Annotated in this window: 51 protein-coding genes and 5 pseudogenes (1 of these 56 cut by a window edge); 32 read left to right on the top strand and 24 right to left on the bottom strand. The window is 61.4% G+C overall.

The features are described from left to right. The 3 genes in view from HQ843_RS27705 to HQ843_RS27695 are tightly spaced (at most 11 nt apart) and all read left to right on the top strand, a layout consistent with a single transcriptional unit that may run on beyond the window. Positions 1–236: the final stretch of a transketolase gene (locus tag HQ843_RS27705; protein WP_371822232.1), read on the top strand. The gene continues 580 nt to the left of window position 1, outside the view; 236 of the gene's 816 nt are visible here — the last part of the coding sequence; its start codon lies off the left edge, out of view; the stop codon is at positions 234–236. 1 nt (position 237) lies between these two features. After that, positions 238–1218, top strand: coding sequence for a transketolase family protein (locus HQ843_RS27700; RefSeq protein ID WP_180902762.1), 981 nt, complete (start codon positions 238–240; stop codon positions 1216–1218). An 11-nt stretch (positions 1219–1229) separates the two neighbouring features. Further along, entirely contained in the window at positions 1230–1919 is a 690-nt protein-coding gene (locus HQ843_RS27695; RefSeq protein ID WP_180902763.1) for an SDR family NAD(P)-dependent oxidoreductase, read from the top strand. 136 nt (positions 1920–2055) lie between these two features. Here the strand turns inward: HQ843_RS27695 and HQ843_RS27690 are convergent. The 6 genes and pseudogenes from HQ843_RS27690 to HQ843_RS27665 form a co-directional block, all read right to left on the bottom strand. Next, positions 2056–2343: pseudogene (locus HQ843_RS27690) on the bottom strand (sugar phosphate isomerase/epimerase family protein); the annotation flags it as partial. Positions 2344–2370: 27 nt separating this feature from the next. Continuing rightward, the gene (locus HQ843_RS27685) at positions 2371–3753 is read right to left on the bottom strand and encodes an FAD-dependent oxidoreductase (RefSeq protein ID WP_305799383.1); all 1383 of its coding nucleotides are present in this window, start codon (positions 3751–3753) and stop codon (positions 2371–2373) included. 30 nt (positions 3754–3783) lie between these two features. After that, the gene (locus tag HQ843_RS27680; RefSeq protein WP_180902765.1) at positions 3784–5037 is read right to left on the bottom strand and encodes an LVIVD repeat-containing protein; all 1254 of its coding nucleotides are present in this window, start codon (positions 5035–5037) and stop codon (positions 3784–3786) included. 77 nt (positions 5038–5114) lie between these two features. Beyond that, positions 5115–6128, bottom strand: coding sequence for a sugar ABC transporter substrate-binding protein (locus tag HQ843_RS27675; protein ID WP_180903548.1), 1014 nt, complete (start codon positions 6126–6128; stop codon positions 5115–5117). A 177-nt stretch (positions 6129–6305) separates the two neighbouring features. Continuing rightward, on the bottom strand, positions 6306–7358 hold the full coding sequence (locus HQ843_RS27670) for an ABC transporter permease (protein ID WP_246710474.1): 1053 nt from the start codon (positions 7356–7358) through the stop codon (positions 6306–6308). A gap of 18 nt (positions 7359–7376) precedes the next feature. After that, positions 7377–8945: a sugar ABC transporter ATP-binding protein gene (locus HQ843_RS27665; protein WP_180902559.1), complete on the bottom strand. Its 1569-nt coding sequence runs from the start codon at positions 8943–8945 to the stop codon at positions 7377–7379. 424 nt (positions 8946–9369) lie between these two features. Here HQ843_RS27665 and HQ843_RS27660 point away from each other — a divergent pair, with 424 nt between their 5' ends. The 9 genes and pseudogenes from HQ843_RS27660 to HQ843_RS27620 all read left to right on the top strand — a co-directional run bounded on the left by HQ843_RS27660 (position 9370) and on the right by HQ843_RS27620 (position 15739). Beyond that, on the top strand, positions 9370–10158 hold the full coding sequence (locus HQ843_RS27660; RefSeq protein ID WP_180902560.1) for a FadR/GntR family transcriptional regulator: 789 nt from the start codon (positions 9370–9372) through the stop codon (positions 10156–10158). Positions 10159–10170: 12 nt separating this feature from the next. Continuing rightward, entirely contained in the window at positions 10171–11163 is a 993-nt protein-coding gene (denD, locus tag HQ843_RS27655) for a D-erythronate dehydrogenase (protein ID WP_180902561.1), read from the top strand. Position 11164: 1 nt separating this feature from the next. After that, positions 11165–12427, top strand: a complete 1263-nt coding sequence (gene otnK / locus HQ843_RS27650) for a 3-oxo-tetronate kinase (protein ID WP_180902562.1) — start codon at positions 11165–11167, stop codon at positions 12425–12427. After that, positions 12424–13056 (top strand): 3-oxo-tetronate 4-phosphate decarboxylase, encoded by a 633-nt coding sequence (otnC, locus tag HQ843_RS27645; protein WP_180902563.1) that lies wholly within the window; start codon positions 12424–12426, stop codon positions 13054–13056. The genes otnK and otnC overlap by 4 nt, the downstream gene beginning before the upstream one ends. Before the next feature lie 3 nt (positions 13057–13059). Then, complete coding sequence (locus tag HQ843_RS27640) at positions 13060–13839, top strand: hydroxypyruvate isomerase family protein (RefSeq protein WP_180902564.1); 780 nt, start codon at positions 13060–13062, stop codon at positions 13837–13839. A gap of 14 nt (positions 13840–13853) precedes the next feature. Further along, entirely contained in the window at positions 13854–14279 is a 426-nt protein-coding gene (locus tag HQ843_RS27635) for a GlcG/HbpS family heme-binding protein (protein ID WP_180902565.1), read from the top strand. Positions 14280–14629: 350 nt separating this feature from the next. Next, a pseudogene (locus HQ843_RS27630) lies at positions 14630–14914 on the top strand (sulfatase-like hydrolase/transferase); the annotation flags it as partial. A gap of 15 nt (positions 14915–14929) precedes the next feature. Continuing rightward, positions 14930–15079 (top strand): annotated as a pseudogene (locus HQ843_RS27625) (group II intron reverse transcriptase/maturase); the annotation flags it as partial. Between the two features lie 180 nt (positions 15080–15259). Then, entirely contained in the window at positions 15260–15739 is a 480-nt protein-coding gene (locus HQ843_RS27620; RefSeq protein WP_371822233.1) for a reverse transcriptase domain-containing protein, read from the top strand. A 124-nt stretch (positions 15740–15863) separates the two neighbouring features. Here HQ843_RS27620 and HQ843_RS27615 read toward each other — a convergent pair whose 3' ends face one another. Both HQ843_RS27615 and HQ843_RS27610 read right to left on the bottom strand, forming a co-directional pair. Beyond that, positions 15864–16658, bottom strand: coding sequence for an alpha/beta hydrolase (locus HQ843_RS27615; RefSeq protein WP_180902566.1), 795 nt, complete (start codon positions 16656–16658; stop codon positions 15864–15866). Between the two features lie 66 nt (positions 16659–16724). Further along, entirely contained in the window at positions 16725–17810 is a 1086-nt protein-coding gene (locus tag HQ843_RS27610; RefSeq protein WP_180902567.1) for an ABC transporter substrate-binding protein, read from the bottom strand. Between the two features lie 309 nt (positions 17811–18119). Here HQ843_RS27610 and HQ843_RS27605 point away from each other — a divergent pair, with 309 nt between their 5' ends. The 5 genes from HQ843_RS27605 to HQ843_RS27585 are packed head-to-tail and all read left to right on the top strand — an operon-like array spanning position 18120 to position 23389. Next, positions 18120–18779, top strand: a complete 660-nt coding sequence (locus HQ843_RS27605) for a GntR family transcriptional regulator (RefSeq protein ID WP_180902568.1) — start codon at positions 18120–18122, stop codon at positions 18777–18779. Between the two features lie 57 nt (positions 18780–18836). Continuing rightward, positions 18837–20570 (top strand): ABC transporter permease, encoded by a 1734-nt coding sequence (locus tag HQ843_RS27600; RefSeq protein WP_180902569.1) that lies wholly within the window; start codon positions 18837–18839, stop codon positions 20568–20570. Next, positions 20563–21702: an ABC transporter ATP-binding protein gene (locus tag HQ843_RS27595; RefSeq protein ID WP_180902570.1), complete on the top strand. Its 1140-nt coding sequence runs from the start codon at positions 20563–20565 to the stop codon at positions 21700–21702. The genes HQ843_RS27600 and HQ843_RS27595 overlap by 8 nt, the downstream gene beginning before the upstream one ends. After that, positions 21699–23081 carry an acyclic terpene utilization AtuA family protein gene (locus HQ843_RS27590; RefSeq protein ID WP_180902571.1) on the top strand — a complete coding sequence of 461 codons (1383 nt, stop codon included), beginning with the start codon at positions 21699–21701 and terminating at the stop codon, positions 23079–23081. The genes HQ843_RS27595 and HQ843_RS27590 overlap by 4 nt, the downstream gene beginning before the upstream one ends. Then, a complete protein-coding gene (locus HQ843_RS27585) occupies positions 23078–23389 on the top strand; it encodes a DUF4387 domain-containing protein (protein WP_180902572.1) in 312 nt (103 codons plus the stop codon). The genes HQ843_RS27590 and HQ843_RS27585 overlap by 4 nt, the downstream gene beginning before the upstream one ends. Positions 23390–23583: 194 nt before the next feature. Here HQ843_RS27585 and HQ843_RS27580 read toward each other — a convergent pair. Then, a pseudogene (locus HQ843_RS27580) lies at positions 23584–24078 on the bottom strand (ISAs1 family transposase); the annotation flags it as partial. A 67-nt stretch (positions 24079–24145) separates the two neighbouring features. Here HQ843_RS27580 and HQ843_RS29685 point away from each other — a divergent pair. From HQ843_RS29685 to HQ843_RS27570, 3 genes are read left to right on the top strand one after another with little or no spacing between them, the layout of a single operon-like run. Next, the gene (locus HQ843_RS29685; protein ID WP_246710473.1) at positions 24146–24568 is read left to right on the top strand and encodes an ATP-binding cassette domain-containing protein; all 423 of its coding nucleotides are present in this window, start codon (positions 24146–24148) and stop codon (positions 24566–24568) included. An 8-nt stretch (positions 24569–24576) separates the two neighbouring features. Beyond that, the gene (locus HQ843_RS29680; RefSeq protein WP_246710472.1) at positions 24577–24879 is read left to right on the top strand and encodes a hypothetical protein; all 303 of its coding nucleotides are present in this window, start codon (positions 24577–24579) and stop codon (positions 24877–24879) included. Beyond that, on the top strand, positions 24822–25280 hold the full coding sequence (locus HQ843_RS27570) for an ABC transporter permease (protein ID WP_180902574.1): 459 nt from the start codon (positions 24822–24824) through the stop codon (positions 25278–25280). Before HQ843_RS29680 ends, HQ843_RS27570 begins: the two co-directional genes overlap by 58 nt. Here the strand turns inward: HQ843_RS27570 and HQ843_RS27565 are convergent. Next, positions 25228–25413: a hypothetical protein gene (locus tag HQ843_RS27565; RefSeq protein WP_246710488.1), complete on the bottom strand. Its 186-nt coding sequence runs from the start codon at positions 25411–25413 to the stop codon at positions 25228–25230. The two genes, HQ843_RS27570 and HQ843_RS27565, sit on opposite strands and share 53 nt — an antisense overlap. A 250-nt stretch (positions 25414–25663) precedes the next feature. Here HQ843_RS27565 and HQ843_RS27560 point away from each other — a divergent pair, with 250 nt between their 5' ends. Then, positions 25664–26704: a LacI family DNA-binding transcriptional regulator gene (locus HQ843_RS27560; protein ID WP_180902576.1), complete on the top strand. Its 1041-nt coding sequence runs from the start codon at positions 25664–25666 to the stop codon at positions 26702–26704. A 48-nt stretch (positions 26705–26752) separates the two neighbouring features. Here HQ843_RS27560 and HQ843_RS29675 read toward each other — a convergent pair. Beyond that, a pseudogene (locus HQ843_RS29675) lies at positions 26753–26881 on the bottom strand (NAD(P)-binding domain-containing protein); the annotation flags it as partial. 238 nt (positions 26882–27119) lie between these two features. After that, positions 27120–28154, bottom strand: coding sequence for a LacI family DNA-binding transcriptional regulator (locus HQ843_RS27550; protein WP_371822234.1), 1035 nt, complete (start codon positions 28152–28154; stop codon positions 27120–27122). Between the two features lie 265 nt (positions 28155–28419). Here HQ843_RS27550 and HQ843_RS27545 point away from each other — a divergent pair, with 265 nt between their 5' ends. The 7 genes from HQ843_RS27545 to HQ843_RS27515 all read left to right on the top strand — a co-directional run bounded on the left by HQ843_RS27545 (position 28420) and on the right by HQ843_RS27515 (position 37356). After that, the gene (locus HQ843_RS27545; RefSeq protein ID WP_180902578.1) at positions 28420–29373 is read left to right on the top strand and encodes a sugar phosphate isomerase/epimerase family protein; all 954 of its coding nucleotides are present in this window, start codon (positions 28420–28422) and stop codon (positions 29371–29373) included. A 63-nt stretch (positions 29374–29436) separates the two neighbouring features. Beyond that, a complete protein-coding gene (locus HQ843_RS27540) occupies positions 29437–30669 on the top strand; it encodes an ABC transporter substrate-binding protein (RefSeq protein WP_180902579.1) in 1233 nt (410 codons plus the stop codon). 144 nt (positions 30670–30813) lie between these two features. Continuing rightward, positions 30814–31698: a carbohydrate ABC transporter permease gene (locus HQ843_RS27535; RefSeq protein WP_180902580.1), complete on the top strand. Its 885-nt coding sequence runs from the start codon at positions 30814–30816 to the stop codon at positions 31696–31698. Next, positions 31695–32573 (top strand): carbohydrate ABC transporter permease, encoded by an 879-nt coding sequence (locus HQ843_RS27530; protein ID WP_180902581.1) that lies wholly within the window; start codon positions 31695–31697, stop codon positions 32571–32573. Before HQ843_RS27535 ends, HQ843_RS27530 begins: the two co-directional genes overlap by 4 nt. Positions 32574–32582: 9 nt before the next feature. Then, positions 32583–33665 (top strand): ABC transporter ATP-binding protein, encoded by a 1083-nt coding sequence (locus HQ843_RS27525; protein ID WP_180902582.1) that lies wholly within the window; start codon positions 32583–32585, stop codon positions 33663–33665. A 23-nt stretch (positions 33666–33688) separates the two neighbouring features. Continuing rightward, entirely contained in the window at positions 33689–35356 is a 1668-nt protein-coding gene (locus HQ843_RS27520) for a GMC oxidoreductase (protein WP_180902583.1), read from the top strand. 299 nt (positions 35357–35655) lie between these two features. Continuing rightward, entirely contained in the window at positions 35656–37356 is a 1701-nt protein-coding gene (locus tag HQ843_RS27515) for a putative bifunctional diguanylate cyclase/phosphodiesterase (protein ID WP_180902584.1), read from the top strand. A 99-nt stretch (positions 37357–37455) separates the two neighbouring features. On the opposite strand, the gene HQ843_RS27510 is transcribed toward HQ843_RS27515, so the two are convergent. From HQ843_RS27510 to HQ843_RS27470, 9 genes are all read right to left on the bottom strand, one after another. Continuing rightward, positions 37456–40119 carry a DNA translocase FtsK gene (locus HQ843_RS27510; protein WP_180902585.1) on the bottom strand — a complete coding sequence of 888 codons (2664 nt, stop codon included), beginning with the start codon at positions 40117–40119 and terminating at the stop codon, positions 37456–37458. 410 nt (positions 40120–40529) lie between these two features. Then, positions 40530–41969 (bottom strand): carboxylesterase family protein, encoded by a 1440-nt coding sequence (locus HQ843_RS27505; RefSeq protein ID WP_180902586.1) that lies wholly within the window; start codon positions 41967–41969, stop codon positions 40530–40532. Then, entirely contained in the window at positions 41966–42904 is a 939-nt protein-coding gene (locus HQ843_RS27500; protein WP_180902587.1) for an ABC transporter ATP-binding protein, read from the bottom strand. The genes HQ843_RS27505 and HQ843_RS27500 overlap by 4 nt, the downstream gene beginning before the upstream one ends. Next, positions 42901–43881, bottom strand: a complete 981-nt coding sequence (locus HQ843_RS27495) for an ABC transporter ATP-binding protein (protein ID WP_180902588.1) — start codon at positions 43879–43881, stop codon at positions 42901–42903. The genes HQ843_RS27500 and HQ843_RS27495 overlap by 4 nt, the downstream gene beginning before the upstream one ends. Beyond that, entirely contained in the window at positions 43878–44822 is a 945-nt protein-coding gene (locus HQ843_RS27490) for an ABC transporter permease (RefSeq protein ID WP_180902589.1), read from the bottom strand. The genes HQ843_RS27495 and HQ843_RS27490 overlap by 4 nt, the downstream gene beginning before the upstream one ends. A 1-nt stretch (position 44823) precedes the next feature. Next, complete coding sequence (locus HQ843_RS27485; protein ID WP_246710471.1) at positions 44824–45717, bottom strand: ABC transporter permease; 894 nt, start codon at positions 45715–45717, stop codon at positions 44824–44826. Between the two features lies 1 nt (position 45718). Next, a complete protein-coding gene (locus HQ843_RS27480; RefSeq protein WP_180902591.1) occupies positions 45719–47287 on the bottom strand; it encodes an ABC transporter substrate-binding protein in 1569 nt (522 codons plus the stop codon). Positions 47288–47311: 24 nt separating this feature from the next. Continuing rightward, positions 47312–47674: an AtuA-related protein gene (locus tag HQ843_RS27475; protein WP_180902592.1), complete on the bottom strand. Its 363-nt coding sequence runs from the start codon at positions 47672–47674 to the stop codon at positions 47312–47314. After that, positions 47671–49038 carry an acyclic terpene utilization AtuA family protein gene (locus HQ843_RS27470; RefSeq protein WP_180902593.1) on the bottom strand — a complete coding sequence of 456 codons (1368 nt, stop codon included), beginning with the start codon at positions 49036–49038 and terminating at the stop codon, positions 47671–47673. Before HQ843_RS27470 ends, HQ843_RS27475 begins: the two co-directional genes overlap by 4 nt. 123 nt (positions 49039–49161) lie before the next feature. Between HQ843_RS27470 and HQ843_RS27465 the strand changes: the two genes are divergently transcribed. The 4 genes from HQ843_RS27465 (at position 49162) to repC (ending at position 54332) form a co-directional block, all read left to right on the top strand. Beyond that, positions 49162–49827, top strand: coding sequence for a GntR family transcriptional regulator (locus tag HQ843_RS27465; protein WP_180902594.1), 666 nt, complete (start codon positions 49162–49164; stop codon positions 49825–49827). Between the two features lie 764 nt (positions 49828–50591). Next, a complete protein-coding gene (repA, locus tag HQ843_RS27460; RefSeq protein ID WP_180902595.1) occupies positions 50592–51809 on the top strand; it encodes a plasmid partitioning protein RepA in 1218 nt (405 codons plus the stop codon). Beyond that, entirely contained in the window at positions 51806–52810 is a 1005-nt protein-coding gene (repB, locus tag HQ843_RS27455) for a plasmid partitioning protein RepB (RefSeq protein WP_180902596.1), read from the top strand. Before repA ends, repB begins: the two co-directional genes overlap by 4 nt. A 205-nt stretch (positions 52811–53015) precedes the next feature. Then, the gene (gene repC / locus HQ843_RS27450; protein WP_180902597.1) at positions 53016–54332 is read left to right on the top strand and encodes a plasmid replication protein RepC; all 1317 of its coding nucleotides are present in this window, start codon (positions 53016–53018) and stop codon (positions 54330–54332) included. Positions 54333–54532: 200 nt separating this feature from the next. Here repC and fic read toward each other — a convergent pair whose 3' ends face one another. The 3 genes from fic to HQ843_RS27435 form a co-directional block, all read right to left on the bottom strand. Continuing rightward, on the bottom strand, positions 54533–55627 hold the full coding sequence (gene fic / locus HQ843_RS27445) for a protein adenylyltransferase Fic (RefSeq protein ID WP_180902598.1): 1095 nt from the start codon (positions 55625–55627) through the stop codon (positions 54533–54535). A 333-nt stretch (positions 55628–55960) separates the two neighbouring features. After that, positions 55961–56383, bottom strand: coding sequence for a type II toxin-antitoxin system VapC family toxin (locus HQ843_RS27440; RefSeq protein ID WP_180902599.1), 423 nt, complete (start codon positions 56381–56383; stop codon positions 55961–55963). Then, positions 56380–56646 (bottom strand): type II toxin-antitoxin system Phd/YefM family antitoxin, encoded by a 267-nt coding sequence (locus HQ843_RS27435; protein ID WP_180902600.1) that lies wholly within the window; start codon positions 56644–56646, stop codon positions 56380–56382. The genes HQ843_RS27440 and HQ843_RS27435 overlap by 4 nt, the downstream gene beginning before the upstream one ends. Positions 56647–56660 lie beyond the last annotated feature (14 nt).

The following is a 56660-nucleotide window of genomic DNA, read 5'->3' as shown; positions in this document are numbered from 1 at the left end:
GCTCCTTCGGCTGGGAAGTCCACACCGTGGATGGCCATGACATTTCCGCCCTGACCGAGCTTCTGCGCCGGCTCCGCGCCGATGAAACGCGCGAAGGGCCGGTATGCATCATCTCCCGCACGATCAAGGGAAAGGGCATCTCCTACATGGAGACGGAACCGGGCTGGCATCTGGGCTGGCTCGATACGCCGGACGCCGAAGCTGCGATAGAAGAAATCAATTCGAAGGTGATCTGAGATGAGTGCGCTGAAGTCTTCCGAATCCTGGCATTACCGTGCCTTGAACATCAAAAACCCAGGCCTCGATCACCTGTCTAACGGGCTGATCGATCTAGTCGAGGCCGGCCACAATGTCGTCGCCGGCTCCGCAGATCTCCAGTATTCCAACGGGCTCAACCGGTTCGCGGAGAAGTATCCGGACCGCTATCTGTCCTTCGGCATTTCCGAGCAGAACATGGTGAGCGTCGCTGCCGGCATCGCAACCACCGGGGTCACGCCTTTCGTTGCCACCTTTGCATCCTTCGTCGGACTGCTAGCCTGCGAGCAGATCCGCATGGACATCGCCTACAGCGCCCAGCCGGTGCGCCTGATCGGTCATCACACCGGCATATCGATGGGCTTTTACGGCACCTCGCATCATGCGACGGAAGATATCGGGACGATGCGCTCGATTGCCGATCTGACCATTGTCTCGCCCTCCGACGGCGCACAGCTTGAAGCTGCTATCCGCGCTTCGGCGGAGTGGGACCAGCCGATCTATTTCCGCATCGGCCGTGGTCGCGACCCTGTCATCTACGAAGGAGGAACCACCTTCCGCTTCGGCAAGGCGCAGGAGCATGGCCGCGGTGAGGAGCTTACGATCATCGCCTGCGGGATCACCGTCCATGCCGCGATCGAGGCGGCGAATGCGATGAATGCCGCGGGCCGTTCCGTGGGCGTCATAGACATGGCTTCGATCAAGCCGCTGGATCGCGACGCCGTCCTCGAGGCGGCTGAACGGTCGTCGCGGCTGATGACGGTCGAGGAGCACAATGTGCTGGGTGGTCTTGGCGCAGCCGTTGCCGAGGTTCTCGCCGACGAGGGCGTTGGCAAGAAGCTGAAGCGTCATGGCATCTATGACGAGTATTCGCTGATCGCCCCGCCAACGCATCTGCTTGCTCATTACAAGCTCGATAGCGCCGGTATCAAGGACGTTGCCGAAGCGTTTCTGGCAAGCTGAAGGAGCGGACGATGAAAACAGCAATTATCACGGGAGGCGGGACTGGCATCGGTCTCGCAACGGGTACGCGCCTTTTGGCGGAGGGCTACCGGGTCATCGCCGGAGGATTGGATGCTGACGACGACATGACCGAAGGGATCGAGTTCATCCGCACGGACGTGACCTCACAAGCAGATCTTGCGGCATTGATGGACCGGACCGACCGGATCGACGCGCTTGTCAATTGCGCCGGCATCATCCGCCAGTCCGCCGAATGGGAGCCGGAGGTATTCCGCCAGGTGATGGAAATCAACGTGACGGCAAGCCTTGCTGCCGCGAACCTTGCGAAGAGCCGGCTCGAGGCTACAGGCGGATCGGTGGTCAACATCGCGTCGATGTGGAGCTTCTTCGGGTCAGCAGGTTCGCCTGCCTATGCCTCCTCCAAGGGCGCGATTGTTTCCCTCACCCGGTCTCTGGCCGTCGCCTGGGGCAAGAACGGCGTGCGCGTCAACGCCGTGGCACCGGGCTGGGTTGATACCCGCATGGGCGCCGGAGCGAAGAACGATCCGGAACGCGGCCCGAAGATCACGGCACGGATCCCGCTCGGTCGCTGGGCCGAACCGATGGAGATCGCGAATGTGATCCATTTCCTGGTGTCCGACGAAGCGTCCTATGTCCACGGCGCGGTCCTGCCGATCGACGGCGGCTATTCGATCGCCTGATATAACGCTCGCTCGGGATGCCGGCCCTGTTGGCATTCCGAGCTTCGCGGTCAGGCGGCTCCCACGGCTTCTCGATGCGGGTGGCTTTGGCCAGTGAAGCTTCTGCGGCTGTTCTTTCCGCAGAGCAACCTGCCTGCTACGGCCGTCCGATTAGCGGCTTGATATAGTCAAACGCCTCGCGCGCAAAGCGGTCCGGGTCCGACGAGCGGTGGTCGAAACCGATCTCCATGGTGAGATAACCCTTGAAGTCGAGCGCTTTCAGATCGGAAATGATCGCGCGGTAGTCCGCTCTGCCCCCGTTGGAAGGAGCCGCGCGGTTTTCGTCGGCGAGGTGGATATGGTGGAGGTCCGCCCCCATGCGCCGGACATAGTCGCTGGACACTTCGTTGCAATAGATGACGTGATAGGTGTCGAACATCAGCTTGACATTCGAGCGCCCTTAGCCATCGCCTCAACCAGCCTGCCGGAGGACATCGGGCACCGGCTCGTCCGGCGTGCCCAGCCAGACCCCGAGATCGCGCAATCGCGCCTGCACCTCGGCGACAGCTATTTGCGAGGTCGGTACGCGCCGGCCAGCCGCAAGAGCGGCCGCGATCGCCGCCGCCTCGCCCGTCATGGTGCAGGCCGGCACGTTCCGCGTCGAGCCGAAGGCGTTTTCATCGACGGAAATGCAGCGTCCGGCGAGAAGCAGGTTGTCGATCTTCAGCGGCACGAGGCAGCGGAAGGGAATGCCGTAACCAATGCCCACATGATCCATGATCGCGCGACTGCCGCCGGGCTCGTGCACGTCGACGGGCGAATTGCAAAGGCCGATCGCGTCTTCGAAGCGATGATTGCCGCGAACCTCGGCTTCGGTCAGGACATACTCGCCTCTCACGCGGCGGGTCTCCCTGATGCCGAGCTTCGGCGCGACCTCGAGGAAGATCGCGTTTTCAAAACCCCTGACGTAGCGTTGCAGAAAATCGAACGCGCAATAAGCCTGTTTGCGGATCTCGATCTCCGCGCGGCTGAGATCCCGGTCATCAAGGCCATTGCCCTGGAACCGGGTGACGTTCACGCTGATCTCGCCCGGGATCAGGCCGGTTTTCATGGTGATATGGTCCTTGGGGATGATCCAGTCGAAGCCTTCCGCGACCTTGTCCTTGATGCGCTGCTGGAAGCCGGTCAGGAGCACAGCCATCGCATAATCCTCGTTGCGATCCCCGGCCTCCTTCGGATAGACGACCTCCCACATATCGGCGCGGTTTTCCTCGCAATCGGCAATCAGCGCCGGCACGTTCACGTTCAGCACGCGGAAATAGGACGTGATCGGCTGCGTCAGGCCGTCGCTTTGCCGGCCGAGCATGAAATCGGCGCCGGCAAGGGCCGCGACATCCCCATCGCCCGATGCATCGATGAAGGCATGGGCGATGACGAGGCTTTCGCCGGATTTGGCGCGGATCAAAAGCCCGTGCATCGCACCGTCCTTCATCACCGTCTGGACGACATTGGCGCGCAGAAGCACTTCAACACCGGACTCCTCTACCATTTCGATGATGACGCGCTGCATCACCTCGGCATCGAACGTGCCCGTATACTTGCCCCAGTAGGATTCCCGGATGCGACCGTCCGCCCCGCGATAGCCAACGCAACGCTCCAGCATTTCCTCGAATATCTTCGAGTTGATGAGCCCCGTGGGCTTGGTCAGCCGGCCGCCCGTGATCAGGCCGCCGAGAAAGCCGGTGCCTTCAAGCAGAAGCACTCTGGCGCCTTCCCTTGCCGCGCGGATTGCCGCGACGATACCGGAGGAGCCGGCGCCGGTCACCACCACGTCATAAGAGCCAAACAGGTTCATGGTCATTCCTTTCAAGCAAGCGGCGCGGGATCAGCCGGTATATTCCATGATGTAGAGACCGGCATTGTAGTCGGTCACATAGACCAGGCCCGCCGTGTCGACGAAAATGTCGCAGGACTGGATGATCGGCTTCTTGCCCGGCCTTTTGTCCATAAGGCCTTCGGGCGCCGGCGGCACCAGCGCGCCAACTTCCTTCGGCTGGTAGGCGTTCGAAATGTCGTAGACGCGCACGCCGGCATTCTGCCAGGTCGAGAAGATCAGCGATGAACTCTGGAAGCTTCCCGGCCTGTTCTCGTGGACGTTGTGCGGGCCGTAATGGGCGCCTTTGTGGGTATAATCCTGGTCCGAGGGCGGCGGCATGGTCGCGATCGGAACCGGATTTTCCGGGTTCGCGACATCGAAGATCCAGATATTCTTCAGCCCGTCCTCGAAATCGTCGAGCACTGCCTCGTCGACGACCACCAGCAGATCCCGCCCGCTGATCGGCAGGCAGTTATGCGTTCCGCCCTGAAAAGGCGGCGACCAGTTGGTGTGGCGGATGAGCCTGGGCTGCGTACGGTCGGCGACATCCATCACCACGAGGCCGGCATCGCGCCATGCGCCCCAGGCGATATCGCCATCGACAATCGCATGGTGAAGCCCGAATTTCGCGTTCGGGGACCAGGCCGGCGTCTCGCCTCCCGCCTTGTGCATGCCCGGCAGCGCGTAGCGGCCCGCTTCCCTCGGATTTTCCGGATCCGACATGTCGACCGTCATGAAAATGAAATCGGTATAGCCATCCAGGAGCGCGGAGACATAGGCCCACTTGCCACCGACCCACCAGATGCGGTGAATGCCGCCCGACACGGGCATGAAGCCGATACGCCGGGGACGGCCGGGCTCGGTGGCGATATCGTAGACCGCGAGCCCCGCATCCCAGTCCCGCCCCTTCTTCGGCTCGGCCGTTCCGAGCGCGGTGCCCGCAGCGGCCTTGTAGTAGGACGCTTCGTCGGCGAAAGCGGCGTCGGCAAAAACGTCCTTGCCGTGAATGACGAGCAACAGGCCGTCAGCCGCCTGAAGATGCACGTTCCAGGTGTTTTCCGGCGCCTGAACATAACCCGCCGGCTTCGGATTGGCGGGATCGCGCACGTCGACCACCGAAAATCCCCGGCTGAACAGATGGCCGATATAGGCGAATCCATCCTCGACCATCACCTGGATGCCGTCCCTGCGGCCGCCCTGGTCCGAATGGCCCACGAGGCGCATATTGCGGGCGTGGTCGGGTTTCATGATGTCTCTCGTCATGCGTCATTCCGTCGGTTGGCGTGATATTATGCGGGGCGCGCACGCAGCACGGCGCGCCCCGCTTCGGCATCAAGGGGTCAGCCCTTGACCATGTTGCCCCAGTTTTCGGGACTGTCGACATTGTCCTTCCAGATCATCACCGGCTGGATCAGCGTGGTCTCCTGCACCGGCTTGCCGCTGAAATGATTCTCCATCTGCTCGACGATGGATGAGCCCATGGAGAACGGATTCTGTCCGACATCGGCGGTCTGCGTTCCCTCGCGGATGCGCTCGAGGCCAAGCGGGGTGCCGTCGAATCCGATTACCGGAATGGCGCCTTCCTCGCCTTGCGGCTTCAGCCGGTCGATCTGACGCAGCGCCGAAACCACGCCGCGGATCATTTCGTCGTTATGCGCCCAGATGGCGGCGACGTTCGGATCGCGGGTAAAGGCATCGACCGTCAGCGTATGGGCATTGTCCGCCGTCCATTCCGCCTTCAGCGTTTCGATCGTGATGTCCGGATATTTCTCCGCCATCTGCTCATGAAAACCCTGGTAACGCTTCTCGGATTGCCCGGAGCCGATCGCGCCGCGGACCTCGAGGACACGCCCCTTTCCGCCCGTCAGCTCTGCAACGGCATCGGCCGCAGCCCGGCCGCCGGCGACGTCGTCAAAGGTATTGTAGGCAACCCATTCGCCTTCGGGCGGCAGGTTTTCGAGCATGAACAGCGGAATGTCGGCCTGATTGGCCTTGCGCACGCCGCCCTGCAGCAGTTTCGCGTCAACCGGATTGAGCAGGATGATGTCCGGCTGCTTGGAGAGTACGTCCAGCAACTGTGTGGTCTGGGCGGACGGGTCGCCCTTGCCGTCATAGACGGAAATTTTCATTCCCTTTTCGGCGGCGAGCTTCTTGATGTGATCGACCAGCGTCACCTGGTACTCGTATTGCAGGCCGAACGCGATATAGGCGAGGTTCTTGCCCTTGAGCGCGCTATCCTCGGCCTGCGCATGCCCTGGCAGGGCAATAGCGCTTGTCAGCAGCATGGCCGCGCCCGCAGCGAACTGCAAAACCGTGCGGCGTTTCGTTGGCATTCCGGTCTTCTTGTCCATCATGTTTCCTCCCAGTTGGACCTTCGAGACACCCTTTTCGGGGTGGTATTGCCATTCCCGTTTGCCGATCCATCGGGCAAGCGGATCCCCTTCGCCCCGGAGGGCGCTAATTTTTTCGACCGATAGGTTTGCATTTCCCTTCGCCGCAAATCGCACCGCGAACGCGAGGCCTGTCTGTCTCTAGGACGACTTGCTTGCGATGATTTTCCTGCGCATGCCCGCCTCCAGATAGTTTCGGCGATAGACATCGAGCGCGGCGGCGGCGGCGATCACCAGCCCCGAGACGACCGAATCCCAGTTCGGCGGAACGTTGAGCAGGTTGACCGCGTTCTGGACCAGCCCGAGCAGCAGCACGCCGAGCAGCATGCTTCCCATATTCCCCTCGCCGCCGAACAGGCTGACCCCGCCGATCACCACCGCCGCGATGACGGCAAGCTCCAGCCCCTGGGCCGCCGTGGCGGCCCCCGCCTCGAACCGGGCCGTAATGAGCAGCCCCGCAATCGCCGACATCAGGCCCGAAATCATGAAGGCGATGACGATGACGCGCTCGGTGTTGATACCGGCCAGCCGCGCGGCAAGCGGATTTCCACCGGTCGCATAGACCGAGCGACCGAAGGCCGTTCGCGAAAGCACGATCTGGGCGATGAGCGCCAGCGCCAGCGTCAGGACGATGACCGCCGGTATGCCGAAGATGCGCGCGGCCTGGAGTTCGACGAAGAAGGACGGAACGGGGGCGATATTCGTGCCTCCGGAATAGATATAGGCAAGGCCGCGACCGATGGTCATGGTTGCAAGCGTCGCGATCAACGCCGGGATGCGCAGCTTGGTTACGGCAAGGCCGTTCAAAAGCCCGAGACCGAGACCCGCCCCGAGCGCCACAACGACGCCGACCACCGGCGAGAAGCCCTGGAATTCAACCAGCCCCACCGACAGCACCGATGACAGCACCAGTACGGAGGCGACCGAGAGGTCGATACCGGCCACCAGGATAACGAAGGTCTGGCCGATCGCGACGACGGCGATGATCGTTGCCGCCTGCAACACGTTCTCGATATTGCGTACGGTGGCGAAGACCGGGCTCAGAACGCTCATGATGGCGCTGCCGAGCAGGATCACGGCAAGCAGTCCCACACTCTGCATCATATCGATGAAGGATATGCGTCCGCGCCAGGTGGAAATCCTGCCCTCGCCGTTCGGGGCAATATCGCTCATCGGTGTGTTCTCCAGTGCCATTCAAGTTTCTCCCCGACGTCAACCCGTCGTCGCATAGCTCATGATGGTTTCGCTGGTGATTTCCGCCCTGGTGAGCGAGGCGGAGATCCGCCCCGAACGCATCACCAGCACACGGTCCGACAGCGACAGGATTTCCGGCAATTCCGAACTGATCAGCAGGATGGCCATTCCGCTTTCGGCCAGACGGAGGATCAGTTCGCTGATTTCCGATTTGGCGCCGACATCGATACCCTTGGTCGGCTCATCGAGGATCAGAAGCTTCGGTTTGTGCGCCAGCCATCGGCCGAGCACGACCTTCTGCTGGTTGCCGCCCGACAGTGTCGAGACGCGCACCTTGGAGGATGGCGCCTTCACTGCAAGGCCGCGCATCTCACGTCCGACGATTTCATCCTCAAGGGCATTCGACAGGAAACCGTGGCGGGAAATCTTGTCGAACATGCCGAGCGTCATGTTGTTGCGCACGCTCATCAGCCCCACAAGGGCCTGGCGTCGCCGATCCTCGGGCACGAGGCCGATGCCGGCATCGATCGCCGCCTTGGGTTTGTTCGGGCGCACCCGGCGGCCGGAGACCTCGACGCTGCCCTCGTCATAGGGATCGATACCGAAGATGCAGGCCGCAAGCTCGCTTCGCCCGGCGCCAACGAGTCCCGACATGCCGACGATCTCGCCGGCCCTGACCTCGAATGAAATATCGTCCAGAACGCCTTCGCGCTTGAGATTGCTGACCTTGAGGACGACGTCGCCGATCGGGCGGGACTTGTGTTCGGTCTGGCGGACCTCCCGGCCGACCATCATGTGGATGACCTTTTGATGATCCAGTTCGTCTATCGGCCTGGTCGCCACCAGCCGGCCGTCGCGAAGCACCGTGACCCTGTCGGCGATGGCGAACACTTCTTCGAGCCAGTGCGACACGAACACGATGCCGAGGCCGTGCGCCCTGAGATCGTCGACCACGCGGAACAGGCGCTCGATCTCAGGCGGGGAAAGAGAGGTGGTGGGCTCGTCCATGACCAGAACCTTGGAATCCTCGGAAATGGCGCGGGCAATTTCCACCAGTTGCTGGTCCGCAGGCGACAGCCGGCCGGCCGGGGTGGTGATATTGAGATGCGGCGCGACGCGGGCTACCGCGGCGCGCGCCTTCTCCTTCTGCTTCTGCCTGGAGAGCCAGCCATAACGGCCGGGCCAGCGGCCGAGCATGATGTTTTCCGCGACCGATACCGCGGGAACCAGATGGGCATCCTGATGGATCGTGGCGACGCCGATGCGGTGCGCGGCGGCCGGATCGGCCTGCAGAGCGACGCCGTCTACCGTGATCTCGCCGCGATCTGGCGTATAGAAGCCGGCCATGAGCTTGATGAGCGTCGATTTGCCCGCTCCGTTTTCGCCCAGAAGCGCGGTCACTTCGCCGGCACGCACATCGAAATCGACATTGTCGAGCGCAAGCACGCCGGGAAACGATTTGGTCACGCCCCGGGCCACCAGGACGCTACGCCGTTCGCCAGCTCCGCGGCCCACCGCGGCGCCCGACTCGGCAATATTCATCGCACCGGCCCCGTCATGCCGGGCCGGCTCCAGACCAATAACCATTTTCGATTCCTCCCCGCCGCTCCCCGGCGTGCCGGCCCGAAACCGCAGCTTCATGTCCGACGATCTGCACGCTAGTAGGGACCGGTCCACTTGTCAACTGGCCGTAACACCGTGCCAGTTGAAATTTCCTTCACAGAAGTCAAACCCGAGACCACGGGTCTTTCAGACCCGATATCTCGTCCGATTCTGGAGAAAATTTTCACACGGGAAATCCATGAAGCCGCTACAGGGAATGAAAAGCCTCTTTAATATATTGTTTTAATGCTATTTTTTTAACTCGATTAACAGGGTACGCCTATTCTGGCAGTGACACACTCGTCACATCCTCGCCTCCCGCCATTTCGCTTTTTTTGCTGAAAGGGAGGTGACAGCTACCTCCGAATGGTTTAACTGGTCTATTAACTAGTCCATTCTAGGGGTATCAATGACCAACCTTCCGCTATCGCCTCTCCATGAGGTGATCCACAAGCAGACCGCCAAGGAAATGATCCGGGATAAGATCGTCTCGATGATCGCCTCCGGCATATTGCAGCGCGGCGATGAGTTGCCGAGCGAGCGGGAACTTTCCACGATGCTGGCGGTCAGCCGGGAAACGGTGCGCGGCGCGATACAGTTGCTCGCCGGCCAGGGCGTGGTTCAGGTCTCGCAGGGCGCGCGCACACGGGTCGCGCGCGTGGACGTCAAGGTCAGCACACAACGTATCGGCGTTACCGACCCCTCCTCGATCAACGGCTACAGCCTGGAAGCGGTGCACGCCGCGCGGCTATTGGTCGAAACGGCCGTGGCCGCGGACGCCGCGCGCCACCTGGGGCCGGAGGATATCCAGCGCCTCGAGTCCTCGATCGCAGCGCAGGAGCAGGCCATCAACGATCCGGTCCGCTTTCTGATCTGCGACAGGGAATTCCACCTGACGATCTACTACGCGTCAACGAACCGGCTGCTCGCCGACTTTGTGGTCGACCTCTACACCTATATGCTTGATCACCGCCGTATCGCCATGGGCCAGCCGGGCGCGATCGAGAAAAGCCTCGAAGATCACCGTTTCATCGTGCGGGCGCTGAAGATGCACAATCCCGAAGCGGTGGCGGCGGCGTTTTCCGAGCACATACTTCGCATTCACGACACATCGCGTGCCGTCGACGAAAGCGGCATCGCGCGGGCGGGCAGCCCCGCCAATGGCGCGGCGGTTTCGCACGCCAACGACGGAAAATAGGGAGCGGGCAGCATGAAAATCCTCATTACCGGCGCGGCCGGAATGATCGGCCGCAAGCTGGTACACGCTCTGATGCGCTCCGGGAAAGTGCGCGGCCAGCCGATACGCCACCTGATCCTCGCCGATATCATTGCGCCGGAAGCGCCCGATCTCGACGTGGAGATCGAGACCCTGGCGACGGACCTTTCGCAGCCCGGCGCCGCTGAGAGCCTCATCGCTGAACGGCCTGATCTCATCTTTCACCTGGCAGCCATCGTGTCAGGCGAAGCGGAAGCCGACTTCGAGAAAGGCTATCGCGTCAATCTCGACGGAACGCGCGCCCTGTTCGAGGCCATTCGGCTTGTCGGCCGGGAACGGCCCTACATGCCGCGCGTCGTCTTCACCTCTTCGATCGTCGTCTTCGGCAATCCGCTGCCCCCTGTCATCGGCGACAGCCATTGCCTGACCCCGCTGACAAGCTACGGCACGCAGAAGGCCATCTGCGAACTGCTGCTCGCCGACTATTCGCGCAACGGCTTTTTCGACGGCATCGGAATCCGGTTGCCGACCATTTCGATCCGGCCCGGCAAGCCCAACAAGGCCGCCTCGGGGTTCTTTTCCTCGATCCTGCGGGAGCCGCTGATCGGAGAGGAAGCGGTCCTTCCCGTGAGCGAGACCGTTCGTCACTGGTTTGCAAGTCCGCGCGCGGCGATCGGGTTCCTGCTTCATGCGGCCGAAATCGATACCCGCCCGCTCGGCCAGCTGCGCACGCTGACCATGCCGGGCCTTTCGGCAACGGTCGGCGATCAGATCGAGGCGTTGCGCCGCGTCGCCGGTGAACAGGCGGTCCGGCTGATCCGCCGCGAGCCCGACAGGGACATCGCGGCCATCATCTCCGGCTGGCCGCAGGGCTTCGACGCCCGCCGCGCCGAGGCGCTCGGCTTCCGCGGCGAGGCATCGTTCGAGGAAATCATTCGGGTCCATCTCGAGGATGAACTCGAAAGCCGGATAGCGGAGCACCATTGATATGCTGCTCGGCGCCATCGCGGATGATTTTACCGGTGCGAGCGATCTCGCCAACACGCTTGCCAAGGGCGGCATGGCGACCTTGCAATTTTCCGGGCAGTTTTCCGGCATCGCCTCCAACGCGCCCGCCTGCGAGGCCGGCGTCGTCGCGCTGAAGACCCGATCCGCGCCGGTTTCAGAGGCGGTATCGCAGTCTCTCGCGACCGTGCGCTGGCTGCTCGACCAGGGCTGCGAACAGATCATCTTCAAATATTGCTCGACCTTCGATTCCACGCAGGACGGCAATATCGGGCCGGTGGCGGAAGCTCTGCTCGACCTGCTGCAGACCGACGTCGCCGTCGTCTGCCCGGCGTTTCCGGCGACCGGCCGGCGGGTTTTCATGGGACATCTTTTTGTCGGAGACCGCCTGCTTTGCGAAAGCGGCATGCAGCATCACCCGCTGACGCCGATGACCGATCCCGATATCCGTCGCTGGCTCGGATACCAGACCAGGGGCGCCGTTGGCGGCATTGCCCTCGATACGGTGCGCGCCGGAAGCGCTTCGCTGGCTGCGGCATTCGCCGCCGAGAGACAGGCGGGCCGGCGCCTTGTCGTCACCGACGCCATCAGCGACGACGACCTCGTCACGATCGGTCTTGCCGTTGCCGGCCACAGGCTTGTCACCGGCGCGTCCGGCATTGCCCAGGGCCTTCCGCAAAACTTCAGGGCCAGGGGAAAGCTCGCCGACGCGGCGGAGACTTTGCCCCCGGTGACCGGTCCGGGCGTCGTGTTGTGCGGTTCCTGCTCAACCAATTCGCAGCAACAGGTCGCCCGCTATGCAACTGCCAATCCTTCCCTGGCCGTCGATCCCCGCGCGCTAGCAGGCGGCGAGATCTCGCCGGAGGGCGTTTCCGCATGGGTTGCCGAGCAGGGCGATAACACGCCGATCGTGTTCTCGACCGCCGCGCCGGACGCGGTTGCCGAAGCGCAACGGCGGTTCGGACGGGAGGCTATAGCGGGACACATCGAAAGCTTCTTCGCCGCACTCGCCCGAAGCCTTGCTGACGCCGGCATCCGCCGCATCGTCGTCGGCGGCGGAGAGACATCGGGGGCGGTGGTGGAAGCTCTGGGCCTTGCCAGCATGCGTGTCGGCCGCGAAATCGATCCCGGCGTGCCCATGCTCGTTGGCGAGAGAAACGGCCCGCTCGGCCTGGCGCTGAAGAGCGGCAATTTCGGCGGTCCCGACTTTTTCACGAAAGCCCTGCAGGAGCTTGAACGACCATGACCGAAGAAGACGTTCGCGCGGACATCGTGAAATGGGGCCGCTCGCTTTTCGAGCGAGGCTTGACGGCCGGTTCATCCGGCAATATTTCCGCGCGCATCGACGGCGGCTACATCGCCACGCCGACGAATTCGTGCCTCGGCTTTCTTCAGGCCGATCGCCTTTCAAAGCTTGATATCGACGGGAACCATATTTCCGGCGAAAAGCCGACGAAGGAACTGCCGCTGCATTTCGCCTTCTACCAGGGGCGTTCATGCGCCGCCGTCGTCCATCTGCACTCCTCCTACGCGACCGCGCTTGCCTGTCTTTCGGATACGGATCCGGCCGACGCCATCCCACCGATCACGCCTTACGTGGTGATGCGCGTGGGCACCGTGCCCGTCGTGCCCTACACGCGGCCGGGTTCTGCGGAGGTAAAGGCGCGGATTGCCGAAATCGTCGCCGACCACAGCGCCGCACTTCTCGAGAACCACGGGCCGATCGTCTGCGGAGCGAGCCTCGACGCAGCGGTTTTCGCCATCGAGGAGTTGGAAGAGGCGGCAAAGCTTGCGATCATCACCCGTGGAATGCCGGTCAGGCATCTTGCGCCTTCGGCGATCGCCGATCTCAACGCGACATTCAGGCTGCGGTGACCCATGCCCCGATTTTCCGCCAATCTCGGCTTTCTCTGGCCCGACCGTCCGCTGCTGGAACGCATCGATGCCGCCGCCGCTGCGGGTTTTCGCGCCGTCGAACTGCACTGGCCCTATGATATCCCGCCGCAGGACGTGCGCGACCGCTGCCAGGCCCTCGGTCTCACGCTGCTTGGCATCAACACGCCGCCCGGCGACGCCGGGAAGGGCGAGTTCGGGCGGGCAGCGCTCGCCGATTGCCGGCAGGCGTTCGAAGCCGATTTCGAACAGGCGCTCGACTGGGCAAGACTTTCCGGGGCATCCGCGATCCATGTCATGGCCGGCGTGGTCGAGCCGGCACAGAAGGATAAGGCGCGGACGGTATTGGTCGAGAACGTCAAGAAGGCCGCCGCCCGCGCACCGGACATGATGCTGCTTCTGGAGGGCATCAACCAGAGAGACAAGCCGGGCTATTTCTACTCCACAATCGAGGAAAAGGCGGACATCATCCGGCAAATCGGCGCCCCGAACGTGAAGATCATGTTCGATGCCTATCATGTCGGCGTCGCGCAGGGCGACATCTTCACGCGGCTGAAAACCCATCTGCCGCTCATCGCACATGTTCAGATCGCGGCCGTCCCGAGCCGCGCCGAACCCGATGAGGGCGAGGTCCACTATGGCAATCTCATCAGCGAACTCGATCGCCTTGGCTACCGCGGCTGGATCGGTTGCGAATACAAACCCCGCGCCGGAACGGACGAGGGCCTGCACTGGATGCAAGACCTGGGAGCCCGGCTTTATTGACTGGAGGAAAAGAAATGCTCGCCACGAAAACCGCACTCACGCTTGAAGCCGCCAGAACCATAGCCGCCGCCTGCGACACGGAGGCCCGGAGCCGAGGCCTCAGGCTGGTGATCGCGATCGTCGATGATGGCGGCCATCTCGTGCTGCTGCATCGCGAGGACAATGCCCAGGTCGGCAGCGTCGAGATTGCAACCCTGAAGGCGCGCACTGCCGTACTCTTCAGGCGCGACACCCTCGATTTCCAGAAAGTCGTCGAGGGTGAAGGTCGCTATGCCTTGCTCTGCATACCCAACGGCGTTCCGCTTGACGGCGGCGTGCTGCTTCGCTCCGGTTCCGAGATCATCGGCGCCATCGGCGTTTCGGGGGCAAGCGACGAGGAGGACGGCGACATCGGCCGCATCGGCGCAGCCGCCCTGGCAACGGCATCCGCCATCGATTGATCTTCGAAACCGGAACACGCACATCGCGTATTTTTTGCGCGAGACTGACATGTAAGGATCTGCACTTCAGATCAGACCACGACGGATATTTGATGCACGCCAAGTGTTAACGCACGACCGGTGAGCGACCGCCATGCCGTGGCCGTTGCTCGAGCCGAGCACCGGCCGACCAACGCCGCACTATCGAGCGGCTCTATCCAATTGGCGCGACGCATTTCCGCAAACGTCAGCTGTTTCCGGGACCTGGCGACGGCGACCCTGCGAACGCTTCTCCCAAAATTTTCCGAGTCCCAGCGAAGCGTCAGCCGATGTCTTCGCCGAACACCGTTTCGAATAATTTCCGAACGCGCGATCATGCCCCTGATATGGGCATGATCGCGCGTCTTGACGAAGCCTTTGGCAGGATTATCGACGCGCTGATTTCGCGCGGCGAACTCGACAACACGATCGTCCTGTTCACATCCGACCACGGCTGTCACTTCAAGACCCGCAACGCGGAATACAAGCGATCCTGTCACGAGGCCTCGATCAGGGTGCCGCCGCTGCTTGCGGGACCGGGTCTGAATGGCAGAGGCGAAATCACCCGCGCCGCCGCGCTGATCGACCTGCCGCCGACATTGTTGAACGCCGCCGGCACTCGACGTGCCGGCGTGGCACGGCAGCGATGCTGGCGTTACGATTGGGTTCTTGATCTCGATATCAAGGCTTTCTTCGATAGCATCGAACCGGACCTGCTGATGCGGGCTGTGCGCAAGCACACCGATTGCGCGTGGGTGCTTTTATACATCGAACGATGGCTAGTGGAGTGAATTTGACATTTGAGTCCCGTTTCAGCGACCTCGTACATCAAATGTCAAATTCTAAAATTCCACTAGAAAATATATATTTGCTAGTGGTTCCCATGATTCCAACATTTGCTGATGAGGTCGCAGCGAGGGGAACCAAATGTTGGAATCGAACCACTAGAGGCGCCAGTGCAGATGCCGGACGGAAGTCTCGTCGCCAGAGAACGAGGAACGCCACAAGGCGGGGTGATCAGCCCCCTCTTGGCAAACCTCTTTCTTCACTATGCGTTTGACATGTGGATGTGTCGGAATTTCCCGGACATTCCGTTTGAGCGCTATGCTGATGACGCGATCTGTCACTGTAGAAGTGAGAGGCAAGCGATGGCGCTTCAGGAAGCTTTGGAGGCTCGTTGTACTGACTGTGGGCTGACGCTTCATCCTGAGAAGACCAAAATCGTCTACTGCAAGGATGAAAGTCGACGAGGTCCTCACCCGCTCTACAAGTTCGACTTTCTCGGCAACACTTTCCGGCCGGGTCTGGTGAGCAAGAGGGCCGGGGGCATGGGTGTTGCATTCAGTCCTGCGGCCAGTTCGACGGCGCTCAAGGCAATACGGGGCACCATCCTCCGTAGATGGTCCTTGCACCTTCGCAGTGACAAGGCTCTCGATGATTGAAGTGGCTCGGGAAAACTGCACAGCCTTGATAAGTGGAATTTCTGCTTGACTTTGGCTTAGAGCGTTTTCCGACCCTTCCGGGTCAGATCGTGCGGATATGACCCGGAAGGCTCGGGAAAACGCTCTATTTTACGAAATGGCCATTCATAAATCCAACAACTGTCGGGATGATTTTCATTGCTTCATGGCCGCAGTCGGGAACAATATCCAGCCGGACGGACAGTCCGGCCTTAAGATAGTTATCGTGAAGTTCGCCAATGCGTTCGATCCGGTTGCGCCCCTTGATAAGTGACAGGCTGGCGGTTGTTGAGGATGCGAACCGTACGGAATCGTTGCTGCCAACCACCAGTTGAATGGGGATGGACTTGAGCGCTTCTTCGTCAAATGGTTTGCCGAATATCTCGGGAAGATCGGCGGTGCCGGTCCAGCAGAGTTGTGACGGATCGAGCGGGGTGATGCCGCCCGGCGCGCCAATGCTGACAGCGCTCAGGCTCTCGGGGTGTACATAAAGAAAGCGATGGGCGAAATGCCCGCCGCCCGAGAAGCCGAAAAGCCCAAATTTATCAAAGCACAGTCCGGTTGCGGTTTCCAATTCTGCGACCATCGCCAGTAAAATCAGATCGTAGCGGATGTCCTGTTCAACCAGATATTTGTAACCATCAGCATTGCCGTCACCATAGGGGGATGTAGGGAATAGCGGTGCCAGAATAACGCAACCGGTGGCTTCTGAGAAATCGATCAAAGCATTCCGATAAGCCATGGCATCGCGTCCCGATCCGTGTATAGCGACTAGAAGTTTGCCGCCATCGGGCCCGGATTGAGGATTTTGCGGGATGTGGGAACAATAAGCGAAGCGTGGAAACGCTGTGCTGAAATGGAAGGCTTCAGGCCATTGCCGGCCGGGCAGGTGATATGGCATTGAACTGGCCCCGTAAAACGAATGTTTAATGGACCGGGGACGGCCCCGATCCATCAGGCTTTAAGGTTAGCGTCCCAGAGCTTCGTTCCAGAAAGTCAAGAACTCTTCGGAACCATCTTCCAGATCAGCCTTTGGGGTGATGAACACGATATTGTCTTCACCGATTTCCTGGATGATGCGGCTGAGGCTGGCATAGGGCACGTCATCTGGCTCGATGTCGGCGCGATATGGCGTTTGACCACCATTCGCGAAGGCAATCTGTCCTTCACGCGACAAAAGCAAATCAAGGAAAAGCTTGGCGGAATTGACGCTGGAGGCTGCCGAGGTGATGGCAACACTGCGTTGTAACACTGGCGTGCCATCGGCCGCAAATACCCAACCCGCAACAGCTTTAACGGCTGGTTGCTCATATTGCCGGATGCCGGCGCCGGAGGTGAAGATGGCGGCGGAGTATTCTCCGGTCATCACTTTTTCACGCATTGTACCCGCGCTGGTGTCAGGGGTCATATAGGGCCCCAGCTGCTCAATGAGCTGTTTAGAACCATCCTGGCTCTCACTCCAGCTTTTCCACAGTGACATGCCGATGGAACGCTCCGGAGTGTATGTGCTGACCTTGCCTTGCATGCTGGGATTATCCTTATAAACGGCGATAACATCAGCAATCGACTTTGGCGGCTCGGCAAAGGCACGCTTGTTGTAGGCTAGAATGAACGGATCTGCCGACGCCGCGTAGACGCCGGGCCCGGTTGTGATGCTCCATTCAGGCAGATTGGGAATTTCAGGTGACTTATAGTCAAGGAACGCACTGCGCTCGACCCCATCGACCCAGCGTTCAGGTGAAGTGTTGACGATGAGATCGGCGGTGCGCACATTGGAACCGCTCTCCGCGAAATACTTTTCCCACAGCGAGTTGTCGTCGGTTGTCTCAATGGTCATCCAGGGAAACTTCTGTTTGGCCAGATCGATAAAGGGTTGCCAGTTGCCAGCGGAGACGTTGGAATAAACCAGCAATCGGTCCTCCGATTTGGCCCCTTCTAGAACCTGGGCGTAATCAGATGGATAGGAATCCGGGATCTGAAATTCCTGTGCCTGCACGGATGTTGCCGCTGCGGCGACCATAATGCCCGCGGTCAGTAGCTTAGTGATAAACATGTACGTTCTCCTCCATTATTGACCCCGATAAATCCTATTCACCGGGCGATAGCGCACGCGACCGTTTGCGGTTTTTAGAATGCAGCGTTTGCTCCATTGGGCCCGTTGTAGGGGCGCAAAATTGCCCTAAGCCAAGGTTGCTTTCACTTGGTGAGGGTAATGTCCACTTTCGGACATTCGGCAGATATTGTCGACAAAATAGACCGCTGTCAATGCAATGGACACTTCAGAGCCCAAATTGTCGCGGAGTATTGACGAGTACTCAGGAAGCGTATAGGAAATTGTCGACAAAAATGAGAAAGAGTCGACATGCACCAGAGTGCCAGTTCCCAAAAGCTTTTCGAGCAAATCGGTCTTTCCATCTTGAGCGGTGAGCTGGAGCCGGGCGCGAAGCTAACCGAAGCAGCGATGGCAAGAGACCTCGGAGTGAACCGGGCGCCTCTCCGGGAGGCACTGTTGCGTCTTGAGGAGCGTGATCTGATCGAGCGGGTGCCTTATTCGGGTATGCGCGTTGCTGTACTGGGCGTTCCCGAGTTGGTGGAGCTTTATGAGATTCGTGGTGTGCTTGAGGGGTTGGCGGCCAGGCGTGCGGCGGAGCGGATCACAGATGAGGAGATTGCGGTTCTGCGCAGCTATGTAGACGAGGGTGAAATTCGCGTGCGGGAATTCGGGTCGAATGACGCCCGCCTGTTGCCAGCTATTCGCGATATTCACACAGAAATTGCTCGAATTTCAAACAACGCGGGATTGCAGAAGCTTCTCGGCCGAGAGATTTGGCAGTTCCTGCGGGTGGCGCATACTCGATTTGGTCGGTCGCCTGAGCGTCTGGCGGTCGCCTCGAAAGAACATGCGGGTGTGGTGGAGGCTCTAGCACAGCGGGACGGCGAGCTCGCCGAGCTGCTGATGCTGCGCCATATCGGCAATGCTTGCAAAGAGCTGCTGCAGGAAACCAGCGGCAACAAGGGATAACCAGGAACCGCAGCCTCGGGGGCTTGCAAGAATTCCGCGCAGGCGGTGGGAGGGAATGTGTCAAATTCAACCGAAGACATGATGTCTGCTGTGCCGAGCGGCGGCATTCTCAATGGGACAGGCGCATGGCTTCAAGCAACGATTGCCGTGCTGGCATTTGTTCTTATTGGGGTCGCAATGGCACCTGCATTTGTTCAGCTTTTTCTGGATAAGCCGCTTTATTATCCTGATGCCGTCTTCACACTCACCAATCTGTCGAGAATTTTCACTGACCCCGAGGTTGTCAGAACCTATGGGACGACCCTTGTTTTCACCGTGATTGTCGTCGTGTTGTCCATGCTTTTGGGCACGTGCTTTGCTATTTTGCTGGGGCGCACGGATTTGCCAGGCAAAGCACCGCTTACGGCGATCTTGCTTTGGCCGCTGTTTTTGTCGCCGCAGGTTATCGGGTTTGGCGCGATCCTTTCGTATGGTCCCTCGGGAATTGTGACGATCTTCGTCCGCGACTTCCTTGGGCTTCCGGTGTGGGATTTATATACGGTTGTCGGCATGGCGGTGATCACAGCTATAGCCAGTGCACCGGTTACGACTCTGTACTGCATTGTGGCGGCGCGCCAGCAGGATCCAAATCATGATGCCGCCGCGCGTATGGCTGGTGCCAAGCCTTGGCGTATTTTGACCAAGGTGACGTTGCCCCTGATGCGCCCCGCACTGGTCTTTGCGCTGATCATGAATGTGGTGCATGCGCTTGAAACGCTTTCGATACCGCTGATCATTGGCGGGCCTGCGAACATTAAGCTGATGACCACGCTGATTTATGAAAAGGCGTTTGAAACCTCTGGCATTCCCGAATACGGGCTGGTGTCCGCCCTTGCTGTGTCGATGATCGGTCTGGTGGCGATCCTGTTCGGTCTGCAGCGGCTCGTTTTACAGCGGGAATACCGGTTCGTCAGCATAGGATCGCGCGTTGGCGGTGCCAAGCCCTTGGAGCTAGGTGTGTGGAAATGGCCTGCATTTGGGCTGGTGTGGACCTACGTTATTTTTGCCATCCTGTTTTTGCTCGGCGCTGTATTTTTGCGGTCGTTCGCCTTCTTGCTTTCGCCTTATGTGCCGTTCTTCGACGTGGTCACATTGCAGAACTACGCTGATATTCTCACTGTCGAGGTTTACAAAAGATCGATCATCAACACGATTATTCTGGCCTTGGTCGGCGCCGGATTAGGCACGGCTCTGATCGCGGCTGTGGCGCTGGTGGCGCAGCGATCAAACTTCCCGCTGCGGCGGTTCGTCGACGGATTGGCCCAGATGCCCAGAGTCCTGCCCGGTTTGATTGTGGGACTCGGGGTGTTTTATGCATCGGTTTATGTGCCGATGCTGAGCTGGATGCGCAATACTATCTGGTTATTGCTGCTCGCCTATCTGATCCGGTTCATGAGTGCGGGTTATGGCATTGTGCTGCCAGCCCTGTTTCAGATCACCACGGATTTCGACCGGGCGGCAAAGGCTGCAGGCGCGGGGTGGACACGAACGATGGCGCGCATTGTTCTGCCTCTGCAAAAGCAGGCGCTTTTGTCGTGTTTCGTTTTGTTGATGATCCTGATTGTCAAGGAATATTCGGCGGCTGTGTTCCTCATGTCGCCTGGCAGCGAAGTTATCGGCACCACAATGCTCAGCTTGTGGATTCAGGGGCAGACCGGCCCCGTTGCGGCGCTGGCAGTGCTTCAAATTCTTCTCACCGGAGCGTTGATCACGGTCGCTTCACGCTTGTTCGGAGTAAAGCTTCATGACTGATGTAAAAGTTCGTAATTTGTGCCGCAGATATGGGGCGTTCGTCGCGCTCGACGATGTTTCCTTTGATGTTCAAAGTGGTGAGTTTCTCACCCTTTTGGGGCCGTCCGGTTGCGGAAAATCGACGACGCTGAGCGCCTTGGCGGGCCTTGACCGGCCAACGCTTGGTACAATCACCATTGGCGAGCGGGAAGTGTTCAATTCCGACAAGAACCTGTTTATCGATGCCCAGTTCCGTAATCTGGGTCTGATGTTTCAGTCATATGCTCTGTGGCCTCATATGAATGTATTTGAAAACCTGGACTTCGCGTTGGAGGTGCGCAAGGTGCGCGGGGCGACCGCGCGCGAGCGGATTCACGAGGCGCTGACCATGGTGGATATGGATGCTTATGCCGAGCGGTACCCGGCTGAATTGTCAGGCGGGCAGCAACAGCGCGTCGCGCTTGCGCGAACGCTGGTTTATCGGCCCGATGTGTTGCTACTCGACGAGCCCTTGTCCAATCTCGACGCCAAGCTGCGCGAAAAGGCGCGGCTGTGGCTGGGCGATTTGCAGCGCAGAACCGGCGTGACAATGGTGTTTGTGACCCATGATCAGGCCGAAGCGCTTTCATTGAGCGACCGTATTATTGTGATGAACAGGGGTAAGATTGCCCAGATCGGCACCCCGAATGAGGTTTATAAATCACCGGCAGACCCGTTCGTTGCCGATTTCGTCGGGGCGAGCAATCTGTTGCGCGGCAGGCTGCGAAAAAAGGGCGCGGGCCGTGTGGTTCAGTTCGGCGAAACATCGGAAATTCGGGTCGATGCCGAAGCGGCGGGCAATTTGCCCGAAGGCGACGTTGTTGTGAGCATACGTCCGGAAGTAGTGGCCATGCAGAAAGATGCTACCGGTGAAAACGTGCTCCCGTGCAAGGTGTTGAGCGCCAGCTATCTGGGTTCGCACTCGCTGGTGGTTGCGGAAATGGATGGCGCGAAGTTGCGGGTGGAGACCACCGGCAGTGTAAAAGAACTTTCTTCGGGATTTTTGAAAATGCCCAGGGAGGCGGTGCGATTGTTTCCCGTCGATGACTGGTTCGATGGGCTTGAAAATGTGGAAGCCGATCTGATGGGTGGACAGGGAGTAGCTGCGCAATGAGCGATGATTTCAAACCGGTTGGCGTGGTTGTTCCCGCTGGGGTCTTGGGCGGAGGTATTTCCTTGGCGCAGGTGCAATGGGGCCTCGATCAAGGTGCCGAGGCGATTGCCGTGGATGCCGGCTCCACCGATAGCGGACCGTCATGTCTTGCGACCGGCATTTCCAAAATGAGCCGCGATGCGATCAAGCGCGATCTGGCGGCAATGATACGGGTTGCCTTGCCGGCAGGCAAACCGATATTGGTGGGTACCTGCGGCACGGCGGGCACTGATGCCGGCGTTGACTGGACCCATGCGATCGTCATGGAGATCGCGGCTGAACTGAAAGTTTCGCCGAAGGTGGCGCTTATCTATAGCGAACAGAGCAAAAAGACGGTTTTGCAAAAGCTATCGGATGGGAAAATTTCGGCGCTGGCCCCTTCAAAGGATCTCGAAGCGGGTGTTGTTGAGCAGTGCGAGCATATCGTGGCGCTATTGGGCCCCGAGCCCTATATCGAGGCGGTACAAAATGGTGCCGACATCGTTCTTGGCGGGCGGACTACCGACACTGCAATTCTTGCCGCGGTGCCGTTGATGCTGGGTGCGGGCAAGCCGCAGGCCTGGCATGCGGCGAAGATTGCCGAATGTGGTGGCCTTTGCACCGAGAACCCCCGGGAAGGCGGCGTGCTGATTACCATTGGCAAAGACCATTTCGATGTGTGTCCGCTCAACCCCGATAATGTCTGCACGGTCTATTCGGTGTCTGCGCATATGCTGTATGAAAACAGCGACCCGCACCGGTTGGTAGAGCCGGGGGGCGTTCTTGAGGTCGAGGCGGCAGTATATGAAAAGCTGGACGGCAGAACGGTGCGGGTGCGCGGGTCCGAATTTGTTGAAAAGCCTTATACCATGAAGCTGGAGGGGGCGGGGGTTGGGCCCTATCAGACCATGATGATAGTCGGAATACAGGACCCAACAGTATTGGGTTCCCTTGAAGTTTTCATGGAGCGTATGCATGAGCGCCTCTCATTGATCATCACCGAAACCTTTCCTGGGCAAAACGACTGGACTATCTCGCTTCGCCCTTACGGCTGGAATGCAGTTTCCGGCGATGCCCCACCGGATGGTTTCGTGCCTCGAGAGGTGTTGCTGATGCTGGTTGTCACCGCGCCCACCCAGGATATTGCGACGCGCATGACTAAGGCGTGCAACTCTACCTTTTTTCATTTCCCCATCAAACGCGGCATTCCTTTGCCCAGTTATGGGTTCCCCTTTTCGCCGGCAGAAATTCAGATCGGCCAAGTTTATGAATTTTTGCTCAATCATGTAGTGGAGGTATCGGAACCCGGTGAGTTGGTACGCGTAAAATATCATTTCGATGCGCGGGAGAACGCGGCATGACTACTTTGAAAGACATCACAAAATATGTGCGTTCAAAGAATGCCGGGCCATTCTGGGTAACGGTCGATATGTTTTTCGAAAGCGAGAAGGAATTCAACTGCTATAAAGACAAGCCAGAATTGTCCGCTTCCTTCATCGCTGAACGGCTGGGGGTCGATCCCAAGATGTTGAAGAGGTTCGAAATTCCCCGCCTCAACACCATAAAGTTCTCATTTCCACGCGATCATTCGCAAGGTGGCGTGCTGGAGCGGGACATGCACAGTGGGCAGACATTTGTGCGGTTGCTGGATATTGTTGTTGCTCCATAGCTGTTTATCGATCACTTCTCGAATAGTGATTGATAAGATGCAGTGAATGAGTATCGGGCGCTCATGAACGCTTCACCACGTTACCTCTGTGACCGACGTCACGCTTGCGAAAATTGGAAATCGAAACCTGCCCCTTTATGCGCGAAGCCCGCGGTCAAGAGGGGTGAGCTTGCTGCAGGGCAATCGCTTGAAGGTCACATGTTTTGACTTGTGATCGCGTTGAAGAGGTATTGGTCGTCCCAGCCGAGGGTTTTTCGTCTGACCTTGCAGCTTGCCTTATCGTTGATTTGTTTGACTATATTGATGGGTGCGTGGCGGATAGTGGCCATGTTTGCGGGTCCGTTTTCGGTTCGCAGCCGCATGAGGTCGTCATGGAAGACGACATCCATGACCCAGTGGAGCCTGTTCTCGACGCCCCAATGGGCGCGAACGGCGCGGGCGAACGGAGCCGCCGTGAGCCTTGCGGAGGTGAGATAGTATCGCCGTGACAGCGATGTTGCCCCGTTGCGCTCGACTTCAGCCTCGACCATGGCGATGGCCGCAAGGGCGGGGAAACGCGGTTCGCCGGGAAAGCGCCGGTCGGAGGCAAGCCAGCCGACATCGTGGCTGACAAAGTGGCGACGGATCTCGATGCGGCCATGAGCCTCGGGCGTTCTGAAGACGCCGATCACCTTCGATTCCGCCGTCGACCCGGACTACCTAGAAGAGGCCGTTCCGGGCAGCGTCACGCTTTCCGCCCAGTAAGAAAGCGACCCGATGGCCTCCGCTCCTGAAACAGTGGCCCCGCCGACAGGCGGCGAGGCGCAACCGGCGGTCTCGTTTCGCGATGTCGCCATGATCTATCCCGGCCAACCGGCCGGGAGCGATCCCATCCTCAAAGGTATCATCCTCGACATAAGGCGGGGCGAGTTTTTCCTTCTCATCGGGCCGAAGGCGACATTGTCCTCGACGCTCAGCCAATCGAACAGCGGCCCGAAAATGGCCGGTCGCGACCGCAAGGTCCGCCGCGCGATCGCCGCAGAATATATCGACATGGTCGGCCTCAAGGGGCATGAGAAGAAGCTGCCGTCGGAGCTTTCCGGCGGCATGAAGCAACGCGTCCAGATCGCCAGAACGCTCGCCGCCGGGCCCGAAATCGTGCTGATGGACGAGAGCCCTTCGCAGCCCTTGACGCCCTGACCCGCCGGGTGCTGCAGAAGGAGCTTGCGCGCATCTGGAAGGAAACCGGGCGCACCTTCATATACGTCACCCACGACCTCCGCGAGGCCGTGCTTCTGGGCGAACGCGCCGGCGTGATGAGCCGGGGACCGTGCGCCAACATCAGCCAAGTCTACGGCATCGCGCTCGACTATCCCCGCGACGATCTCGACCCGGAATTCACCACGATAATACGCTCGCTGGAAGACGACATTGAAAGGGAGGCCTCGAGCCAATGGGCAAGCATCTGTGTGTCTACCTTTCGATCGCAAGGGTGGTCTGTTTCGTGCTGATCTGGCAAGTGGCATCGATGACGATCATCGATCCATTCTTCCTGCCGCAGCCGACGGTCGTTTTGTCAGGTTTCATCGAGTTTCTCGGCAACGGCACGATGGTGCAATCCGTTCTGATCAGCATCATGCGGATACTCGTCGGCTGGCTGATCGGCAGCGCCGTTGCCATTCCGCTCGGCCTGATGGTCGGCATTTCGGCGCGCGGACGGGCGATCGTCGATCCGTTCATCCATTTCTTCCGCTTCGTGCCGGCGATCGCGCTTGTCACGCTGTTCATCGTCTGGTTCGGCGTCGGTGAAATGTCGAAGATCCTGCTGATCGCCTATGCCACGGCCTTTATCGTCATGGTCAACACGGCAAGCGGCGTCGGCTCGATGCCGTGCTGCTGCGCACCTCGCTGACACAACTTTCGGTGAGGTAGATCAGTATGATGACGACGCCACTCCAGAACGCAAGCCTGTGGTCGCGGAACTTTTCCCATGTCAGGCGCCACTGGCTGGCGTTTCCGATGGCGTGGCTGTCCTCATCGGCCATCGCGGCCTTGGAGGCATCAAACTTCATATCCACGCTGCTCATAGCGCGTCCCTGCGGTCTGAAAACAGGTTCATATGCTCCTCCCAGGCATGAATTTTGTTATTAAATACCCCGCACATTTCGTTAGCTGTCGATGTTTTTAATTTATGTTTGTCGTTTTTGTAGTTTTGTTATTTTTGTGGTCGTCCGGTCATTGACAATCTTTGGCGGGGTCAGGATTACAGGCGTAATAACGGAGATCTGATGATTGATGGCACGGCCGACATTACAATCGATAGCCAACGAACTCGGCCTCTCCAAATTCGCCGTTTCCCGTGCATTGAGCGGCAAATCGGGGGTCAGCGAGGGGACCCGGAAGCTGGTTGAGGAGGCTGCGAAGCGGCAGGGGTATCAGCCGCGGGACTTTCGTCGGGTGACCACCGATCAGCTCGTCGTGATCGTGCGGGATGCGCCGACTGCAAACAGAGAATTGTGGATTGACGTGCGCAACGGCATAGAGATGCAGGCGATGCGTGAAGGGTTCAACGTCCGCATGGCCGAGAGCGAGGATGCCGACGAGGTTGGGGAACTGGCCGAAACCAACCTCGGTGTCATCATTCTCGGTCCCAACCGGCGGTCCGTGATGGAGGCGGCTCATGCGTCAGGGCGACCTGTCGTCGCCTGTTGTCACAATATTCCGCCATTGCTGGAAATCGATCAGGTCACCGGTTCGGACGAGGAGTCAGGGGCCGTGGTCGGAGAGTTTCTGGTTTCGCTCGGGCATCGCGATATCGTTTACGTTCACGGCCAGACGGGCTTTCCCGGTCGTGAAGCGCGCTTGCGTGGCTTGTTGTCGGCCGTCGGCGACTCGGCGCGGATCAGCGAACTTGCCCTCAGCAAGGATTATGCGTCAAGCGAGTTTGCGCCGGCCATGCGGCGCATTCTCGATAATGGCGCGTCGCCAACCGCGTTTTTCTGCGGCTCGGACGGCGTCGCCATAACCTGCCAGTCAGAGATCCTGCGGCTCGGCTTGCGTGTTCCCGACGATGTGACGGTCATTGGTCATGCGGATTATCCGCTGGCGACCCAGGTCTCGCCCATGCTGACGACAATTGATATGCCGCACCGGGAGATTGGATTGCAGGCGGTGCACATGATCCGCAACAGAATCTCCCAGTCACTCGGTCCGGCGCAACATCTCAGTATGCGCGTCCATCTCGTGGCAGAGCTGGTTGAGCGGGAGTCAAGCGGCCGGCCTGGCCAGCCTGACTGGGAGTGCTCCTTGAGCCGGGCCGGAGGTGCGGCGGCCTGATCGCTGCATCGGCATCTTTGGCGGCGGACATCGGCGTCTGAGCCGCGTGCCCCCTCGTTGCACAAGGTACGAACTTTCCTCCTTCACCCGATTGAGGTGAGCCTGATGACCTGCAGCGATCAGATGGGCCGCCATCGGCCGCCCCATGACGCCCAGCCCAACGAACCCAATGCGCATATAGCCCTCCATTTGTTTGCCTACTATCCGGCTAAAGATGTTTTGTATGTTGTGTAAATCGTTATTCGTGCACATTGTTGGAGGGAGCGTGCCCGCCTTCCGGCGGCATCCCGGGCTCGAGAGTTTCCTGAACGATGATGACAGCAACCCCGCTCATCAGGCGCAGAAACCGGTGCTTGCTGAGGTCGCGCGACGGGCCGTGGACCGGATTGCGATGATCGCAGATTAACGGTTCGGACTATCCGCCGGATAGTCTGACAAGCGGCGCCACGCTCTCGCGTGTGATCAGCCGGCTCGGTACCACGATGCGGCGCGCCGGCGCCGCTCCGCCGTTTTCGATCGCCTCGAGAAGCAAGGTGGCGGCCGTATGCCCCATCTCTTCCACTGGCTGCTCGATCGTCGAAAGCGGCGGCGTGCAGAATGCGCAAACAGGGGAACCGTCGAAGGAAACGATCGAAACGTCCTCTGGAATGCGCAAGCCAAGCTTGCGGATCCCGCTCATGAAGGAAATTGCCATGTCGTCGCTGGTGGCGATCACCGCCGTCGGCCTGTTTTCGAGCGCCTCGAAATCGGCGACGCCCTCAAGACCGATTCTGAAGCCTTGCTGGTAGTCGCGGCTGCCGCCCGAGCGCACCACGGCATCATCTCCAAGACCCGCCTCGGACAATGCCTCGATAACGCCGGCATAGCGCTCAATGTCGTGATAACTGCCCTTCGGCCCGGCAATATAGAAGAACCGCCTGTGACCCAGTCCGATCAGATCGCGGGTCACGGCGCGCACGGCCGCGCGATCGTTGGTCACGACGCTCGGCGTGCCGGCGTCGCTTATGTCCAGAAGCATCGAGACGACCGGAAGGCCCGCCTGGGCAAGCGAGCGGCCGTCGACTTCCGGCAATTTCGAGGACAGGATGATGACGCCCCGCGCCGTGCCGCCGAAGGCGAGATCGAGAATGTGGCGTTCCGAGGCCTCGTCGCGATCGAGGTTGGCGATCATCAGAGTGTAGCCGGCCTTGATCAGCGATTTGTTGATGCTTTGCAGGACCTGCGGGATAATCTGGGACGCGCCATAATAGAGCGATCCCGGAAGGATAATCATGATGGTGTTGGGTTTGCCGACCCTGAGAGACCGCGCCATGGCGTTCGGCGTATAACCCAGTTGCTTGGCCGCCGCATCGATCTTGGCGCGCGTCTTTTCGTTGACGCGACCGGGATTGGCAAGCGCGCGGCTGACCGTCGAAATTGCAACGCCCGCAAGCCGGGCGACATCCGCCATCAGCGGGCCTGATTGCTCGTCCGGAGTCACGCCATTGCTTTTGCTCAATTTTGTCTCCTCGTGGACACTTGCGTCGCGGTGCACGATCCCTCCGGTCAGTCTATAGCAAACGTTTGCCAAAAAGCTCTTGCAAAAAATATAGGCCTGATTATTATCTGGTCATGGCAATCGTTTGCCACTTTGCAACATACTGAGAAATATAGATTTTCTTTTGTGGGGACGCGTTTTCCGCAAACCTGCAGCGTGCCTGGAAAATGGAGCAGTCATGACTTCCCGCAACGGACTCCGCTTTGGCGTCGACCTGGTAACCTTCTTCCATCCGGGCTTTTGGAATGTGCCCGATCAGGACGCTGTCATCGCGTATGCCCACGAGGCGCCGCGCGCCTTCTGGGATCGGATACTCGACAGCGTGCAGTCTTCCGGCGTCACGGGCGTCGAGCTGACCTTCTCGCCTTTCAACTGGCAGGATGCGATCGAGACATACGGCTCGGTCGAGGGGGTCGCGGACGCACTTTCCGGGCGCGGGCTTACGCTTTGCAGCGGTTTTTTCGCCGAACTCGAAGCGGCCGGGGATTTTGCGGCGCCGGAGGCGCAGCAGGCGATCATCGACAAGGCCGAACGCTATGCCGATTTTCTGAAGGCGTGCGGCAGCGACATCATGGTCATCGGCGCGCCCTTGCGGCAAACGCCGGGCGAACAGCCGGTCGTGTTTCACGACTTTGATCGCGTGAAGGCGATCGCTGATTTCCTGAACCGCCTTGGCGCGATCCTTCTTGCCCGCGGCGTGCGTCTTGCGCTTCACACCGAGGCGCATTCCGTTTTCGCCGCCGCGCGCGACGTGGACCTGATGATGCTGCTGACCGATCCGACCTATGTGCATATGTGCCCGGACACCGCCCACATCATCCTGTCCGGTTCCGACCCGATCCAGCTCGTCGATCGTCATCATGAGCGCATGATCATCGCTCACTGGAAGGATGCGATCGGGCCGATGCCCGCCGACACCCCGATCGATGAGCATATTCATGATCGCCATCGTCCCTATTTCTGCGGTTTCGGCCTGGGCCGGGTCGACTGGCCCGCCTGGATCCGTCTTCTCCGCGATCGCAATTTCGAAGGGTGGGCAATCCTCGAACTCGATGCCGCGCCGGATCCCGTGCGCGACATTGCCGGCGGGTTGACGCTCGTCAGGCAGGCGCTCCTGCCGATCTATCGCTGACGTCAGAACGACCAGAGAAGCTGCAACAAACGGCCCTGAACCAAAAACAGAAGAGGTGGAACAATGATCAATAAAACCAGACTGTTACTCGCAAGCGCGGCGCTAGGCATAACATTCGCCGCCGCCCAGGCACAGGAAGCGCCAAAGGCGGAGGTCTTCAGCTCGTGGACTTCGGGCGGCGAGGGCCGCGCGCTGCAGGCGATCAAGAGCGAATTCGAAAAGCGCGGCGGCACGTGGGAAAATTCCTCGATCGCCGGTTTTGAAAATGCCAATGCCGCGTTCCAGAACCGCCTGGTGGCCGGCGACCCGCCGACTGTCAAGCAGCTTATCGTCGGGAAGGATCCCGCGGAGTTCATCGCGCTTGGCCTGATGACCCCGATCGACGACGTCGCGACAGCCGGAAACTGGGACGCGGTGCTGCCGAAGGCGCTGTCGGACTACATCACCTATGATGGCAAGGTCTATCTTGTGCCGACGGGCATCCACGGCGAAAGCTGGATGTTCTACTCCAAGGCCGCCTTTGACGCGGCCGGCATCACCGAAGAGCCGGCGACCTGGGATGCGTTCTTCGCCGATATGGACAAGCTCAAGGCGGCCGGCCTCGTGCCGATCGCGTGGGGCGGTCAGGCCTGGCAGGAAACCAAGGTTTTCAACATGGTTCTGCTGTCTCAGGTTGGCCTTGACGGCTTCCTCAGGATTTACGTTGATGGCGATCAGGAGGTGCTGGCTTCGGATGGTGTTCGAAACACGCTCGAGATCTTCGGCAAAATGCGTGACTATGTCGATGAGGGTTCACCGGGGCGGAACTGGAACGATGCCACTGCCATGGTGATTACCGGCAAGGCCGGCGTCCAGTTCATGGGCGATTGGGCCAAGGGCGAGTTCACGGCGGCCGGACAGGCGCCCGGCGAGGATTTCGGCTGCGCGTTTTCGCCGGCCACGCCGGGCATGATCTACATCGGTGACGCCTTCGGCTTCCCCACGGTTTCCGACCCGAACGGCGCGGCGGCCCAGAAACTGATAGCGGACGTGGTGATGGACCCGTCGGTACAGGTGGCGTTCAGCCTCAGCAAGGGCTCGATTCCGGCGCGGACCGATGTCGACAAATCGCAGTTCGACATGTGCACCCAAAAGGGCATGGCGATGATGGCCGAGGGCAAGATCGTGCCCGAGCATGCGATTACGCTGACGCCGGAAGCAGTCGGTATGCTGACTGATTTCGTCGGCGAGTTCTGGAGCGAACCGTCTCCCGACATTGATGATGCGGTCGCGCAGTTCTCGGCAATTTTCGAGTAGCGCCCAGACATGAACGGTTGACCTTGCACCAAAGGCCCTGACGCTCCCGGACGGTCGATCGACCGGGAGCGCGTGCCCGATCCGCCGCCTGCCGCCCTCGTCTTCGCCAGGGCGTGCGTCAATCGCATCGACAGAGAACAACCGATGAAACGCAAACACCCCATCGCCGCTATCGTCGCGCTGTCGCCCACATGGCTGGCGGTGATCCTTGTCTATATCGGTACAATGGTCTGGTCCGTGCGTCTTTCGTTTACGGATTCCCGGCTTTTCCCGTCGTCGAACTATGTCGGCTTCGCGCAATACGAAAAGCTCTTTTCGTCCAGCAAATGGCTGACGGCGCTGCAGAATCTGGTGATCTTCGGCGTGCTCTACGTCGTTGGCTGCCTGGTCCTGGGGTTTGTGCTGGCCGCAGCGCTCGACCGCAAGGTCCGTTTCGAAAGTGCCTTCCGGACCATTTTTCTTTACCCCTATGCCATGTCCTTCATCGTGACCGGCCTTGTCTGGCAATGGCTGGCAAACCCGACATTCGGCTTGCAGGCCAGCGTCAACATGCTTGGCTGGACCAGTTTCCGGTTCGACTGGCTGACCTCGCGGGAAATGGCGATCTACGCGGTTGTCGTCGCCGGCATCTGGCAGGGGGCGGGTCTGGTCATGGTGCTGGCGCTGGCCGGCATGCGCGGTGTGGACGGGGAGCAGTGGCGGGCGGCGAGGATTGACGGCATCCCCGTCTGGCGCGTTTATGTGTCGATCGTTCTGCCGCAACTCGGCCCGGTGCTTGCGGCCGCCGGAACGCTGCTGACGATGGGGGTGATCAAGACCTATGACCTCGTGGTCGCGCTCACCAATGGCGGGCCGGGATCGGCCACCGAAGTGCCGGCCAAATTCATCATGGACAATCTGTTTCAGCGGCAGAATCTGGGCCTCGCCATGGCCGCCGCCACCTCGCTTCTTCTGATGGTTGTCATCATCGTCGCACCCTTTCGCTATGCCCAGACAATCAGCGCCCGGCGCAAGGCAGGTACCTTATGACCCAACCCCGCGGACCAAAGCCCGGACGCATGACGGCGGGCCGCGTCGGCCTCTATCTGTTCCTGCTGAGCGCCGTCCTGTTCTTCGCCGTGCCGCTTTACGTCATGATCGTCACGTCGCTGAAAACCATGGAGGAGATACGTCTCGGCCAGATCTTCGCCCTGCCGCGTCATTTCGATTTGTCGGCCTGGATCACGGCCTGGACGGCGGCCTGCACCGGAACAGAATGTGGAGGCATCCGCGTCGGTTTCTGGAACTCCGTCAGGATCACCATTCCCGCGGTTGCCATTTCGGTTTTCGTCGGCGCCGTCAACGGCTACGCCCTGTCGTTCTGGCGGGTGAAGGGATCGAAGCTTCTGTTTGCGCTGCTGATGACCGGCGCCCTGATACCCTATCAGGTGTTTCTCTATCCGCTGGTCCGCGCAATGGCCACGCTCGGGCTCTACAATTCCCTCGGCGGCATCATCCTGGTGCATGTGCTTTTCGGCCTGCCGCTGGTCACGCTTCTGTTCCGCAACTATTTCGTGACGATCCCCGAAGAGCTGTTCAAGGCCGCGCGCGTTGATGGCGCCGGCTTCTGGCGCATCCTTCTGGAGATCATGCTGCCGATGGCCGCTCCGATGATCGTGGTCGCTTCGATGTTTCAGTTCACCGGCATCTGGAACGATTTTCTGCTCGGCCTCGTCTTTGCCGGCCGGGACAATCTTCCGATGACGATACAGCTCAACAATGTCGTCAACACCACGACCGGCGAACGCCTCTACAACGTCAACATGGCGGCCACCATGCTCACCGCGCTCGTGCCGCTTTCCATCTATTTCCTCTCCGGCCGCTGGTTCGTGCGCGGTATCGCCGCCGGCGCCGTCAAAGGATAAGGCTCAATCATGGAAACCGCCGTTTCAGTCAGGGATCTGAAGATCGCCTATGGCGACCACACGGTCATCGAGGAATTGTCGATCGATATCTCCCACCGCGAATTTCTCGTTCTGCTCGGCCCTTCCGGTTGCGGCAAGTCAACACTGCTGAACTCCATCGCCGGGTTGCAGGATATCACCGACGGTGAAATCTGGATCCATGGCAAAAATGTCACCTGGGAGGAACCGAAGGATCGCGGCATAGGGATGGTTTTCCAATCCTATGCGCTTTATCCGCGGATGTCGGTTCGGAAAAACCTCTCCTTCGGCTTGCGCGTCGCCGGTCTGCCGAAGGCGGAAATCGAGGCCCGCGTGGACCGCGCCGCGCGATTGCTCCACCTTGAAAAACTGCTGGACCGCAAGCCATCGGAACTTTCCGGCGGACAACGCCAGCGTGTTGCCATCGGCCGGGCGCTTGTGCGCGAAGTCGACGTCTTTCTGTTCGACGAGCCGCTGTCGAACCTCGACGCCAAGCTGCGCAATGAGCTGCGCGTAGAGATCAAGAAGCTGCATCAGCAACTCGGCAACACGATGATCTACGTTACCCACGACCAGGTTGAGGCGCTGACATTGGCGGACCGCATTGCGATCATGCGTGACGGCGTCATCCAGCAGATAGCCGCGCCATCGGAAATCTATCATCGTCCCGTCAACCTGTTCGTCGCGGGCTTCATCGGCGCTCCCGGGATGAATTTCATATCCGGCAGCATCGATCTTGCGGATGGCGGACCGGTTTTTGTCAGCCCGGATCTTTCGCTCGACCTTTCGGGCTATGCTTTCCGGGAGGGCGCGAGACCCGGCCAGGCGACGCTCGGCTTCCGTCCCGAGCATCTTGCGATCGACGGCGCGGCAGCGGGGCTTCCTGTCATTGCCGGCCGTGTCGCTGTCGTTGAACCGATGGGCTCTGACGCGATCGTGTGGTTCGACCGGGGCGGGAGCAGCCTTTCGCTCAGAACCATGGACGAGGTGGCCCTGCAGCCCGGAGACGCCATCGTGCCCGGGATCGATATCGCCAGAGCGTCGCTCTTCGATGACGCCGGCCACCGTCTGTAATACGCAAATACGATCGGAAATCCATGTCCACCAAGATATACGACGCGCTTGTGATCGGTTCCGGCGCTGCCGGTTCCTTCGCGGCAAAGGAACTCACCGAACAGGGGCTTTCCGTCCTTCTTCTGGAGGCCGGTCGCGAGATCGGAGCGAAGGATTTCGATCCAGACCGGAAGAAGCCGCCGGCCGGCGCCATCAATGTCTGGGAGCGCATGCGCGCGACGCTGAAGGGCCAGCCGATCCAGGCGCGGGCCGCGTTCTTCAGCGAGCGTCTGAGCCATTTCTTCGTCAACGACAGGAAAAATCCCTATACCACGCCGAAGGGCGAACCCTTTCTCTGGATTCGCGGCCGGCAGGGCGGCGGTCGCCTTCATAGTTTCGGGCGTGTGCTGTTGCGCTGGAGCGATGCGGACTTCAAGATCAGATCACGAACTGGCAAGGGCGAGGACTGGCCGGTTTCCTACAGCGATCTGGCCCCCTTCTACGATGAGGTCGAGCGTTGCCTCGGGCTTTACGGCAACAGGGACGATGTCGAAACGCTGCCCGACGGCATCTATTGCCGGCCTGCGATGCTGACGCCGGGCGAGCAGGCATTCAAGTCTGCGGTCGAGAGCCGATGGCCGGGTCGTCACGTGGTTTCGTGGCGCTACATCGCCCCCGATCCGGAGCGGGTGCCGCGGCCCTTGCGCGACGCCATGGCGAGCGGCCGGCTGAGCATCCGCTACAATGCCGTCGTCCGCCGCGTGGTAACGGATGACACGACCGGTCTGGCGACGGGGGTGGAGTTTATCGACCGGGCGACAGGGAAAGCGGAAATTGTCCATGGGGCGAAGATCGTTGTCTGCGCCTCGCCCGTGGAAAGCGTCAGGCTGCTGCTGAATTCCGCGTCCTCCCGGCATCCCGATGGCCTGGGCAACAGTTCCGGCCTGCTCGGCCGCTATTTCATGGACCAGCTTCCATGCCTGGCTTTCGGGTCGTTTTCGGGCGCCAAGGGCTGGGCGCGGGACAGTTCGGCCCCGGAGGACCCGTTCTACAATGCCTCCGGCGGGATATTCATACCCCGGTTCGACGAAAGCGAGCAGGCCCGTGGCGATTTCGACTATCAGGGCAGCGTTGGACGAAGCCCGGTGGCTGACGACAGCGACGCGCAGCTCTCCTTCTTCGGTTTCGGTCGCATGCTCCCATACCCGGACAATCGCATTACGCTGGATATGCGACGCAAGGATGCCTGGGGCATTCCCGCGCCGCATATCCGCTGCGTCATGCACGAGGAGGAAAAAGCGCTTCTCCGTCGACAGGAGGAGACGATCATCGATATGATCCGCGGCGTTGGCGGCGAACTGGAATTCGTCGGCTCGCCCTCGGGCTTGAAGGAATTCGGAAAGGGCGCCTTCCCACAAGCCGATCCCTTCAGCCGGATGATGTTTCGTCTCTGGTTCGGCAAGTCGATGCGCATGGGGGCGGCAATCCACGAGACCGGTGGCGCGCGCATGGGCGAGACGCCCGAGACATCCGTGCTCGATCCGTTCAACAGGCTCTGGGATGCCCCCAATGTTCTGGTCACGGATGCGAGCGCCTTTCCCGGCAGCGGCGTTGCCGGAACCACGCTCACGGTCATGGCCTTGACGATCCGGGCCTGCCGCAACTTGGGTGGCGCCGCCTGTTCGGACAGTTTGGCGGCTGAGCAAAGCTAATCCCGGTTGTCGTTCATGCCGCCTGTTATGATCAGATCATGGAGGAGACCCCTTCATGATCTGATTGCCAGATCCGCCGACAGGCCTCGATCGGGTTCTCGCGGCAAGGCCGGAGTGCGGATGCATGACCAGCCCGCTGGTCTTTCCGATGCGGGAATGCATCCGGCGATTGGGCGGTTCATTCTCGGACCCACTTCGTGTTATGACAACAGAACAACGGGGCCTGTCGTGCTGCCTGACGGGCAAGTCCTGCGGGTATGGACCCTGCTGAATGAAGTGTGAGCTGCCGGAGGCCGCGTATGTTCTCGAATTCTTCCATCCGGGCGACGGTTGACAACCTTCAGACGGTTTTGAATGCCATGCCGCTGCCCGTCATCATCAAGGATCGCAGCCATCGGATCGTGGTCGCAAACGATGCCGCCTGCACATTCTTCGGCCAGCCGCTTGAGGCGCTGCTCGGCTCGCTGGACGAGCAATTGCCGGAGGAGCAGAGGGCTGTCTTCTGGAAGGTCGACAACCGGGTTTTTGCGACGGGAGAGCCGAACGAGAATGAAGAGGTCGTTACCGACGCCAAAGGTGACGTCCACGTCATCGTGACGCGGAAGCGGCTCATCGAGCTCGATACAAAGGATGGCAGGGAGCCGTTTATCCTGGCCATTCTCTCGGATGTGACGAGTATCCGCGAAGCCGAGGCGCGGGCCGCCTATCTTGCCGAGCACGACCCGCTGACAGGTCTTTCGAACCGGAACCGCCTCACCGAAAAGCTGTCCGAGGCTATCCTCGGTTCCGGTCGTTCGCAAACGAAAATTGGGTTCCTGCTTATGGATCTCGACGGATTCAAGCAGGTGAACGATCGATATGGTCACGTTGCGGGTGATGAACTTCTGCGGGTGATTGCCCGACGCCTGTCCGGTCAGGTCCGGTCCGGCGATATGGTGTCGCGGATCGGAGGCGATGAATTCTGCATCATCCAGGCGGGCGTCGAACAGCCATCCGGTGCCTTCGCGCTTGCGCAACGCCTTATCCGCGCGCTTGAAGAGCCGGTCATCATCGGGCAGACGCGGGCCTCTGTCTCGGTGTCCATCGGGATCGCGCTGTTTCCCGACGACGCCTCGGGCGCGGACGAACTCTACAACAACGCCGACATGGCACTCTACGCGGTAAAACGGTCCGGTGGAAGCAGCTATCTTCGTTTCGACCATCCTCCCGGCGGCCATGACTGGCCGGAATGGGACGTTGAAAAGGAGCTTCGCGCAGCGATCACGCATGGCGATGTCTCTCTTGCCTACCAGCCGTTGTGTGGCGGCATGGATTCGGTGATCGCCGGATATGAAGCGCTCGCCCGGTGGACGCATCCTGAAAGAGGCGAGATTTCCCCGGACGTCTTTATCCCGGTTGCCGAAAGGACCGGCATCATTCGCAGGCTCGGCGCCTGGATCCTGGAGACGGCATGCCGTGATGCGGCGACGTGGCCGGACAATGTGCGCGTATCCGTGAATGTGTCTTCGGCCCAGCTTGAGGACGGACAGCTGGCCGAGGCGGTCCGCCATGCGCTTCAGGCCTCCGGGCTTGCGCCCCGACGCCTTGAACTGGAGATCAAGGAATCGGCTCTTATCGGCGCGACCGAGATGGTCACGCAGACCTTCTCCGAACTGAAGGAGATCGGCGTTCTTCTGGCGCTGGATGATTTCGGCGGCGGAACCTCGTCGATCTCCAGCATCCAGCGCATGCCGTTCGACCGGATCAAGATCGACCGCAGTTTCGTTTCCAACCTGGATTCCGACGCCCGCTCCGTCGCGATCATCCGCGCCATCCTGGCGATCGGAAAGGAGCTCAACCTGTCGGTCACGGCCGAAGGGGTCGAACACGAGAGCCAGCGCGTCGCCCTCAGGCACATGGGATGTCCCGAACTTCAGGGCTTTCTCCTCGGCCGGCCGGAGCCGCTCTCAAGCGTGAACGAACGCGCGGAGCAGGCAAGCCGCGGCAAGGAAGCAATCTGATCGCTGCTCAGCGACGGACGATCGAACCGCCGCGTCGTGAAATGGCTGCGGCCACCCTCATGATGCAAACGGCATGGCATCATGCCGATACCCCGGGGGTCAGCCCGTTGCGGCGGCGTCGAGGATCTCGCGCTTGCCGACATGGTTGGCGGGGCCGACGAGGCCTTCGCGCTCCATGCGTTCCACCAGGGACGCGGCACGGTTGTAGCCGATCGATAGGCGGCGCTGGATATAGGAGGTCGAGCACTTCCTGTCGCGCTGGACGATCTTCACGGCCTTTGCGAAGAGATCGTCGACGTCATCATCGTCGGAACCCATATCGGTCGCATCGAAGACGGCGGCGTCCTCTTCGCCCTCGTCTTCCTCTTCCTCGTCGACGACAACGCTGCCGAGATAGGTCGGCGTGCCCTGTGTCTTCAGATGGGCGACGACCTTCTCCACCTCGTGATCGGAAACGAAGGGGCCGTGGACACGGGCGATCCGTCCGCCGCCCTTCATATGCAGCATGTCCCCCTGCCCCAGCAGATACTCCGCGCCCTGCTCGCCGAGGATCGTGCGGCTGTCGATCTTCGAGGTCACCTGGAACGAGATGCGCGTCGGGAAGTTGGCCTTGATCGTGCCGGTGATCACGTCGACCGAGGGTCGCTGCGTGGCCATGATCAGGTGGATGCCGGCAGCGCGCGCCATCTGCGCCAGACGCTGGATCGTGCCTTCGATCTCCTTGCCGGCGACCATCATCAGATCGGCCATCTCATCGACGATGACGACAATGTAGGGCAGTGCCGAGAGATCGAGCGCCTGTTCCTCGAAAATCTGTTCGCCGGTGGTGCGGTCAAAGCCGGTGGGCACCGACACCATGATGGTTTCGCCCGTGGAGCGGGCCTCGGCGACGCGCTTGTTGAACCCGTCGATATTGCGAACGCCGAGCCGCGACATCTTGCGATAGCGGTCCTCCATTTCGCGGACGGCCCATTTCAGCGCCAGAACCGCCTTCTTCGGATCGGTCACGACCGGGGTGAGAAGATGCGGGATGCCGTCATAGACCGACAGTTCCAGCATTTTCGGATCGACCATGATCAGGCGGCATTCTTCCGGCCGTAGATGATAGAGCAGTGACAGGATCATGGTGTTGATGGCGACGGACTTGCCCGAACCGGTGGTGCCGGCCACCAGAAGATGCGGCATTTTCGCCAGTTCCGCGACCACCGGCTCGCCGCCGATATTCTTGCCGAGGCAAAGCGGCAGGCGGAAATCCGTCGTCATGTAGAGGCGGTTTTCGAGAAGCTCCCTGAGATAGACCGTCTCGCGCTCTTCGTTCGGAAGCTCGATGCCGATCACATTGCGGCCGGGAATAACCGCGACGCGCGCCGAAAGCGCCGACATCGAGCGGGCGATATCGTCCGAAAGATTGATCACCCGCGAGGACTTGACGCCCGGCGCCGGTTCGAATTCGTAAAGCGTGACGACCGGGCCCGGACGGACGTCGATGATCTCGCCCTTGACGCCGAAATCCTCGAGAATGCTCTCGAGCAGGCCGGCGCTCTGTTCCAGCGCTTCCTGGCTCAGATCGCTGGTCTCGTCCGAACGCGGCGCCTGCAGAAGCTCGATCGAGGGGAACAGGAAATCGGTTTGTTCATGTTTCGCCAGAACATGCAGGGGCTCTGCGACAGTATCCGGCGCATCATCTTCTTCCGGTTCCATTTCGGGCCGGATGTCATGCTCCTCGGCGACGGCGGCAATATCGTCTTCGGGCTCGTCTTCCGGATCGTCCTCCGCCTCATCCGCATACATTTCGGCGAACCCGTCGTCGCGCTCATCGACGGGGCTCTCGTCCGCATGCGCGACTTGTTCGTCCATGCGGTCGCTTAGGCCGCGCTGCGTCGGGCTGTAGAGCAGGACCTGCCGGTAAAGCGCGATTGGCGAGGGACCGTCTTCGGCGACCGTTTCCGGTTCATCGATGACGGTTTCCACCGCGTCCGAGGTCGCGGTCCATGGCGTGCCGTCTTCGTCAGCATTCGCCTCATCGGCGAAATCGATGTCTTCGCACAGGGCGGCTTCCGCGATCGGCGTTACGCCTTCGAAAAGCCCGAGCGCCATCATCTCGAAAGCGAGCCCATCCGGAATGAAGGCAAGATATCCTTCGTCGGCCGGTGTTTCGTTGGCTTCGCCCACCGTGGCTACCGGTTGGACGTCATGCGTTTCAGAGCGTGAGGGCGCGTGCGAAATATTCACTTTGCTTTCGTCATTGGTTGCTGAAGGCTGCTCCGGCATCGTTGTTTGCGCGGCAGGTTCAGGCTCGGGTTCGGGGAAGGCTTGCAGCTCTGCATCATGCTCCGGCGCGCCGATCGGCTGGAACAGGAAATCCACCAGCACCGGCGGTTCGGCCGGGAAAGGCGCCAGCTTCTGGCCATGCGGCGCGCCGTCGTCCCGCGCGGCGGGCAGCTCGTCGGCAATGCGGTCCTGAAGCGCAACGGCTGGCGAGCGCGATGGCGGCCCGTAACACGCCTCCGGCCTTTCGCCGGTCGCGGCCGGGGGCATTTCAGGTTCGGGGTGTTTCTTGTGCGGCGTGCGGGTGAAGCGCACATTCGGTCCCAGCACGAAGGGACGCTGCCAGGTCGGAAGCCGGTCAGGGTCCAGGATCGCCGCATCCGGATTGCGTCGCGACGGCTCAGCGAACCGGTCGTCCCCTTCTGTCTGAAGACTGTCCACCCGTACCGTTTCGGCGGGTTTCGATTGAAGGCTTGGATATCGCGAAAAGGGCATGCTGATGAAGACCAATCTGAGAGCTGTCACTCAGCCAATGTGATAGAAAAGAAACCTTAACCAGTCGTTTCCTCCGGCAAAGATTGGCATCGCAAACCTGGCAGGCGTTGCCGCCGGTCCCGTGCTGAAATCCGCCCGCCGTGCCGGCGCTGACGCCTTTGAAACAAGCCCTTGTTTTGCCTCGCCGAGCCTGGAACCGGCCGCGATCACGCCTGCCTTCATGCCGTCGGATCCGGGCGTCCGATGCTCCTCATGAGCGCGGATCAGGCACACAATATGCGGGCTGGACGATCATGTCCTTTGGCGCGGGTGGCGACGGCAACGGCGGCTGGTTGACGTTCAACAATACCGGCGGTTCCTTTTCCGGCGCTGTCGATATTTCAGGCGGCGGTTTCGCGCCGTCGGTCCAATCAGAAATCCTGGTCCCAGCAGGTATAGCCGTTCCCGGCGCTGGATGCCGGCCAGCCGGGGTCGCCGGTGCGGGCGTAGTCGATCAGGGCGCCCGACATGGCCTCTGCCAGCCGGGCGGCTCCGGCATCGCCGTTGGCCAGCGGAAAGCGATCGACGCTGGCAAAGACGAAGGGCTCGTCGAAACCGTGGGCGGCCCCGAACCGGGCGTTTTCCGATTGCGGGGTCCAGCGGAACTCATAGCCATAGCCGGTTCCGCCGGCATCGCGATGGGCGGCGAGCATGGCGATGGCCGGATCGCGGTAGATGGTGCGCGACAGGAAGATTTCCTCATATTCGCTGAAGCTTGCGCCCGGCCGTTCCCCCTCCAGCGCGGCGAGCCGTGCCTCCGCGTTTTCGGGACAGAACAGACGGACGGTGCGCAACACGCCGGCGCGGTCTTTCACCGCTGGCATCACGCCCATGGCATACCACATCCGCGCCTCGTCGCGGGTCCAGCCGGCAACGATGCGGTGATCTCTGAAGCAGCCCGTGGCGAGGCCTTCCATCGGGTGGCGGTTGAGACTGGCTCCATCGAGAACGATGCCGAATGTCCGCCCGCCCGGCGCGTTGCGCTCGCCGAGATGGGTCGCCAGCACCGCGCCTTGCAGGTCGAGAATGTCGTCCGTGCCGAGGGCCTGAAGGGCGGCTTCGTCGCCCGGTTCGACGCCCGCGCGGGCGAGAAAATCGGCGGCCATGTCTGTGGCCGTATCCTGATCGATGATGCGGCTTGCCGGGCCGCTCATCACCCAGACGCGGCGAAACAGGCCGGCCGCGCCATCGACGCCGAACAGCGCCGAAATGGTAAACGCCCCCGACGACATGCCGGCAAGCGTGACATTGTCGGGATCGCCGCCAAAGGCCGCGATATTGTCGCGCACCCATTCAAGCGCAGCGATGAAATCCAGCATGCCGCGATTGGCCGCGGCGTATTCCGGGCCAAAGGCTTTCGCAAGATGCAGGAAGCCCGGCGCGCCGACCCGCATGTTGGGGCGCACCAGAACGACATCGCCGCGGGCGACGAAGCCGGGCTCGTCGTGAAAACTCCCCTGCCCTGCCCCCGCCTGAAACCCGCCGCCAAAGGCATGGACGATGACCGGCCGCTTTCCGCCGTCGATCGCCGGCGTCCAGACATTGAGATTGAGACAATCCTCGCCGGTTTGGAAACCCGCGCCGCGCGGGGCCCATGCGGGCGGATCATTTCTCTGTTGCGGCGGGGCGAAGCCGGGCATGCGGGCATCGATACCGCCCTCGTTTTCGATCCCTTGCGGCGGGCGGAAGCGCAACGGTCCGAGCGGCGGCGCTGCATAGCGGATATTCAGGAACCGCGCGACGCGGCCGTCCAAAAGCCCGTGATAGGTCGCCCGTCGGCTGGTTGCGGAAATTGCCCTGTCGGTGCTCATGCGGCGCTCCTTTCCAGAAGGTGGCAGGCCGCGCGCTGGCCGCCGCCGGTATCGCGCATCGCCGGCGTTTCACGGGTGCAGCGCTCGAAGGCGAGCGGACAGCGCGTGCGAAACGCGCAGCCGGAGGGAATGGCATGCGCGCTCGGGATCTCGCCGGCAAGCCGCGCGCGCCGCTCCTGCCCCTTTCCGGGCACGGAATCGAGCAGCGCCCTCGTATAGGGATGGGCCGGCGCGCTGTAGATGCGCGCGCTCGGGCCCTGCTCGACGATCTCGCCGAGATACATCACCGCGATTTCATCGCACATGAACCGCACCACCCGGAGGTCGTGGGAGATGAACAGCATGGTGGTATTGTGGCGGTCCTGAAGGTCGCGCATCAGGTTCAGCACCTGCGCCTGAACCGAGACGTCGAGGGCCGAGACCGGCTCGTCGGCGACGATCAGGTCGGGATTGGTGGCCAGCGCGCGGGCGATCGCGATGCGCTGGCGCTGGCCGCCCGAAAACTCATGCGGGAACCGGTCGAGGGCTGCCTGCGGCAGGCTCACCTCGTCAAGCAGGCGGGCGGCGGTGCGCACGCGCTCATCCGGCGTGCCGACGCCGTGGACAAGCTGCGGCTCGACCAGCGTTTCGCGCACCGACATGCGCGGATTGAGCGAGCCGAACGGGTCCTGGAAGATCATCTGCATATGCCGTCGCTCGGCGCGCAACGCGCTCGCGCCGAGGGTCGATAGATCGCGCCCGCGAAAGCGGATTTTACCCGATGTCGGCTCGATCAGCCTGAGCACCAGCCGGGCGGTGGTCGATTTTCCGGAACCGGATTCGCCCACGAGGCCGAATGTGCTGCCGCGCGTAATGGCGAGATCGACGCTGCGCACGGCCTGCACCGCGCTGAAGCTTTTCGAAAGGCCGGTGACGTGCAAGAGAGGTTCGCTCATGCCTGTTCCTCCATCGGGTGCCAGCACCGCGCTTCGGTCTGTCGTTTGGGCTCAAGCAGCGGCCGTTCGCGACAGACCGCGTCGGCGCGCCCGCAGCGCGGGGCGAACCGGCAGCCTTCCGGCCAGTGGCCGACCGGCGGCACGCTGCCGGGAATGGGCGTCAGCCGGTCGCGGCCATCGTCATCGGCCGGCACGGCGGCGAGCAGGCCGTTGGTATAGGGGTGCTCGGGTCGGCGGACGATGTCGGCCGCCCTGCCCCGCTCCGCCACGTCGCCGGCATACATCACCACCGCCCGGTCGCAGAAATCGCCGACCACTTCGAGATCGTGGGTGATGAACAGCATGCCGAGCGAAAGCTCGCGGCGCATGTCATCGAGAAGGTCCAGCACCTGCGCCTGAATGGTGACGTCGAGCGCCGTCGTCGGCTCGTCGGCGATGACGAGCGAGGGGCCGCAGGAGATCGCCAGCGCGATCATCACCCGCTGGCGCATGCCGCCGGAAAGCTGGTGGACATAGCCCTTCAGGATCTCGCGCGGGCGCGGTATGCCGACGCGGTCCAGCAGTTCGGCGGCGCGATCCGTCGCCGCGGCGCGGCCAAGGCCGAGATTGTGGCGGATGGAATCCGTCATCTGCCGGCCGATGGTGAGGGTCGGATGCAGCGCCGTCATCGGCTCCTGAAAGATGAAGCCCATATGCCGGCCGCAGAGCGCGCGGCGCTGTTTCGGCGGCAGGTCGGAAATCACCTGGCCGTTGAGGGTTATCCGGCCGCTGATCGCCGCGTTGTCGGGCGCGATCCCCATGACCGCGCTGGCGGTGACGGATTTGCCGCAGCCGGATTCGCCGACCAGCGCCACCGCCTCGCCCTGGCGCACGTCAAACGAGACGTCGGTGATGATCGGCAGCACGCCGTTCGGCGTGCGAAAGGACAGGTTGAGGCCCTCGACATCGAGGACGACGGGTGACGTTGTCTCGGTCATTGGTAGCGTATCCGCGGGTCGAGCCAGGCATAGACGATATCGATCGCCAGGTTGAGAACGGCGAGCACCAGCGAGATCGTCAGCACGCCCCCTTCCACCAGCGGATAGTCGCGCCGGCCGACGGCTTCGACCAGCATGCGGCCAAGCCCCGGCAGCGCGAAGATGATCTCGATCGCCACCGCGCCGCCAAGCATGTAGCCCGCCGAAAGCCCGGCGACGGTGACCACCGGGATCGACGCCGTGCGCATGGCATACTGGCCGATGACCTTGCTTTCCGGCAGGCCCTGGGCGCGGGCGGTGGTGATATAGGGCTCGTTCAGCACGTCGAGCATGGAGGAGCGCATCATCCGCGTCATCAGCGCGGACTGGCGGATGCCGAGCGCCAGCGCCGGCAGGAAGATGGTCGAGGCAAATGCGATCAACCCGGCGGACGGCGGATTGTAGCCCGCGACAGGAAACCAGCGCAGCGTGACGGCGAAGACGAAGATCAGCAGCAGCGCGAACCAGAATTCCGGCAGCGAGATGCCGAGCACCGCCGAGGTGACGACGGCGCGGTCGACCGGCCTGTTGCGCTTCATCGCCGAGATCGTGCCGAGCGTGACGCCGAAGACGATGGCGAGCACCAGCCCGACGGCCGCAAGCTGGATGGTGACGGCGGCATAGGGCGGGATCACCTCCATCACCGGTTTGCGAAAGAAGATGGAATCGCCGAGATTGAGCGTCAGGATATCCTTCAGCCAGATGAAGAACTGGGTCCAGATCGGCTGATCGAGCCCGAGCTGCGCCCTCAGTGCCGCGATCTGTTCCGGCGTTGCCTGATCGCCGAGCATCATGCCCGCCGGGTCGCCCGGCGACAGCCTGAGCAGGAGAAAGACGAGGATCAGCGGCACGAAGATCGTCGGCAGGATCATCACGAAGCGTTTTGCCAGATATCGCAGCATGTCAGCGCCTCCGTGCCAGGCGGGGATCGAGAATATCGCGCAGGCTGTCGCCGAGAAGATTGAGCGCGAGGATGGTCAGCATCAGCGCCAGCCCCGGAAACACGACGATCCAGGGCGCGGCGGCGATATAGTTGCGGGCCTCCGTCAGCGCGTTGCCCCAGCTCAGTTCGCGCGGGCCGATGCCGACGCCGATGAAGCTGAGCGCCGCCTCGCCGAGTACCGCGGCGGAGAAGATGAAGGACGCCTGCACCAGGATCGGCGAACTGACGGCCGGCAGGATGTAGCGGGTGAACAGCCTGAGCGTCGGTACGCCCACGGCCCTTGCGGCCTCGATCATCTGCAGTTCGCGCACAACCAGAACCTGCCCCCTGACGACGCGCAGCGACGGCGCGATCAGGACGATCGACAGCGAGATGATGACGGTGCGGCTGGACGGGCCGAGGATCGCGGCGGCCGCCGTTGCCAGCACGATGCCCGGAAACGCCATCAGCCCGTCCACGAACCGCATCAGCACCATGTCGACCTTGTGATAGAAGCCGGAGATCGCGCCGAAGATCACCGCGATGCTCATCGAGATCGCGGTGACGATCAGGCCCACGAGGAGCGAGGTCCGCCCCCCGTAAAGCACCATCTTGAACATGTCGCGGCCGAGATTGTCGGTACCGAAGGGATGGGCGAAATCCGGCGGCTGGAACCTGTCCGCCGGATTGATGCGCATCGGATTGCCGGGCGCGATCACGGGCGCGAGAATGGCGCTGAGGCTGATGATCACCAGCAGGGCGATCGAGATCACCGCTGTCGGGTTGGTCATCAGCCGGCGCCACACGCTCATGTTGGCGCTGGCGAAGGTCTCGCGTCCGCCGACTTCCGGCTCTTCGATATCGGTCACGGTCATCTTAACTCTGCGGCGGTGCGACGTTGTAGAGGTCGTAACCCCGGCTCGGCACGGCCGGCGCATTGCCGACGCCGCTGCGGATCCCGTACATGTTGGCTTCCGTGCCGTATTTGATGAACGGGAACTGGTCATAGATCAGGGTGTGGATCTTTTCGAAGATCGCCTTGCGCTCATCGGGATCGATGGTCGAGGCGATTTTCTCCATCAGTTCCATCTTTTCCGGGTCGGTCCAGAACCCCGGATAGCTCGGATTGAGATAGGCGATCGAGGTCGGGTCGACATAGGTCGGCAGGAAGCTCGAAAACGCATCCATGTCGGAGGGTTTGGCGCGCGACTGGATATAGTTGGCCATCGGGCTTTCCACGAGTTCGACATTGATGCCGAAATCGGAAAGCTGCTGCTGGGCGACGACGGCGGTCAGATAATGCTTCTGGTACTGCTCGGCGGCGACCAGCCAGCGTATGGTCTCGCCGTCATAACCGGATGCATCGAGATATTGCTTCACAAGTTCCGGCTTCGGCGTGCCGAAACCGTCGGGAACGCCGGCCGTGGTGTACCAGAACGAATTCGGATCGGGAATCCAGCTCGGATCGAGCGTGTAGAATTCCGGATTGCCGACCGAGGCCAGCATGATCGGGTCCATGTCCAGCGCATAATAGATCGCGCGCCGGAGATTGATGTCGGCGGCCGGGCCCTCCTTGGTGTTGAACACCACGGTCAGCGACTGGTTGTTGGGCACGACAACCGCCTGCGTCGCGGCGTCGCCCTGCAGCGCGTCGTAGAAATCGGTCGGCAGTTCATAGGCGATGTCGATCTGGCCGGTCAGCAGCGCATCGCGGCGCACGGACGGCTCCGGCATCAGCATCAGATCGATTTCATCGGCATAGGCGTGTTTTCTGCCGGCAAAGGCCGAAGACGGCTCTTCGCGGCTCCGGTAATCGTCCCAGCGGGTCAGCACCGCGCCGCGATCGGGCTGGTAGCTCGTCAGCTGGTACGGGCCGGTGCAATCGAGCCCGGTGGTCGCTTCCGTCGCCGAGGCGTCTTCGAGTGACTGTACCGACATGATCGCCGCCTGGGCGCTGGCGATCAGGCCGGGCACGATCGCGGTCGGGGTGTTGAGGTTGAAGCGGATGGTCATGTCGTCGACCGCCTCGATCGAGGCGGTGGCGTTTTTCAGCGCCGCGCCAATGCCGGCGGAATCTCTGTAACGATTGAGCGAGGCGACCACATCGGCTGCGGTGACTGGCGCGCCGGAATGGAATTTCAGGTTGGGGCGCAGCGTGACCGTCAGCGTCTTGCCGTCCTCGCTGTAATCATAGCTGTCGGCCAGCATCGGCTGCGGTGTCCAGCTTTCATCGATGGCGAAAAGACCTTCGCATACGATCGTGGCGGTCATCCAGTTGACGCCGAACGTGGTCACCACCGGGTCCGGCGATGGTGCCATCTGCGAGATCGCGGTACGCAGCGTCCCGCCCTGCGGATAGTCCTGAGCGTGAGCGCCCGCGACGCCGGCGCCGATCGCAACGCCGCACAGCAGCAGCGTCTTTGTGGTTTTCTTCCAGAATGTCATTTCGGTTCTCCTCCCTTTGGCCCTTCACGGGCCGTCAAATTGCGATGCTGGCGGCGCTTCGGCCGGCAGCCGGATTTCAAGCCCCAGCACCAGAAACGACAGGCACTTTCCATGCGTGTCTATCGAAAGGCTTGCATTGACGCCGCCTTCCAGCGCGTCGTCGATGACGAAGTTCAGCGCGTTGAGGCGCGGCAGTTCGTAACGCTTCACGCGGGTCGCGCCGCGATGGGCGAACAGCGCCGCGACCCGCTCCTCGGTGACCTGTTCCAGCAGCACGTCCCAGTGCTGCGGCTCATAGGCAATCACATTGACGTTCAGCCGGTTGCCCTTGTCGCCGGAGCGGCCGTGGGCGATCTGGTGCAGGGTGACGGTTTTGCCGGAGTTCATGCTGCTTCCTCGCCGAGAAAGAAAAACGACGGCGTCACCAGCGAGCGCGGCGCCAGATAGGAAAGCGTGCGCACCCGCGGGCGCACGCTCTGGCGCACGCCCCCTCCCCCGGCCGGCCCGCAACAGTAAAGCGCGTTGACATCGGCGACGGCGCGCTCGACGGCCTTGCGGTCCTCGCCGTCAAAGGCGAAGCGGACGCGGTAATCGCCGTCCGGCCCGCCGGTGAAATGCGACAGCATCGCGCCGGAATCGGCGTCGAAGACGCTGACCGTGCCGAAAATGTCGGAGCGCATCCTGACGGCAAGCCCCAGAAGGTCGATCCGCTCGCGGATCGTCCGCTGGGCAAGGCGCGCGCGATTGAGCGCATTGGGCCCGGCATAGGAAATCTCGGCCTCGCCGAAGAAATCGCCGTGATAGCTGACCGTTACCTTGAGCTTTTCCGGCGCCGCCCTGCCCCGCGCGCCCTCGACCCGGACCCGGTCTTCGCCAATCTGGCGCACCGTGACCTCGCTGATGTCGAGCGTGACGTCCGGCGTCAGATAGCCGGCCGGATCATGGATCTCGTAAAGAAGCTGTTCCTTGACCGTGCGCTCGCTGACGAGGCCGCCGGTGCCAGCGGGCTTGGTGATCACGAAGCCGCCATCGGCCTCGACCTCGGCGATCGGAAATCCGATCTCGGCCGGGCGCGGCACATCCTTGAAGCCGGGATCGGCGAAATAGCCGCCGGTGACCTGCGCGCCGCATTCCAGCAGGTGGCCGGCGAGCGTGCCGGCGGCGATCCGGTCGAGATCGTTCCAGTCCCAGCCGAAATGGGCAACGAGCGGCCCGAGCGCGAGCGCCGGGTCGGCCACCCGGCCGGTGACCACGACATCGGCGCCGGACGTGATCGCCTCGGCGATGGCGCGGGCGCCGATATAGGCGTTGACGGCAACGATCTCGCCGGTGAATTCCGGTAGACGCCCGTCGCCGTCCCAGCGTTCGGCATTGGCGATGTCGATCTGGCCGTGGAGATCGTCGCCGGTGACGATGGCGATCTTCAGCCCGGCAATGCCGAGCCGGTCGGCAAGCGCGCGGATGGCGGCGGCGGCGGCCGGGGGATTGGCGGCGCCGAAATTGCCGACGATGGTGATGCCGGCCTCGAAGGCCGGCCGCAGGATCGGGGCGAGCATGTCTTCAAGCAGCGGCTCATAGCCGCGCGCGGCGTCCTTGCGCCTGGCGATCTGGCCAAGCGCAAGCGTGCGCTCGCCCAGCGTCTCGAACATGATCGCGCCACCCTCCCCTGCCGCCGCGATCGCTGCGACGACGGCGATGGCCGCATCCGCCCGATCGCCAGAAAAGCCCGCTCCACTGCCTATCCGATACACGTTTGTCCTCCCGTTTCCGGTGTTATCGTTATTATTATCGATAATGTCAACGATAATTGTCTTCTCTCGTAGATATGCTAATGTCGTCACAAATCTGTAAGTCGAGGCGGGAGTGCGGAATACGTGTCGGAACAACCGAAAAACTGGGAGGATGTGCATCGCGAATTGCAGCGTGAAATCATTTCCGGTCAACGCCATCCCCGCGAGCGGCTGGTGGAGGACGAGATTATCGCGCGCACCGGCGCCACCCGCCACGCCGTCCGTATCGCCTTCGCCGAACTGGAAAAGACCGGTCTCGTGATCCGCGAGCGTAACAAGGGCGTTCACGTACGCGATTATTCGATCCGCGAGATCGAGGAGCTTTACGAAATCCGCGAATGCCTCGAGTGCCAGGCGGCGCGGCGCTTCACCCGGCCGGCTCCCGCGGAGACGATCGCGGCGCTTACCGATATCGCCACTCGCCACCGCGACGCATCGCGCGATCAGCGGTTCGGCGATGTCTTCGAGTTGAACAACCGGTTCCACGAGACGCTGTACCAGGCGGCGGGCAATCGCCAGCTTGCCGATGCTATCCAGCATTATACCTTTGCCACCCACCCGATCCGGACCCGCGCCTTCACCAGCCGCGAAATCCGGGAGGTGGCGATTGCCGAGCATTTCGAGATGATCGAAACGCTTGCCGCCGGCGACGCGGCCGGTTTGTGCGGCATCATTCCCCGGCACATCGGTCGGCCCAAGGATTTCTATCTGCGGGCGAATTATATCGGCGAATATGCCGATCCGGCATGAGCCATCGACCGCCAGCCGGGCCGCCGTGGTCCCCGTGGCGGGTTTTCAATTGAAAACATCAAGGCGGCGACGCGGCCATCTCCGGTGGCCATCGCTCACCTCGGTCGATGTCGCGCCGGAAAAGTTTTCAATTGAAAACGTCGAGACGAGCCAGAAGGTGTTGCTCGCTTCCCCTGGTCCGCCGTGCAAGATGCGCCCGGCAAGTTGCGCCGCCGGATTTTTGCACGGCGGGCCACCGGTTGGCTGACGGCATTCGGGCCGAATGCGGTTCAGGAAAGGCATAGAGCCGACCTGAGCAGAGCAGGCGGCCTGCTTGTGCTTCCGGTTTCATCTCGTGGTTCTGCCGCCACTCAACTTTCGCAGCGGAGCTATCTCGCGACCGCGCGCCCGATGTGAACGCTCGCACCGATGATGGGTCGCCCGCCTGGCTTGGCCACGATCCAAATATTCCGAGCCTGCGATCAGGCGGCCAAAGCAGGTCGTCGCGCCGCATGCAATTCATATCGAGCGGTGCCTGTACACCCACCCTTGGAGGTCTTAACCTCCCGGCGAGCGAAGGTGCGAATCATTGGCTGCTTGCCACAAACGTGCGCTGGAAATCGCAGAAGCGGCGGCTGCGGAACAGGCGGGGCGCTCGATCCGCCCCAAACCCCGCGGCTTCGCCTCGCCCGTTAATCTTTCATTAACTAAAAATCCCTTGCAGAATCGGAACGAGTCATGCAGCGTTGACGCAAATGAAGCGAATTCGGACAGGAAACCGTCAGATGACCGAAACAGCCGCATATACCGCGATCGGCGACACAGCGGCAAAGATCGAGGATTACACCGAACGTCTGTCCGCCGAGCTGCAGTCGATGCGCCACCGCATCTATCCGCCGGAGGCGCGCAAGCAGTACACCCGCACGTTCTCGACCCTTGATCTCGTCAAGCTGCTCGATGTGCCCGAAAGCACATTGCGGGCGATGACCATCGATGGCAAGGGGCCGCAGCCCTCGCGCGCGGATAATAACCGGCGCATCTACCAGGTCGAACAGCTCGGCGAGCTCAGGCAGTTTCTGGCCGCCCGGCGTCCGGACGATGCGCTTCGCCTGTGGCCGCGCCGCAGGCAAGGGGAGAAGCTCCAGGTCGTCGCCACTGCCAATTTCAAGGGCGGCAGTTCCAAGACCACGACCTCGATCCACCTGTCGCATTATCTGGCGCTGCAAGGCTACCGTGTGCTGTGCATCGATCTCGATCCGCAGGCATCGATGACCTCGATCTTCGGGCTGCAGCCGGAGTTCGACGTCGGCGAGAATGAAACCGTCTATGCGGCGCTGCGCTATGACAATGAGCGCAGAACGCTCGCCGACGTCATCCGCAAGAGCTATTTTCCCGGCATCGATCTCGTTCCGGGCAATCTGGAGCTGATGGATTTCGAGTTCGATACGCCGGCCTATCTCGCCCAGCGCGAGCGCGATGAGCTCGGCCTGTTCTTCGAGCGGCTGAAGAAAGCGATCGCCTCGGTCGAAGACGATTATGATTTCGTGGTGATCGATACGCCGCCATCGCTCGGCTATGCGACGCTTGCGGCGCTTTATGCGGCGACCGGCCTGATCGTCACGGTTCATCCGGCGATGCTCGACGTTGCCTCCTGCAACCAGTTTCTGATCATGATTTCCGATCTTGCCGACACGCTCGCCCAGTTCGGCGCCCGTTTCGACCATGATTTCCTGAAATTCCTGATGACCCGGGTCAATCCCAATGACGGCCCGCAGAAATACATGTCGGGCGTGATGCGGCGGCTGTTTGAAAATGACGTGCTGGTCTATGAGGCTATCGAATCGACCGCGATCGCCGGCGCCGGCGTTGCCAAGAAATCGCTTTACGAGCTGGAAAGCGGCGAGGTCGGCCGCGAGGCCCTGAAGCGCGCGATCGAAAGCGCCGACAATGTCAACGGCGAAATTCTGACGCTGCTTCGGGCGGTGTGGGGCAGGGCATCATGAAAAAGAACATCCTGAAGATGATGGCGGAGGCCAACAGCGACGAGAAGGGGCCGGAACAGCCGGTCCCCTCGCCGCTTTCGCGTTCGCGGCGCGGTTCATCCGTGGTCAGCAATGTCGGCAAGGCGCTCAACACGCTGTCGGAATCGAGCAGCATCGTGCTGGATCCGGCGAAGATCGACGCCTCGCCCTATCGCGACCGTTTCGAAAGCGATGGCGAGGCGGGCGAGGAGATCGAGAGCCTTGCCGCGTCGATCCGGGCGGAAGGGCAGAAAATGCCGGTTCTGGTCCGGCCTCACCCCGAGGCCGAAGGGCGCTATCAGCTCGCCTACGGCCATCGCCGGCTTGCCGCGATCCGGCTGCTGGCCGCCGAAAGCAGAGTGCCGGCCGAGGTGACGATCCGCGCCTATGTCCGTCCGCTCGATGACCGCGAACTGCTGGTGGAGCAATCGCTCGAAAACGGCGTGCGCGAGAACCTCACCTGGATCGAGCAGGCGCTGTGGGCGGCGCAGTTGCGCGAGGCCGGTTTTTCGAGCGTCGCGATCGAGCCGGTGCTCGGCCTTTCCAAGACGCCGATCTCGCTGATGCTGAAAGTGGCCAATGCCATACCCCGCGACATCATTTTCGCGATCGGCCGGGCCAAGGGCGTCGGCCGGCCGAAATGGATGGCGCTTGCGGAAATCTGTCTGAAAGGCGGGGATGAAACGGCGGCCCGCATCCGCTCCATACTCGAAAATCAGTCCTTCCAGTCTGCCGATGCGGCACGGCGCATCGACCTGGCGGTCAGGGCCGCGCGTGGCGGCGAAGACAGTCGACCGGAAAAGTCCGTGCGCGAATTGGTGAGCAATGGCAGGAGCCTGGGCCGGATCGCCACCGGCGCATCCGGCACCACGATATCGATCGCAAGTCAGGAATCCGGTTTCGCCGAATGGCTTTCCGACCGGATGGATGCGCTTGCCGAGGAATATTTTTCATCAACCACCGGCGCGAATCGCAGAGATTAGAACAGCGATGCCCGGCGGGCGACACTCGAAACGGTAAAAAGGAGAGAAACAGACAAAAGAAAAGGCCCCCAAACGACAAGCGTCCGGAAGCCGATAAGTTCTTAGCACCTACTGATTCGCATTTCCGGAAGTTCCCGTCAAGAGGCTGTGGCGCATTTGATGTGCTGCAGGGGTGATTTCTTTTGCCTTTTTGAAAGGTGAAACCATGGAAAATGCGATGACCACGACGCCCTTCGGGCGGCGGCCGATGTCGCTTGCGATGTTGGCAAGCCAATCCGTTGCGCGGCAGGCCCCGAAAGGGGTGCGGCTCAACAAGTGGAAACTGTTTCATACCGTGCGCGAGGCGCGGGTGGCGCTCGGGGCGAGCGATCGCGGCCTTGCGATCTTGAACGCGCTTTTGACCTTCTATCCCGAAAACGAGCTGTCGGAGGAGACCGGCTTCGTCGTCTGGCCCTCCAACGAACAACTGATCGCGCGGGCAAACGGCATTTCGCCAGCGACGCTGCGCCGCCATCTGGCGGTCCTGGTCGCGTGCGGCCTGATCATCCGGCGCGACAGTCCAAACGGCAAGCGCTTTGCCAGAAAGGGCAGGGGAGGGCAGGTCGAGCAGGCCTATGGCTTCGACCTGTCGCCGCTTGTGGCTAGGGCAGCCGAGTTCGAAGCAATGGCCGCGACGATCGCTGAGGAGCGTCTGGCGTTGAAATGCGCGCGTGAACGACTGACGCTGTTGCGCCGGGATATCGTCAAGATGATCGAGGCCGGGCTGGAGGAGGGCGTTCCGGGCGACTGGACGACGATGAACCGGGTTTATCGCGAGATCATCGACCGGCTGCCGCGTTCGCCGGATCTGACGATGGCCGAGGATATCTGCGATGCGCTGGCGCTGCTGCATGAGGAAGTGCGTGACACATTGGAATTTCACGTAAATTCACAAAAAACGGACGCCAATGAGTCTCATGCTGAGCGCCACAAACAGAATTCAAACCCAGACTCCCAATTTGAATCTAAATATGGCTCAGGAAATAAATCAGAAACGAGCGGCAGCGTCGATGAAACCGACAACCTGCACAGCCTGCCGAAGCGCGAGATGCCGCTGGCACTGGTGCTGGATGCCTGTGAAGGCTGGCGGGATCTGGCAAAGGGCGGGTCGATCCGCCACTGGCGGGAGTTCGTGGGCATTGCCGAAATCGCCCGACCGATGCTGGGCGTGAGCCCCAGCGCCTGGCGCGAGGCAGCCGAGGTGATGGGTGACAAACAGGCCGCGATCACCCTTGCCGCGATCTACCAGCGCGGCGACGAGATCGTCAGCCCCGGCGGCTATCTGCGCAATCTCACCGACCGGGCCCGCGACGGCCAGTTTTCGGTCTGGCCGATGGTGATGGCGCTGCTCAGAGCGAGGATCGAGGCCGGAAAGCCGGACGGCGGCCCCCGAACGGCTGCGGCCGAAAACCAGGGGACGGGCGATCCCGGCTGGACCGCCTCGGACGCCCTCAGCCGATCCCTGAAAAGGCCGCGATCATGAGATGGTCGGAGCGTTGCGGCGAAATTCATGGACGGCAGCTCGATCCCGACGTCCAGTTCCTGAAGCCGGGCTTCGGTCGCCATGCTTCGCGGCAGGGTGATGATGCCGAGGCCGCGTTCGGCCATCTCGGTCAGGGAAGATCGCAGATTCTATATAAGTCATTGTTTTTATTAAAATTTGGAGGGCGACCTCAAGGACCATCACCCGTCCGGCGTCCGGTCACTGAGAAGCGAGAGCAGGGCCGGATTGATGTAGAGGTTCTCGCGCCCCGCCTTCACTTCCTGCAACAGCCCGGTCTCGGTCAGCGCCTTCAGATAGACGGAAGCCGCCTGGCGCTTGGCGATGCCGGCCTTCACAAGATCGCCGATCCGGCAATACGGATTGACGAAGATCACCTCGGCCAGTTCGCGCGAATAGATCTTCGGAAGGTCGCTGCGGATGCGTGCGGCAGTCTGGTCGAGCAGATCGCGGATGGCGCGGATGCGCGCCGTCGACCAGACCGCCGTCTCGCGCACGGCCTGCAGCATGTAGAGGATCCATTCCTCCCATGCGCCGTTGGTGGTCACGGCCAGCAGCCGGTCGTAATAGGCGCGCTTGTGGCCGATAATGTAGCGGCTGAGGTAAAGCACCGGGATATCCAGCAGGCCCTTGTCGACCAGATAGAGAAGATTGAGAATACGGCCGGTACGGCCATTGCCGTCGATGAAGGGATGGATCGCCTCGAACTGGTAATGCATGACGGCCAGCCGGATCAGCGGATCGATCTCTTCGGCCTCGTGGATATAGCGTTCCCAGTTGGCGAGCTTGTCGCGCAGCAGGTCCTGGCCTTCCGGCGGCGTGTAGATGACGGCGCCCGTCGCCTCGTTCATCAGCGCCGTTCCGGGCGTCGTGCGGATGTTGAGGTCGACGCCCTTGATCCTGCGGCAGACGGCGACGGCGGTCGATGTCGAGACCGGCCGGTGTTGCAGCGACTGAAACCCCTCATTGAGGGCGGTGCGATAGCGCAGCGCTTCCTTGGTGGCGGGATCGGCGCGGTCGGCCGGCTCGTTGGCGAAGCGGAACAGCCGGTCGGCCGTGGTGACGATGTTCTCGATCTCCGAACTCGCCTGCGCCTCCAGCAGCGGTATGGAGTTGATGAGGACCGATTGATTGGGGATCAGTTGGCCGGAAACCCGCAGCTCGGCCAGCGCCGCCCGCGCTGCGATGCAGGCCTTGAGCACCGCCCTGGTCTCCACGTCGTCGCGCGGGGGAAGAGCGGGAAGCGCGTTATAGGGCGTGTCCGGGCGAAACGACATGTCGTGAAATCCTGTTCTGATCGACAAATCCCGCCGGACATGTCGCCGACATCGACATATCAGAAAAACCTGTCGCTGAAAACGAATTCTCTCGACATATAACTTTCGCCGCAAACCCGACTTTCAGATAGGGAAGATCCGGATAACCGATCATTTGTGGGCGTGCCTTGAAGACTTGGGGATCTGATCCGGAGTGGCAGCTACGGACGAGTGCCGTTGCTACCGGCGCGGATCGGAAGAATGCCGGCGTGATTTTTCGACAAGCCATAGGGAGCAAAGAGGTTCACCTCTTCTGTCGTCGTTGGCAATATCGCCTGAAATTTGAACTGCACCTCACGCGGCCCATGGATCGATGAGATCCATACCGAAGCCTTCGAAGTCTTTGACGTTGCGTGTCGCAAGAACGAGGTCATATGCCATTGCCGTGGCTGCGATCAAACCATCCATTGACGACATGCCGCGTCCGCGCCGTTTTGCTTCGCCCATCAGGTCACCCCAGGCGAGAGCCACACGTTCGTCGACCGCAAAGACGCGATGCTCGAAACGTTGCGGCAGATCGTGGGCAAGCCATTCGGCCAGAGCGTCGCGCTTTCGCCCGTCGTCCATGAGTGCAACACCGCGACGAATTTCGGCAAGCGAAACCACACTGATAAAGCAACGGTCTTCATCGAGGCCATCCAGCCATAGAAGAACGCGGCCTTCCGGGCGCGGCTTTGTCACTTCCGACAGAACATTGGTGTCGAGCAGGAGGTTCACAGCGACAGATCACGCGGTTCGTCGTCCTGACGGTTGAGATCAAGCTCGGCTCCACGCAGCGGGGACGCCAGAAGAAACTCGGCCAGGGTCCCCTTGCGCGCGACCTTCCGCTGCCATTCTTCAGCGGAAACCACTACGACGCTAGGCTTGCCGTTGCGCGTAATCGTCTGTGGCGTGGATTGCGCACGCTCGATCACTTCTGAAAGCTTGGCCTTTGCCTTGGCGACCGTCCAGTTCTTTTCATCGTGCGATACGGGCTGCATTGCGCGCCTCCTGA

Source organism: Martelella sp. NC20, from assembly GCF_013459645.1.
GTDB lineage: Bacteria > Pseudomonadota > Alphaproteobacteria > Rhizobiales > Rhizobiaceae > Martelella.
This window is presented reverse-complemented; position numbering and strand designations above follow the sequence as displayed.

What these genes read in the sequence shown, in the direction of transcription:
- HQ843_RS27700 (WP_180902762.1), top strand. Translation starts at nt 238, where the DNA reads ATGAGTGCGCTGAAGTCTTCCGAATCCTGGCATTACCGTGCCTTGAAC.
- HQ843_RS27695 (WP_180902763.1), top strand. Translation starts at nt 1,230, where the DNA reads ATGAAAACAGCAATTATCACGGGAGGCGGGACTGGCATCGGTCTCGCA.
- HQ843_RS27685 (WP_305799383.1), bottom strand. Translation starts at nt 3,753, where the DNA reads ATGAACCTGTTTGGCTCTTATGACGTGGTGGTGACCGGCGCCGGCTCC.
- HQ843_RS27680 (WP_180902765.1), bottom strand. Translation starts at nt 5,037, where the DNA reads ATGACGAGAGACATCATGAAACCCGACCACGCCCGCAATATGCGCCTC.
- HQ843_RS27675 (WP_180903548.1), bottom strand. Translation starts at nt 6,128, where the DNA reads ATGATGGACAAGAAGACCGGAATGCCAACGAAACGCCGCACGGTTTTG.
- HQ843_RS27670 (WP_246710474.1), bottom strand. Translation starts at nt 7,358, where the DNA reads ATGGCACTGGAGAACACACCGATGAGCGATATTGCCCCGAACGGCGAG.
- HQ843_RS27665 (WP_180902559.1), bottom strand. Translation starts at nt 8,945, where the DNA reads ATGGTTATTGGTCTGGAGCCGGCCCGGCATGACGGGGCCGGTGCGATG.
- HQ843_RS27660 (WP_180902560.1), top strand. Translation starts at nt 9,370, where the DNA reads ATGACCAACCTTCCGCTATCGCCTCTCCATGAGGTGATCCACAAGCAG.
- denD (WP_180902561.1), top strand. Translation starts at nt 10,171, where the DNA reads ATGAAAATCCTCATTACCGGCGCGGCCGGAATGATCGGCCGCAAGCTG.
- otnK (WP_180902562.1), top strand. Translation starts at nt 11,165, where the DNA reads ATGCTGCTCGGCGCCATCGCGGATGATTTTACCGGTGCGAGCGATCTC.
- otnC (WP_180902563.1), top strand. Translation starts at nt 12,424, where the DNA reads ATGACCGAAGAAGACGTTCGCGCGGACATCGTGAAATGGGGCCGCTCG.
- HQ843_RS27640 (WP_180902564.1), top strand. Translation starts at nt 13,060, where the DNA reads ATGCCCCGATTTTCCGCCAATCTCGGCTTTCTCTGGCCCGACCGTCCG.
- HQ843_RS27635 (WP_180902565.1), top strand. Translation starts at nt 13,854, where the DNA reads ATGCTCGCCACGAAAACCGCACTCACGCTTGAAGCCGCCAGAACCATA.
- HQ843_RS27620 (WP_371822233.1), top strand. Translation starts at nt 15,260, where the DNA reads ATGCCGGACGGAAGTCTCGTCGCCAGAGAACGAGGAACGCCACAAGGC.
- HQ843_RS27615 (WP_180902566.1), bottom strand. Translation starts at nt 16,658, where the DNA reads ATGCCATATCACCTGCCCGGCCGGCAATGGCCTGAAGCCTTCCATTTC.
- HQ843_RS27610 (WP_180902567.1), bottom strand. Translation starts at nt 17,810, where the DNA reads ATGTTTATCACTAAGCTACTGACCGCGGGCATTATGGTCGCCGCAGCG.
- HQ843_RS27605 (WP_180902568.1), top strand. Translation starts at nt 18,120, where the DNA reads ATGCACCAGAGTGCCAGTTCCCAAAAGCTTTTCGAGCAAATCGGTCTT.
- HQ843_RS27595 (WP_180902570.1), top strand. Translation starts at nt 20,563, where the DNA reads ATGACTGATGTAAAAGTTCGTAATTTGTGCCGCAGATATGGGGCGTTC.
- HQ843_RS27590 (WP_180902571.1), top strand. Translation starts at nt 21,699, where the DNA reads ATGAGCGATGATTTCAAACCGGTTGGCGTGGTTGTTCCCGCTGGGGTC.
- HQ843_RS27585 (WP_180902572.1), top strand. Translation starts at nt 23,078, where the DNA reads ATGACTACTTTGAAAGACATCACAAAATATGTGCGTTCAAAGAATGCC.
- HQ843_RS29685 (WP_246710473.1), top strand. Translation starts at nt 24,146, where the DNA reads ATGGCCTCCGCTCCTGAAACAGTGGCCCCGCCGACAGGCGGCGAGGCG.
- HQ843_RS27570 (WP_180902574.1), top strand. Translation starts at nt 24,822, where the DNA reads ATGGGCAAGCATCTGTGTGTCTACCTTTCGATCGCAAGGGTGGTCTGT.
- HQ843_RS27565 (WP_246710488.1), bottom strand. Translation starts at nt 25,413, where the DNA reads ATGGCCGATGAGGACAGCCACGCCATCGGAAACGCCAGCCAGTGGCGC.
- HQ843_RS27560 (WP_180902576.1), top strand. Translation starts at nt 25,664, where the DNA reads ATGGCACGGCCGACATTACAATCGATAGCCAACGAACTCGGCCTCTCC.
- HQ843_RS27550 (WP_371822234.1), bottom strand. Translation starts at nt 28,154, where the DNA reads ATGGCGGATGTCGCCCGGCTTGCGGGCGTTGCAATTTCGACGGTCAGC.
- HQ843_RS27545 (WP_180902578.1), top strand. Translation starts at nt 28,420, where the DNA reads ATGACTTCCCGCAACGGACTCCGCTTTGGCGTCGACCTGGTAACCTTC.
- HQ843_RS27540 (WP_180902579.1), top strand. Translation starts at nt 29,437, where the DNA reads ATGATCAATAAAACCAGACTGTTACTCGCAAGCGCGGCGCTAGGCATA.
- HQ843_RS27535 (WP_180902580.1), top strand. Translation starts at nt 30,814, where the DNA reads ATGAAACGCAAACACCCCATCGCCGCTATCGTCGCGCTGTCGCCCACA.
- HQ843_RS27530 (WP_180902581.1), top strand. Translation starts at nt 31,695, where the DNA reads ATGACCCAACCCCGCGGACCAAAGCCCGGACGCATGACGGCGGGCCGC.
- HQ843_RS27525 (WP_180902582.1), top strand. Translation starts at nt 32,583, where the DNA reads ATGGAAACCGCCGTTTCAGTCAGGGATCTGAAGATCGCCTATGGCGAC.
- HQ843_RS27520 (WP_180902583.1), top strand. Translation starts at nt 33,689, where the DNA reads ATGTCCACCAAGATATACGACGCGCTTGTGATCGGTTCCGGCGCTGCC.
- HQ843_RS27515 (WP_180902584.1), top strand. Translation starts at nt 35,656, where the DNA reads ATGTTCTCGAATTCTTCCATCCGGGCGACGGTTGACAACCTTCAGACG.
- HQ843_RS27510 (WP_180902585.1), bottom strand. Translation starts at nt 40,119, where the DNA reads ATGCCCTTTTCGCGATATCCAAGCCTTCAATCGAAACCCGCCGAAACG.
- HQ843_RS27505 (WP_180902586.1), bottom strand. Translation starts at nt 41,969, where the DNA reads ATGAGCACCGACAGGGCAATTTCCGCAACCAGCCGACGGGCGACCTAT.
- HQ843_RS27500 (WP_180902587.1), bottom strand. Translation starts at nt 42,904, where the DNA reads ATGAGCGAACCTCTCTTGCACGTCACCGGCCTTTCGAAAAGCTTCAGC.
- HQ843_RS27495 (WP_180902588.1), bottom strand. Translation starts at nt 43,881, where the DNA reads ATGACCGAGACAACGTCACCCGTCGTCCTCGATGTCGAGGGCCTCAAC.
- HQ843_RS27490 (WP_180902589.1), bottom strand. Translation starts at nt 44,822, where the DNA reads ATGCTGCGATATCTGGCAAAACGCTTCGTGATGATCCTGCCGACGATC.
- HQ843_RS27485 (WP_246710471.1), bottom strand. Translation starts at nt 45,717, where the DNA reads ATGACCGTGACCGATATCGAAGAGCCGGAAGTCGGCGGACGCGAGACC.
- HQ843_RS27480 (WP_180902591.1), bottom strand. Translation starts at nt 47,287, where the DNA reads ATGACATTCTGGAAGAAAACCACAAAGACGCTGCTGCTGTGCGGCGTT.
- HQ843_RS27475 (WP_180902592.1), bottom strand. Translation starts at nt 47,674, where the DNA reads ATGAACTCCGGCAAAACCGTCACCCTGCACCAGATCGCCCACGGCCGC.
- repA (WP_180902595.1), top strand. Translation starts at nt 50,592, where the DNA reads ATGACCGAAACAGCCGCATATACCGCGATCGGCGACACAGCGGCAAAG.
- repB (WP_180902596.1), top strand. Translation starts at nt 51,806, where the DNA reads ATGAAAAAGAACATCCTGAAGATGATGGCGGAGGCCAACAGCGACGAG.
- repC (WP_180902597.1), top strand. Translation starts at nt 53,016, where the DNA reads ATGGAAAATGCGATGACCACGACGCCCTTCGGGCGGCGGCCGATGTCG.
- fic (WP_180902598.1), bottom strand. Translation starts at nt 55,627, where the DNA reads ATGTCGTTTCGCCCGGACACGCCCTATAACGCGCTTCCCGCTCTTCCC.
- HQ843_RS27435 (WP_180902600.1), bottom strand. Translation starts at nt 56,646, where the DNA reads ATGCAGCCCGTATCGCACGATGAAAAGAACTGGACGGTCGCCAAGGCA.